We start from the raw sequence: 56,264 nt of genomic DNA, 5'->3' as shown, positions 1-56,264 counted from the left end.
GGAGCGAGATATGAAAGGTCATTCAGGGTTATTGCTGATCTGTCTGGGGCTGGCCGCCTGCCAGGGCAGCAACCCTTACGTGGCGCAGTCGCGGCCGTTGCCACCGGCGCCACCGCAAGCGGCGACTACCTTCGACCGCAGCGCCTATCCCGCGCCGCCTCGGGATTACGGGCGCTATCGTAGCTGGGCGTGGCTCAACGGTCAGCTGCCGCCGGGCACGGCCTGGGCGGATTCGGCGCAAGTGGCCGAAGCCGTGAGCAGTGCACTGGACCAGCGTGGTTTGCGCCCGCTGCATGACAATCGCCCGGCCGACCTGCTGGTCAGTGCCCGCCTGAGCCTGGAAACCCGCCTGCGTCAGGTGCAGGACGATTACGGTTACTACGGCGGCTATGGCGGTTATGACCGTTACGGCCGGGGTTACGGGATGTACAACACGGTGCCGATCGTGCGGACCTATCAGGAACAGGTCGTGGTGGTGCGAGTCGATCTGTTCGACGCCGGCAGTGGTCAGCCGGTCTGGAGCGCCAGCGCCGAAACCGGTACCCAGGGCAAGCAAGGTGATCGCACCGACGCGATTCGGGAGGCTGTCGAAAAGGCCATGTCGGCGTATCCTCCCGGTTAGCTTCCCGCCAATGAGAAGCTCAGGTTCATGTCTTCCACCGGAGAAAAACCATGTTCCGCCGTCTCGCTTTACTGGCCGTGGCCGCACTGCTCAGTGCCTGTGCCGCCAACCAGGTCAATCATGACTTCGACGCCAGCCGCGACTTTGCCGCTTATCGCAGCTGGAGCTGGAAAGACCCCGCCCTGCAATACCGCCCCGACGATCCAAGGATCAAGAGCGACCTGACCGAACAACGCATCCGGCAGGCCGTCGCCGATCAACTGGATCAGCGTGGCCTTCGCCCTGCCGCTTCGGGCGCCCGAGGTGATCTGAATGTACAGACCTACCTGATCGTCGAGGACCGTCAGCAACAGGTGACCACCAACTACGGTGGCGGTTGGGGTGGCCCATGGAACGGGTATTGGGGCGCCCCGATGTACAACGAAACCCGCAACATCACCTACAAGGTGGCGACCATCCAGATCGATCTGCTCGACGGGAAGGACGGCAAACTGGTGTGGCGCGGCAGCGACGAGCAAATGCTCAGCAGCACGCCGAACCCGGCAGATCGCAGTAACGCCATCCGCGAAACCGTGACGCGGATCCTGTCCAACTATCCACCGCGCTGAATTTGCTGAAAAACGACGGGAGCCCATGGCTCCCGTTTTTTATGGGCAAGTGAAACTGGCGCGTTGCCAGCAGTGTCGATGCAGCGCGTCTACACTCAAACCCACCAATGGAGGTTGCGCCCGGCCGTGCGCCGGCAAAGGAGTGCGCCATGTCGCATCATCCGCCGTTCATCGATCCTGCCCGGCAGCGGGGGGCCATAGGCCTGATGGCGGCCGCCACGCTCAGCCTGGCGCTGGTGTTGATGCTGCTGGTGGTGGACAGCGGCCGCTTGTACATGGAACAACGCAAACTGCAGCGCCTGGTGGACACCGCCGCCCTCGAAGCCGTCAGCCGTGGCGGCAATTGCCTGCCCGGCCTCACCGCCGCCAGCTATGCGGGGCAAAGCGCGACGCGCAACGGGTTTGTCGCCAATGCCACCAACGTCCTTGTGATCGATTGTGGAAAGTTGGCGACAGCCGCTACCGGCCTGCGCACGTTTACGGTGGACGCGACGCAATCCGAGGCGGTCAAGGTCGCGGCCAACCGCACCGTCACCACCAGTTTCGCCGGCGGCGTGCAGGCGTTGTTCACTGGCACACCGGTCAGTCTCAACACCGTGCTTTACGCTTCGGCGGTAGCGGCCAAACCCAAGCCGACCGTCGCTCAATTGAACATCCGCAGCAATCTGGCCAGCATCAACACCGCGCAATCGAACATCCTCAATCCGCTGTTTTCCGGGCTGCTCGGCGGCAACGTCAACCTGACGGCCGTGGGCTGGAATGGTTTGCTCAACACCGACATCAACCTGCTCAGTTACCTGAATCAACTGGCAATCAATCTCAACGTGGCCGCCGGCAATTACACCCAGCTGCTCAATACCCAGGCCACGGTGACCCAACTGATCCAGGCTGCGATTACGGCGGTGCAGCTCAACGGTGCCACCGCTGAAGTGATTACCGCGCTGGGTCAGCTGCAAGTGGCGGCGATCAATGCTGCGCCGGTCAAGCTCGGCGACATTTTGCAATTGCAGACCGGCACCACGGCCGCCGGGCTCGATGCCAATCTGCAGTTGCTGCAACTGGTCCAGGGCGTGATTCAACTGGCCAACAGCAAGAGTGCGGTGGCCGCGACCCTGCCGATCAGCGTGCTGGGGCTGGCGAATGTCACGGTGCGGGTCAAGGTCATCGAGCCGCCGCAGTTTTCCGCCATTGGTGATCCGGCGCTGGCCAAGGCCAACCCCACCGGGCCGAACCGGATTTATGTGCGCACCGCGCAGATTCGCACGATGCTTTCTGTGAATCTGCCGGTGCTGTCCGGGGTGACTGGCTTGGCCAATGCGGTACTTGGACTGGTTGGCACCCTGACACCGACGCTCAATGCGCTGTTGGGCCTCAATCTGGTCGCCACACTGAATTCGGTCGGTTGCCTGCTTGGTGCCGGTTGTGAGCAACTGGACCCGCAGCTGTTGCCATCGCCGCAAGTCGACGTCAGCCTGGATGCGGGCGGTGCCGTCAGTTATGTCACCGATTACAGTTGCCCGACCGGCAACACCAGCACCAAAAGCCTGACGGCCCGCACCATCACCTCGGTTGCCGACCTCAAGCTGGGCAAGATCGACCCGAGCAACGCCTTTTCATCTGCCGCCCAACCCACCGTCACGCCGTTGCCGCTGGTGGACCTAGGCACGGTCACCTGCCACAAGATTCTGGGGATCGGCAGCTGTGACCCGAGCACTCACGTGCCATACGGCGCCGGCGGCATCGCGATCATGGTCAACACCAGCGTGGCGCAGAACACCCAGGATCTGGTGTTTTCCAGCATCACACCATTTGCCACACCGCCCAACCTGAAACTGCCGCCGAGCGTGATTGCCGCCGTGCCCTCGAACAACATCGTCAACAGCCTGGCAAGCACTCTCGCCGGGATCAATCTGATCGTTTACAAACCCTTGGGCAGCAATCCGCTGGGGGCGATCGTCACCGGCGTCGCCAGCCTGATCAGCGATGTCACGACGACCCTGCAACCGGTGATTACCAGCGTGGTGAGCCCGCTGCTGGATCCGCTGCTCAACAATTTGCTCAAGGGGCTGGGGATCAACCTGATGGACGTCGACGTCGGCGCCAACATGACTTGCGGCCAGACCGGCAAGGCTTATCTGGTGATCTAGTCGTCGGGGGCGATCGGCAGTTCGATGCAGAATCTTGCGCCGTCCGAGGAATTGCGCACGCTCAAGTGCCCGCCCATGTTCTCGATGATCCCGTAACTCACTGACAGTCCCAGACCGGTGCCGACGCCAATCGGTTTGGTGGTGAAGAACGGTTCGAAAATCCGCTCCAGCAGGCGCGGGTCGATACCGCCGCCGTTGTCCTCGACCCACAGCCGCACCTTCTGCTCGTCGCGCTCGGCATAGACCGATATCCACGGCTTGAACCCAGAGTCGGACTCGCGTTTGCCCAGCAGCGCATCCCGGGCGTTGACCATCAGGTTGATCAACACCTGTTCAAGCTGATCGACGTACCCGCGCACCTGAACCTCGAATGCAGTTTCACTGATGCGCAAATCCACGCCTTTGCCACGCATGCCCTCGGCCAGCAACGACAGCGTGCCTTCGATGGCGCTGGCCGGGTTGAACAGTTGCTGCTCGATCTCGGAACGGCGACCGAACACCCGCATGTGATCCACCACTTTGGCGGCGCGCTGCACCTGCGCGTCGATGCGATTGAGTTTGTCGGTCAGGTAATCAATCTGCACATCGCCGTTGCTCAGGCGCTTCTGCACGTTGACGATGGCCATGCGCATGACGTTCAGCGGCTGATTGATTTCGTGGGCGAGGCCCGTGGCCATTTCGCCGAGGGTGGCCATTTTTGCGCTTTGTGTGAGTTGCTGTTGGGAGCGGCGCACTTCGGTGTTGTCGCGGCCAACGGCTTGTACTTCGATCAGCGTTCCGTGCTCATCGAACACCCCGCGATCCGACCACACCCACCACGCATGTTCACGCCCCGGCAATTGCAGGTTGATTTCGGCGGTGCTGACGGGGGATTGCGGGGTCAACTGCGTCAGGCGTTCAACGAAGGCCGCACGCTGAGCGTCGGACATCCAGCTGCCCAGATCGACCCCGGCCAGGGCTTCGGGGGCGCATTCCAGATAGGTCGCCAGCGGGCGGTTGCCGAACGTCAGGATCAGGTCCGGACGATAGCGGCAGATCATCGCCGGCGAGTCCTCGACCAGAATCCGGTAGCGTTCCTCACTCTGTCTGACCTGCTCGGCGGCCAGCGTCGCTTCGGTGACGTCCAGCCACAATCCGACGGCCTCTACTGGCAGGCCGAGGTCATTGCGCAACAGCTGGGCTTCGTCGAGCAGCCAGTGATAATCGCCGCGACTGTCGCGCAGGCGATAGCGGGCGCGCACCGAGCCTTCACGCAGCAGTTGCCGGGTACGTTCGAAATACAGGGCCCGGTCATCCGGGTGAATCCGCTCTGCCAGCGCACTGGCGTCACAGTCCTCCAGGCTCCAGCCCAGCAACGTTTGCAGGCTGGCGCTGAAAAACGCCGGCAGCAAGGCGCCTTCAACGTAGTGCTGGACGTAAATTACCGCCGGCGAACTGGCGATCAGGTTGTCCAGCCGCGCATGGGCGGTGGCGGCCAGTTGCTGCTGGTTCTTGATGTCGCTGATGTCGAGCATGAAACCCACCAGCCGCCGATGCTCGCCGGTGCCGGTGACTTGTCCCTGAAGGCGATACCACGCCGGTGTCTGGCTGGGATCGCGAGCATGCAGGCGCACACACAGGTCAAGGATTTCCCCGTGCATTTGCAAAGCTTGCAGGCGGCTGCGGACTTCTTCACGGTCAGCGGGATGGATCAGCGTCAGCCAGGCATCGAGCGTCAGCGTCGATTGGCCCTGTTGCAGGATGGCGGTCAGCGACGGGGACAGGTGAATCTGCTCGCTGGTGCTGATTTCCCACCAGCCTGTGCCGAGCAGGGCCTGCAACGACTCCAGCCGTTCCAATTGCAGTTGATGCTGTTGTTCGCGCAAGCGGCCGAGCAAAGGGCCGGCCAGTGCGCCCGCCAGCATCAGCCAGTCACGGTCGGTCAGATACGGCGCGGTCTTGTCCACCGCGTAAAAACCACAGAGCAGCCACGCCATCACGCCTCGATCATCGCTGTAAGGCACGGCGAAGCCTTCGGCATTGCCGAACAGGCCCTGGACCCGCGAGTGTTCGTACTGGCCGTAATGCTCACCCAGACGCTGCGGGCCGGTGCCATTGAGGCTATCGAGCGGCGTGCCCAGACGTTGGCCGTCGTGCCACAGCGCCGGTGCGTCATGGGCGTGAAATTGCTGATGGATCTGCCAGCCTTGTTCCTGTTCATCGAGCAGGGCGAGCGCCAGGCACGGGATCTGCCAGCGCTGGGCGATCACCTGCAATTGTTCGCTGACAAGCACCGGCAACCGACCAAGGCTACAGCTGCGCAGCTGCTTGCTGATCTGCTCGGCGATCATGTGGCACGCCTCGCGCTGATGCGCTTGCTGGCGTTCGGACAACAGGTCGCCAATGTCGAGCAGTTGCAGCAGCCAGCCATTGCCCAGTGGCTGGACCCAGCCGCGCAGGTGCAAGGTCTGGTCGCCCAGGCCAGGGAAGTCCAGATCCAGCAACTGACCTTGCCAGTCCTGTGGGCGGCCCTCGATGGCCAGCGTGCTGTGCGCCAGCAGGTAGTCGCGCAACGGCAACGGTTTGTCACGGGGCGACTGTTGCGTCAGCAGCAGGCGTAGCGGGCCGGCCACTTGCAATACGCCGCCGTCGCTGTCGAGGTGGATGTGCAGGCCCGTCAGCGGTGTGCCGAGCACGTCCGGCAAGTCGCTAGCGACCATGCTCCGTTTGAGCAGGCGGCCGAGCAGGTTGTCACCCGGAGTCAAAATTTCAGGCTCGAAATGGCGGTCAGGTTGGTGGGCAGGCTGGGGACCGCGCCGACGCCCGGCAATACCAGAAACGGGATGACTCTATTGAGCTTGCTCACCGGGTAATTGACGCTGACGGTGAGCGTGCCTTGAGTCGGGTCATAGATCGTAGATGTATCCGTGCCGACCACCACGTTCAACGACGACGGCAGCGCCGACAATTGCTGAGTCAACGCGGCATTGGCGGTGGTGACCAGTACGCTGGAATAGTTGGGAATCGTGGGGTCGACCGCCACCGCGCGGCGGATGGCCTCGGCAGTGACCTGGTTGAACGTCTGCATCAGCACGAACGGCAGGCTATAGCTGACGAGGCCATAAAACACCGCGAAAAAGATCACGAACACCAAGGCGAATTCGATCGCCACCGCACCTTTTTGCGCCTTCCGAGAGCCGGTTTTCATCCGTGCGTCTACCCTGACAGTCACTGCGTAGTATCAGCATAGAATCATTCAGCAAAAACGGACGGTTTTTACCGCATGCAAAGCTTTGTCCTTCTGATCTGGTTGACGGCCTGCGCGGCCCAGGATGCCCGGCAACGAAGGATTGCCAACCCGCTGACGCTGGGCGCCGCCGCTTTCGCGCTGATCTATCTGTTGTCTTTCGGTACGACCTGGATGGGCGCCGAAGCCGTGCAGGGCGGCTGGGCCTGTGTCGTGGCGCTGGCGTTCACGCTGCCGGGGTATTTCATGGGACGAATGGGCGCAGGCGATGTGAAATTAATGACAGCTCTTGGCCTTTCGACGGACGGCTTGTCGCTGCTCGGGATCTTCATCGGCGCCGGTGCGGCGAGCGTGGTCTGGATGTTGGTGGCGCCAAGACTCTGGCTTCATATGAGTCAACGACTTAGAGATCGTCTTCGATATATGGCGCCATCCATGTCAAAAAAGCTGCCATTTGCGCCGTTCGTGCTGGTCGGCTTTGTGCTTGCGCTGCCCTGGATCCATTAGTCGCCAGATGCCACTAGTCTTATGTACATAGTCGGAAAGTGGGTCTACTTTCAAAGGAGCGAGTTATACAGCCAGTGGCTGACAGTACAGGAATGGTCAGTTTTGGCCTGGGCATGGAGTGGCACGTGAACAAGCTTACATCTGTGGTAAAAGTCCTCGTTGTCGATGATCAGCCTTTGATCGTCGAAGAGCTCTGTGAATTTCTCGAGAGCAGCGGCTACCGTTGCGTGCCGTGCAAGTCCAGCAAAGAGGCGATCGAGCGTTTTTCGGACGACATCGCGATCGGGCTGGTGCTTTGCGATTTGCACATGCCTGACATGGACGGCATTCAACTGGTGCAGGAGCTGCAACGGCTGGCCGGCAAACACCGGGCGTTCGAAGCCATCATGCTCACTGGTCGCGCCGACAAGCAGGACGTGATCAAGGCCTTGCGCGCCGGGATCGCCGACTACTACCAGAAACCGGTCAATCTGGATGAATTGCTCGAAGGCCTGCAACGCCAGGAAGCGATGCTGCAGGAACGGCAGAAAACCCTGCAACTGGGCCATCTGAATCAGAAGCTGCAGGACCTGTCGTCGTCCATCGATGATCTTTACCAGGATCTGGACAAAGTGCGGCGCGGGCCGGCGCCGGTCAGCGACGAAACCGCCCACGAAGCCGGTGAGCTGGAAATCCCGGCGATCTTCAATCAGCTCTCGCCACGGCAACTGGACGTGGCGCGCCTGGTGGGCAAGGGGCAGACCAATTATCAGATTGCCTGTGAGCTGGGCATTACCGAAAACACCGTGAAGCTCTACGTTTCGCAAGTGTTGCGCCTGACTCACATGCACAACCGCACGCAGTTGGCGTTGGCGTTGTCGCCGGGCAATCCCGGTTTGCGTCACCGGGTGACTGCCCACTGAAACGAACTGCCGGGCGCTCGTTTCAGCCGGCATTCATCTTCGGCTTGGGAAACAGGTTTTCGAGTGTTTCCAGCAGCCGCACGTGATAGATCGGCTTGCGGAACAGGTCCAGCACCTGCAACCGCAGCATGTCGCTCACGTCTTCCATGTCCGCATGCCCCGACGTCACGATCACCGGCAGATGCTGGCGCGAGGTGTGTTCGCGCAGGCGCTTGATCAGCGACATGCCACTTTCTTCCGGCATGCGCAGATCGGTGATCACCAGGGCGATATCGGGATGGCGGGTCAGGTGATGCAGGGCGAGTTTGACCGATGTGGCGGTATGGCAGACGAAGCCTTCGCCCTCCAGCAACTCCGCCAGCTCCAGCAACGCGTCCTCTTCGTCGTCAACCAGAAGCAACTGTTGGCGTGGGGAAGAAGACACGTTCATGGGCAGTACCTGAAAGCTGAATGGAAGAACGAGTGTAGCGCGACATCAGCAAGGTGCTGGCGGAACCGTGCTGTCGATCAAGGAACGGTTGGCCGGGTTTGCGCAGTGCCGCCCAGCGACACCAGAATGTTGTTGAAGGTGGCCAGCATCCGATCACCCAATGGAGTGACAAAAGTCACGACCACCACGGCGACCATGGCCACGACAATGGCGTATTCGATTGCCGAAGCGCCGTCTTCATGTTTGTAAAACAGCAGGGCTCTGGCCATTAAATAATCAACGATCATTCGAAACATGTGCCCACTCCTTTTTGCGCTCATGGTGCCGATGTAACAGCGGCGGCAAAGCGTTCGCCGTGCCATTTGAGCATTGTCAACAAACCCCTGCCCAACAACTGTAAGAACGGATTAGTCATAAAGGATTAGTCGCTCCGCCTTTCCCTGTATTTCGACTGTTAATTGGCCAGCACCCATACTTTCGTGGGTAATTTGCCTGTCAGTAATGGCGTTTTGGCTTGTTTCAGCTAGCTTGGAAATAGCGAAATCGTTGGTTGTTCATCGCTGCCTGATTGCGATATTCCCTTGACAGGAAGTGCGGCTGGTAGTGCAGGAAAGGGAGAGCCGTCGTGAACAGTCGTGTGACCATAGGCCTTGCAGCGGTGCTTTTACTGGGTGCCATCATTGTCGGATATTGGGGCCTGGTGCTCAGCCGGCAGCCCGCTCCGGTTGCGCAGGCTCCCACGCCGGCAGTGGTCGCCGTCGAAAACACCGTCGCTGCCGTCGAAGACCAGACCCGCCAGCCTGTCGTGGTGCTGGTACGTGATGTCCCGCCATTTACCCCACTCACCGCCGCGGATCTGGCTGTTGAAAAACTGCGCAGCGCCCCCGCCGGCAGCCTCGGCACCCTCGAACAGGCCGTGGGCCGTACACCGTGGCGCCAGCTGAGCGCCGGCACCTGGCTCAACGAAGAGAGCTTTCAGGCCGGCGGCACACTGGCGCGCATGATCCGCCGCGATGAGCGCGCGCTGGCGGTGTCGGTCGATGAAGTGATCGGTGCGGCCGGGCAGTTGATCCCCGGGGATTACGTCGATGTGCTGTTGTTCCTGCGCCAGGACGCCAGCAACCCGCAGCAGTCGGCACAGATTGTGGTGCCGGCCATGCGCGTGCTGGGTGTCGGCGAACAGTACGGCCTGACCAACGATGGCCAGCCTTCCGCTCCCGCCATGAGTGCCGACGACAAAATCAAGCAGGACCAGCGCCGACTCACCGCGCGCACCGTGGTGCTGGCGGTGCCTGAACAATTGTTGAGTCGAATGATGCTCGCCACTCAGGTCGGAACGTTGCGCCTGGCCGTGCGCAGCAGTGAAGAACAGCGCCTGGCCAAGTATTGGGCCGGCGAAAGTCAGGCACCGGAGAAACTGGTCGCCGCCAACAGCCAGCTTTTCCAGTTCACTCAGCTGGCGCTGGGGACGGCGCCGAAGGCTGCTACCGGTGGCAACCACGGCGGTGCGGTAAGGCCCGCAGTGGAAGTGATTCGCGGCAATCAGACCTCTCAACAAAACCCATGACTGAGCAAGGATCCAAGTGCATGCAAAGTCGTTCCTGGCCGACCTTCAATCCCGCGCTCCGGGCCTTGCTGCTGATGGGACTGTCAATCAATGCTGCGCACGCGGCCACCGGCAACTGCGCGGCCCTCGGGCGCTTGCCGCCGGTAATCGAAATCAACGAAGGCTGGCAGCAGGACATGCAATCCCCGGTGGCGATTACACGCCTGGCCATCGGCGATCCGAAAATCGCCGACGTGCATGCCAATGGCAATTCCTCGTTCCTGCTCACCGCCGTGGCGCCGGGCGCTACCAGTCTCATGGTCTGGACCGGCTGCTCCAGCGAGCCGCGCCAGAGCATGGTGTTCGTCAAGGGCGCCGCCACCTCGGCCCTGACCAGTACCGGTGCACTGCCGTCGGATGATGCGCTGTTGCCCTCGCAGGTGCAGACCGACATTCGCTTCGTTGAAGTCAGCCGCACCAAGCTCAAACAGGCCTCGGCTTCGCTGATCGGCACCCGTGGCAATTTCCTGTTCGGTTCACCCGGAACCCTGCCGACCATCGACGGCGTCCCGCAACCGCGACTGCCGGTGGACAACTCGCTGTTCAACTTCTCATGGATCGGCGGCAAGACCATGGCAATCATCAATGCCCTCGAAGGCAGCGGCTTCGCCTATACCCTGGCGCGGCCCAGCCTGGTGGCGCTCAACGGGCAGAGCGCAAGCTTCCTCGCGGGCGGGCAGATTCCGATCCCGGTGCCCAGTTCCGGCAGCGACAACGTGTCGATCGAGTACAAGGAATTCGGCATCCGCCTGACCCTGACGCCCACCATCATCAGCCACGATCGCATCGCCCTGAAGGTGGCACCGGAAGTCAGCGAACTGGATTTCAGCAACGCGGTGAACATCGCCGGCACCACGGTGCCGGCCCTGACCATCCGCCGCACCGACACCAGTATTTCCCTGGCCGATGGCGAAAGTTTCGTCATCAGCGGTTTGATCAGCACCACCAACAGTTCCCAGGTCGACAAATTTCCGGGGCTGGGCGACATCCCGGTGCTCGGGGCTTTTTTCAAAAGCTCGCAGATCAAACGCGAAGAGCGTGAGCTGCTGATGATCGTCACCCCGCATCTGGTGCGCCCGCTCTCGGCGGAAGCACAACTGCCGTCGTTGCCGGGTGAAAAACTGCGCAACTACGACCCCAATTTCTATCGCATGTTCTTCCTGGAAAACGGTAACTTCGACAAGCGCAGCGGGTTGTCCCAATGAGCCAGAGCCTGAGTCAGACCTTTCTCGCCATCACTCGCAACAACACCGATCTGGAGTGGCTGCAAAGCGCCCTCGCGCCCCTGGGCCAAGTGGTCAGTGCCGGTCCGGGCAGCCTCGACGAGTTGCTCGCGCTGGTGGACGTTACCTTCGCCAGTCTGGTGTTCGTCGGCCTCGACCGTGAGCACGTGGTGGCCCAGAGCGCGCTCATCGAAGGTGCGCTGGAGGCCAAGCCAATGCTGGCGATCGTTGCCCTGGGCGATGGCATGGACAACCAGTTGGTGCTCAATGCGATGCGCGCCGGCGCGCGGGATTTCGTCGCCTATGGTTCGCGCTCCAGCGAAGTGGCCGGACTCGTTCGCCGCTTGAGCAAACGTCTGCCGCCGGTGACCCACAACGCGCAACTGGGCGGGCTGACGGTGTTGTACGGCGTACAGAGCAGTTCGGACGGCGCGCTACTGGCCAACCATATGGCGCTGGTGGTGCAAAAAAGTGGACAGCAGACGCTGTTGCTGGACCTCGGGTTGCCCCGTGGCGACAGCCTGGCGCTGCTCGGGCTGGAGAGTTCGTTCCACTTTGGCGACGCCTTGCGCCACCTGCGCAGGCTCGACGCAACATTGATCGACAGTGCGTTCACCAGCGCTGAAGCGGGACTGCGGATTCTGGCGTACGCCGACAACGACGAGCCGCTGGAAAGCACCAGCGCCGCTGAGCTGTACATGCTGCTCAGCGCCTTGCGCCAACACTTCCAGCACATTGTCGTGAACCTCACCGGTCAGCCTGACAGCGAAGCGCTGCGCACCTTTGTCAGCCATTGCGACAAGCTGATCTGGTACACCGACCAGAATGTGCTCGATTGCCGACGCAACCTGGCGGTATTCAATCTGTGGCGCGAAAAAGGCATGAAGCTTGATCACGGACGGCTGCTGGTCGACCGCTATCTGAGCAACGTCGCGCCGGATGCGGACACCCTCGGCAAGACCTTCAACCTGGAAGTGATCGCGGTGCTGGCCTTCAGTCCGGAGCTGCGCCTGAACGCCAAGAACCAGGGCGTCAGTCTGTTTGAACTGGCCCCTCGGGAAAAACTCACTCAGAGTTTGCGAATGCTCGGCGAGCGGCTGGCCAAGCGCTCCGAAGGCCTGGCCAAACCCAAGGTCACCTGGTTCGACCGGTTGCGAGGCACCTCATGAGCCCGGAAAAACTCTTCGGTGCGCCGGCGCGGAGCCAGTCGGACAACACCGACCACGAAGGCCTGAAACTGGTCCTGCATCGCTACATCATCGATGCCATCGAGGAGTCCGGGAAAAACCTGCTGGAAGGTTCGCGGCAGTTGCTGGCGCAATTCGTCACCGACAAGGTCGCCGAATACATCGCCCGTTTGCACCTGGCGATTTCGCGTTACGAGATGGAGCGGCTGGCGGAAGAAATCGTCGATGAACTGACCGGATTCGGCCCGCTGGAAGTGTTGCTGCGCGACACCGCCGTGACCGAGATTCTGGTCAACGGCCCGCACCGGGTGTTCGTCGAGCGCGACGGTGTACTGCATCTGAGTGACCTGCGCTTCATCGATGCACACCACGTCGAGCGGGTCATGCAGCGCATTCTCGCGCCCCTCGGTCGGCGGCTGGACGAGTCTTCGCCGATGGTCGATGCGCGCCTGCCGGACGGCAGCCGGGTCAACGCGATCATCCCGCCGATCGCCCTCGACGGCCCCTGTCTATCGATTCGGAAATTCCGCAAGGACATGCTCAAGAGCAGCGACCTGATTGCGATGCAAACCATCGACCTGCCGATTTTCGAGTGCTTCCAGGAGGCCGTGGGCAAGCGCTGCAACATCCTGATCAGCGGCGGCACGGGTACCGGCAAGACCACGCTGCTGAACATTCTCAGCCAATTGATCAACCCTCATGAGCGACTGGTGACCATCGAAGACGTCGCCGAACTGCAGCTCGGCCACCCTCATGTTGTGCGTCTGGAAACCCGCCCGCCGAATGCCGAAGGCCATGGCGAGGTCAAGGCCAGCGACCTGATCCGCAACGCCCTGCGGATGCGCCCGGACCGGATCATTCTCGGCGAGATCCGGGGCGTCGAAGTGCTCGACGTGCTGACGGCGATGAACACCGGTCACGACGGCTCGATGAGCACAGTGCACGCCAACAACGCCCAGGATGCGTTGCTGCGTCTGGAAACCCTGGTCGGCCTGACCGGTCGCACGGTCGCCGAACGAACCCTGCGGCAGATGATCTGCGCGGCGCTCGACGTGATCATTCAGCTGACTCGCATGCCCGACGGCCGTCGCTGCGTCAGTGAAGTGGTGGAGGTGGTCGGTGTGCGCGAAGACGTTTATGTCACCAATACCCTGTTCCGTCTGGATCGACGCACCGGTTTCGGCTTTCTGCGCGAAGCGGTCAACCCGGCCGGGGACAAGTTGCGGCACGAATCGAGTCTGGGCTGAACGCATGGAGCCTTCGTCATGATCGGACCGGTGATCCTGATCGTCCTCTGCCTGTTGTTGCTGGGGCTGTCGATTCGCCTGTTCCTGCAGGGCGTGCGCAAGACTGCCAACGAACGGGTGCTCTCTCGCCTCGCCGCCGGGCAACCCCAGGGAGTTGCCGAAAAAACCTCGTGGACCGGGCTTGAACGGATGTTTCTGCGGGCGGGCCTCGGCCGGCCGAGCGAACGTTTCGGGCTTTGGCTGTCGTTGTGGGTCGTGGCCATGATGCTCGGTTATCTGCTGGCGGAATGGGTCGGTCTGTTGGTGCTGATATTGGCGCCGCCGCTGATCCTGCGGCTGTATATCGCGTGGCTGTATCGGCGCAGGCTCAACCGGATGATCGAACAGTTGCCGCAGTTGCTCGATCACACCGTGCGCAGTCTCAAGTCCGGCCGGACCCTGAGCGATGCGGTGATGGGCGGCATCGAAACCAGTGAGGATCCGTTGAAAACCGCGATGGGCCGGGTACAGCGCAACGTGCAGCTGGGGGTGAACCTGCCGGACGCGGTCAGCGATTTCGCCGAGCTCTACGAGCAGGACGAACTGCGCATGTTCGCCCTGGGCCTGAAGGTCAACCATCGCTATGGCGGCAATGCCAGCGAGTTGCTGGAGAACCTGATCAAACTGATTCGCGAACGCGACCAGGGAGCCCGCCAACTGCGTGCGCTGACTGGCGAAACCCGGATGACTGCGTGGGTACTCGGATCGCTGCCGGTGATCCTGGTCAGTTACTTCATGCTGACCAATCCCGGCTACATGCTCGGCATGTGGAACGACCCGGGCGGTCGGACCATGCTGATTGTCGCGGTGGTGTTGCAGGTTTCCGGTTGCCTGGCGCTGTGGCGCATGTTGAGGAGTGTCTGACATGCTGATCCTGGCCAGTCTCATGCTGTTGCTCGGGGCACTGTTGCTGGTCGGCAATCACCTGTTGACCGAGCGGCGCCGGGTGCGTCAGGTCAACGAGCGCTTGCAGGGGCAACTGGTGCGCGAGAGCCGTTTCGGCAACTGGCTACGGGCACTGGGCAGCAGCCGCTTCGGCCAGCGCTCGGTGAGCATCGACAGTGAAACCCAGACCCTGCTCAGCCGCCTCGGCTGGCGCCGGGCCAGCGAGCGCTCGCTGTTTGCCGCCTGCCAGATCGGTACACCGCTGCTGACACTGGGGCTTGGCCTGTTTCTGAAAGAAGTGTTTTTCCCCCTCGCACCCAACGGCTGGCTGGTGCCGATGATTGCCACCGGCGTCGGTTATTTGCTGCCCAAACGCCTGCTGGCGTATGCCGCTGCCCGCCGGCAGAAAATCATTGCGGTGGAAGTGTCGACGTTCATTCCGCTGCTGCGGATCCTGTTCGAGTCCGGCATGGCCGTCGAACAGGCCCTGCGCGTGCTCAGCACCGAAGGGCAGAAACTGCTGCCGGAGCTGACCAGCGAACTGCGTCTGATTCTGGCCCGTGTCGACTCGGGCCTTGAACTGGGGCAGGAGCTGAACAAGGCAGCCGCAATGCTGGCGGTTGATGAGTTCACCGACACCTGCGTGATCCTGCAACAACTGATTCAACAGGGCGGCGGCGCGATGAAATCGCTGCTGACGCTCAAGCAATTGCTGGATGACCGACGCCTGACACGCTTGCAGGAGTACATCTCGAAGATGTCGGCAAAGATGTCGGTGGTCATGATGCTGCTCCTGTTTCCGGCCTTGCTGATCGTGCTGGCGGGGCCCGGTTTTACCGCAATTACCCGGGCGTTTGCGTCCTGATAATGACAATGGCAATGGAGAGCGATGGATGAAAGCACTGATGGTCGTGGCAAGTCTGTTGCTGCTCGGCGGTTGCGCAACGGACGGTCAGGCGCCGTGGACAACGATGCTGGCGCCGGCCAGTTGCAGCAAGTTGAGCTCCGAACAGGAGTTGTCGTTGAACCTGGCCGATGATCTGGTCAATGACGGCAAGCTGCACGCCAGCCTGGCCAACCTGCAGGGCCTGCCCGACAACCTCGTCGAGGTGCGGCTGCGCAAGGCCAAGGTCTATCGCCTGCTGGGGCGCAGCGAAGCCGAGCCGTTGTATCGCAGCCTGCTCGGCACCTGTCTGAACGCCGACGCCGAACATGGCCTGGGCCAGTTGTACGCCGCCCGTGGCGACAACGGCCAGGCGCAGGCTCACCTGCAACGGGCGGCGCGGCTGGCGCCGACCAATGAAAACATCCGCAACGATCTGGGCGTGGTGTACCTCAATCAGCTGCGGCTCGAAGACGCTCGCTTCGAGTTTCTGACGGCCATCGAGTTGAAGCAGAACAATCAGTTGGCGACGCTGAATCTGGTCACTCTGCTGCTCTACCAGAACAACTGGCAGCAGGCTGCGGAAGTGGTCAGCCGCGCGCACCTGACCCCGGAACAGTTCTCCGATGCCCAGGAGCGCGCGGAGAAACTCAAGTCGCCGGTCAAGGCCGGACCGGTCGCTGGCAATCAGGTCGCGGTGGCGGCTGACGCCCAACCGGCGACGATCAAGTGAGCTTCAAGGAGGTGCCATGAACACGTTCAAGACGCTGTGCTGCCTGAGCCTGCTGAGTCTGCCGCTCGGCGCACTGGCCATCGACGCCGGCCCGGCATCGGCCCAGCAGCAGGAAACCGAAGGCTGGCTGTTGCTGCAAAGCCGCAACAAGGCTGCGTCCCCCGATCCGCAGGCGGCCACGGCCACGGAGCGCGAGCTGGCAATGCAGCGCTGGCTGAAGAAGTACAAGTATGAAATCCCCGACTTCTACGAGCCGGATGCCGGGGGCAAGATCGAGACCGGTAACTGACGCGTCGCAGGCAACGGCGTTGCCTGCGACGGCGGTCTACAACTGATAGCTGAAACTGATGCTGTAGCGCGGCCGGCGATTGAAGGTGTCCAGCGCTTCATCCGACATCGCCTTGGCCGCCTCCAGGGCAATGTTGTAGTACTTCGCATCGCCGAATCGCAGGCCGACCGCCGCCGATGACAGGTTGTTGGCCTGCACCGGCAATTCGTTGAACCAGCTGCGCGAGCGGTCGAGCACGAAGTACGGTTGCAGGATGCGCACCCAGTTGCCGTCGCGGTTGAAACTGTAGTTGATCTCGTAAGCCACGCCCCAGCCCTTGTCGCCCGACGCCTGATCGTCGGGATAACCGCGGCCGAAATTCTGCCCGCCGAACACCGCACGTTCGCTGTCGGGCAGGGTGTCGCGGCTCCAGTACAACGCAGCCGACAGCACCCCTTGCCAATTGTCGAAGAACTTGTCGCTCTGCACCCCCGACAGACGCACCCGGAAGAAGTCGAGGTCGATGGCGTTGTTGTTGGTGTGTGCTCCCATGCTGTCGAAGCCCTGGTACACGCCACCACTGAGAATGCGCAGTTGTCGGGCATCGACCTTGCGCCAGTCGCTTTCGAAGGCGAGGGCGCGGATGTCGGTGCGTTCTTCGACGCTCAGGGGGTAGCCGATCACCTTGTAGCGGGTCTTGTCGTTGACGGCGTACAAGCGCGATCCGGCAGTCAGCAGTTCATCCGAAGCGGCAATCAGCGGCAGGGTGAAACCGAGCGAATAACGGTCGTTTTCACGGTGGGGCTTGAGTTCCAGTCCATTGCTCAACTGCACATTGGTGCCGGGATCGGCCCGGTAGCGTGAGGCCGAAAGGTTCAATTGCGCGCCTTCGTCATTGATGAACTGGTTGTAGTCCAGCCGGTAGTAATGCTCGTGATCATCTCCCGGCGGAAACAACCCGCTGAGGCTCAGCTGTTCGCCCATCGACGTTTGTGAATTGCTGCTGACGCCGAGCAATGCCTGGGTGCCGTTGCGGTTGTCTTCGGTGGTGCTCAGGGTGCTGGTGAACGGTTTGCGGCTGGCCTGGGCCACCAGCGTCGTTGCGCCGTCGGTGGTGCCGGGTGGTGGCACCTGGGCCTGGATCGTCACGCCGGGAATGCGGGTCATCAGCGTGGTGTAGCGCTCGAACGTCTTGCGCGTCAGCGGGCGTTCGGCCTGGAGCTTGGCGGCCAGTCGCTCGAGCAGGGCTTTGACCCGTCCGACGTCGCCCGCGATCTGCACGTCGCGGACGTAGCCTTCCACCAGCACCACGCGCGCCACACCGTCATCGAAAGTCTGCTGTGGCAGGAAAGCGTAGGACAGCAGATAACCGTCCTGTTGATAACGACGGGTGATGTTGCGAGTGGCCTCGATCAGGTCGGCGAGACTGCTCTGGCGGCCGATCAGGGGTTTGTAGATTTCGGCCAGTTCGTTCAGCGGGTAAAGCGTGCCGCCTTCGATCTGCACGGTCCTGAGGTTGATCCTGGTACTCATCAGCAACGGCTGGGCGGCCGTGGCGCCGGGCTCCGGCACTTGCAGCGGCGCGGCGTTTGGCCGGTAGGCGTCGGCGGGCAGGTTCGGCACCGGCAGATTGCGTATGGTTTCGTTGCTGTTGAGAAAGCTGGGCAGGGTATCGGCGAGGGCTGTGGAACTGAGACTGACAAACAGCAGGGATGCCATAACGCGCATAGGACACTCCATGTTCAACCCCCAGCACCGGGCGGGTTTCTCCTAAGAAAAAAGCGGAAGACTCGTGGGAATCTTCCGCCCTCAACCAAGCGTAGGCGCTGTAGGTTCGGCCGTCGAATCGGCCAGGTGCAAATCAGCGTTTGTTGCCGCCCAGGGCACCGGTCAGGCCGCCGAGGACGCCACCCAGTCCGCCGCCGGTTCCGGTGGTGGTGCCGCCGTTGACCAGCCCGCCCACCGCAGTGACGGTGTTGCCCACTGTGGTGACGGTGTTGCCGACCGCCGCCACTACCGGGTTGCTGTTGGTGCCGGCAATCGTGTTGCCGAGGTTGCCGACAGCACCGCCGACCTGGCCGGTGAGGCCGGCAACCGGGGTACCCAGCCCGGTGGCGGCGCCGACATTCTGGGTCAGGCTGGTGACCGCCGTGGTGACCGGAGCAAGTCCGGCACCCACGTTGTTGCCCAGAGTGGCCAGGGGAGTGGTCGGGCTGGTGATCGGCGTGCCCGAACCGCCGAGCACAGTGTTGAGCGAGGCCACGGTATTACCCGCCGCCGCCAGTACACCACCCGGTGCGGCGAGGCTGCCGTTGCCGCTGCTCAACCCGGCGCCGACATTCACGACCGCGCCACCAACGGTTTGCAGCAAGCCATTGTTGCCCAGACCGCCACCGACGCCGGTTCCCGAACCGGTTCCGTTGTCCACCAGTCCGCCGGCCTTGCCGACAGCGGTGCCGACGTTGCTCAAGGCCCCGCCGACTGTGTTGGTCAGTGCATTGCCGTTGCCGGCGCCAGTGACTTTGTCGCCCACGCCATCGACCGTGGTGCCGACTTTCTGCAGCAGGCCGTTCACGGGAGCACCCAGCCCCGTGGCACTGCCGAGTTTGTCCGTGGTGCTTTCGACCATGGCGATCACCGGCACCAGTTTGCTGCCGACCTCTTTGGTCACCGAGCCGAGTGGGCCGGTGGTGGTAGCGGTGCTGAGGGTGTCGCCGAGCATGGTGACTTTTTCGCCGACGCCATTGAGCACCGGTGCCACACGGGTGACGACGCCGCCGACCACCGGAACGCTGCCCGTGGCCGTCGCCAGTTTGCCGCTCAGGTCGGACACGCCGTTGCCCACATCCTGCACCACGCCGCCGACTGCCGAAGCGGTGACGCCCAGGCCATTGTCGGTGGTCGCCAGTTTGCCGATGCCGTTGGCTACGCCGTCACCCAGCGTGGTCACTACGTTGCCGGCAGTCCGGGCCGCGCTTTGCACCACGCCGCCAACCACCGGCACGCCGCTCAGGGAATCACCGACCTGACCGACACCATCACCCACTCCGCTGACGGTATTGCCGACGTCCTGCACCAGCGTGGTGGTGACCAAAGGCGTCGGTGTACTCGGATTGGTGGGGTTGGTCGGGTCCGTCGGGTCGGTTGGATTGGTCGGATTGGTAGGATCGGTCGGGGTCGTCGTGCCGCCAGTTCCGCCGGTACCGCCCGTGCCCGCCGTGCCTCCAGAGCCTGCGGTACCGCCCGTGCCGCCGGTGCCCGCCGTCGAACTGTCGGGGGACGAACTGCCGGAGCTGCTGTGATGACCGCCGCCGCCACTGCTGCAACCGGCCAGACCGAGGGAGAGAATGAGGGCGAGTGCTGTTGCCGATTTGCACCAAGACGCTTGAACTTTCATCTGAGTTTTCATGAGCGTTATTCCTTGCACCTGTCACAACGTTCGTTGTCTTCGACGGCTTGCCGGTTCTGTTGCCGGCAATGCCTTCGTCCGTTGTGTTCATATCAGTCGCAAGGCTGGATCGACGCCATTCTCCAGTTGGTATTAACGCCTTTATGCAGGCGGCCGCGAATGCCGCCTAACGACTAATACCGAGGATATAGGCGCGCAAAAAAAAGCCTTGAAAATCAAGGCTGGAAATTCGGCGACGTCGCGTGTGCGGCGCGGGAAAACTTAAGTGATATATACACAATTAATCAGGTTTTCCCGCCCTCGATGTCAGGCAACCGGCTGCCAATTGCCCACCATGTGCTCCAGATCCGTGGCGCCGATCAGACGCAACTCACCGCTGGAACCGGCAGCGCTGGCGAACAGGCTCACCTCGCTCGGCAGGCGCACCGGTTTGCGAAAGTGCACGGTGACTTCAAGGTTGGCCTTGGGCAGATGATCTGCCAGCGCTGCCAGGCTGCGGGCCTTGTTCCACAAACCGTGAGCGATGGCTGTCGGGAACCCGAACAGTTTGGAACTGGCGGCACTCAGGTGAATCGGGTTGTAGTCGCCGGATACTTTCGCATACTGCCGGCCGATGTCCGCCGGCGCCTTCCACTGCGCCACTTGAGCGAGGGGCAGTGCCGGCTCCCAGCTTTTCTCCACCGGTTCGCCTTCCAGCTTCACGCTGCGACAGAGCATCCGGCTTTCGGCTTCCCACAACGGGCCAAGTTGATCGTCCAGGGTGGTCAGCAGATCGAAGGTCGCGCCTTTGGGATGCGGTTGCAGGTTATGCACCCGGACGCTGACTTGCGCGCGACTGATTCCGCCCATTGGTCGCAATACGCGGATGCGGTTGCTCAGATGAATCAGCCCCAGCAAAGGGAACGGAAACTCTTTGGCCGTCAGCAGTTGCATCTGCAAGGCGAACGCCAGGATATGCGGATAGGTCGGCGGCAGCAGGCCGTCATCGGCGAACCCGCAGACTTTGCGATAGGCCGCCAGACGTTTGCCATCCACCTCGACGGCGCAACGCAAACCTTTGTCAGGCAGGGTGGTGCCGGTGATTTTGCGTCGGGTCGCCGCCCGGGCGTACAGCCCCGGCAGGCTCGGTTCGTGGTGCAGCGTTTGCCATTCGATGGTCATGTTCAGGCCCCCAGAACGCTTTGGCCGCAGACCCGCAACGCTTGCCCGGTGAATGCGCCGGTGCCCGGTTGTGCCAGCCACGCCACGGCTTCGGCGACGTCTTGCGGCAGGCCGCCCTGGCCCAGCGAACTCATGCGCCGCCCGGCTTCGCGCAGACCGAACGGAATGTGCGCGGTCATCTGGGTCTCGATGAAACCCGGCGCCACGGCATTGATGCTGATGCCGCGTTCCAGCAGGGTCGGCGCCCAGGCCTGGGCCAGCCCGATCAACCCGGCCTTGCTCGCCGCGTAATTGGTCTGCCCGCGATTGCCGGCAATGCCGCTGATCGACGCCAGCAGAATCACCCGCGCGTTATCGTGCAGGGTGCCGCTGTCGAGCAGGGCCTTGGTCAGCACTTGCGGCGCGTTGAGATTGACGGCCAGCACTGCGTCCCAGAACTCGGGTGTCATGTTGGCCAGGGTCTTGTCGCGGGTGATGCCGGCGTTGTGCACCAGAATGTCGAGGCCGTCCGGCAGCTGTCCGGTCAGTTGCGCGGCGGCGTCTTCGGCGCAGATGTCGAGGGTGATGGCGCGCCCGCCGAGGCGGGCGGCCAGGGCTTCGAGATCGGTTTTTGCGGGCGGCACGTCGAGCAGGATCACCTCGGCACCGTCACGGGCCAGGGTTTCGGCGATGGAGGCGCCGATGCCGCGCGCTGCCCCGGTGACCAGCGCCTTGCGCCCGGCCAATGGGCGCGTCCAGTCGGTGACTTGAGTGGCGCAGGCCGTCAGCCGGATCACTTGTCCGGAGACGAACGCGCTTTTCGGCGAGAGGAAAAACCGCAGCGGCCCTTCGAGCTGATCCTCGGCACCTTCGCCGACGTAGATCAGTTGCAAGGTGCCGCCGCTGCGCAGTTCCTTGGCCAGTGAGCGCGAGAAGCCTTCAAGCGCTCGCTGCGCGCTGGCGGCAAACGGTTCACGCAGAGTTTCCGGGGCGCGGCCGAGAATCACCAGGTGCGCGCTGCTGTCGAGGTTCTTCATCAGCGGCTGGAAGAACTCGCGCAGTTGCTTGAGCTGGTCGGTGTGCTGCAAATCGCTGGCGTCGAACACCACGGCCTTGAGTTTCGGGCCATGGCCGGGAATCCATTGGGTGGCGGCCGCAGGCTGGTCGCCGTAGCGGTAGATCGCGTCGGTCAGGCGGTTGGCGAATGCGCTGACCCGCTCGGCCAGCGGCCCGCCGCCGATCAGCAGTGCACCGTCCACCGGCCGCAGGCGCCCGGCCTGCCAGCGTTCCAGCCGCACCGGCGACGGCAGGCCCAGGGCCCCGACCAGACGGTGGCCGATGGACGAGTTGGCGAAGTCGATATAGCGGTCAGACATGGAACGCTCTCCAGAAGATGGGGTTCAAAGTGTGGACTGCGAAGGGCAATCAATCGTTCGATCCACGCAATAAGGCCTACGCTAGAACAGCAGAGTAGTTTGCCCTCGGCGCTTTTGTGGCCCGACGGGATTTTCAGTGCCCGATTTTCAGACTGGATATTTCACAAGGAGCATTTCATGAGTCAGCTGCGCCGCGTCGCGATCATTGGTGGCAACCGCATTCCGTTCGCCCGCTCCAACGGGCCCTATGCCACCGCGAGCAATCAGGTGATGCTCACCGCCGCCCTCGAAGGCCTGATCGAACGCTACAACCTGCACGGCCAGCGCATCGGCGAAGTGGTCGCAGGCGCGGTGCTGAAATTGTCACGGGATATGAATCTGACCCGCGAATGCGTGCTCGGCTCGCGCCTGTCACCGGCCACTCCGGCCTATGACATCCAGCAGGCCTGCGGCACCGGTCTGGAAGCCGCGCTGCTGGTAGCGAACAAGATCGCCCTCGGCCAGATCGACTGCGGCATTGCCGGCGGCGTCGACACCACGTCGGACGCGCCGATCAGCGTCAGCGAAGGCCTGCGCAAAATCCTTCTGCAAGCCAACCGCGCCAAGACCACCGGCGACAAGCTCAAGACCTTTCTGCAACTGCGTCCGAAACACCTGATCCCCGAATTCCCGCGCAACGGCGAACCGCGCACCGGCCTGTCGATGGGCGAGCACTGCGAGTTGATGGCGCAGACCTGGAACATCCCCCGCGAAGAACAGGATCAACTGGCCTTCGAAAGCCACCACAAACTGGCGGCGTCCTACAGCGAAGGCTGGCATAACGACCTGATGACCCCGTTCCTCGGCCTGACCCGCGACAACAACCTGCGTCCGGACCTGACCCTGGAAAAACTTGCGACCCTGAAACCGGCTTTCGAGAAAAGCGCCAAGGGCACCCTGACCGCCGGCAACTCCACGCCGCTGACCGATGGTGCCTCGGTGGTGTTGCTGGGCAGCGAAGACTGGGCGAAGGAGCGCGGCTTGCCGATCCTTGCGTATCTGCGCGACGGCGAGGCGGCGGCGGTGGATTTCGTCAACGGTGCCGAAGGACTTTTGATGGCGCCGGTGTACGCGGTGCCACGGCTGTTGGCACGCAACGGCCTGACCTTGCAGGACTTCGACTACTACGAAATCCACGAAGCATTTGCCGCACAAGTGTTGTGCACGTTGAAGGCCTGGGAAGATCCGGAGTACTGCAAGACGCGGCTGGGGCTGGACGCTCCGCTGGGATCGATTGATCGCAGCCGCTTGAACGTCAAGGGCAGCTCCCTGGCGGCGGGGCATCCGTTTGCCGCGACAGGCGGGCGGATCGTGGCGAACCTGGCGAAGTTGCTGGATGCGGCGGGACAGGGGCGGGGGTTGATTTCGATTTGTGCGGCCGGGGGGCAAGGTGTGACGGCGATCATCGAACGCTGACAGAACAACAATCCCCTCTCCTGAAGAGAGGGGATTGCAAAGGTTACTCAGGTACGGAACCTGCGCACCAACCCATCCAGCTCATTCGACAACCCCGCCAGACTCTGCGAATCCAGCCGCGCCGAATTCGCCAGCTCCGCCACCAACTGCGCATCACCATGAATCTGGCTGATGTGCCGATTGATGTCCTCGGCCACCTGATGCTGCTCTTCCGCCGCAGTCGCGATCTGAGTGTTCATGTCACGAATCACATCCACCGACTCACGAATCTGCCCAAAGCTCTCCCGCGCCTCACCAATCCGTGCCACCGATTGCTGCGACACATCAAGACTGGCGCGCATCTGCTGGGTCACCGCGCTGGTGCGCTTCGCCAGATTGCCCAGCAGCCCGTCGATCTCAGCCGTCGAATCCGCCGTGCGTTTGGCCAATGCGCGAACCTCATCGGCGACCACCGCAAATCCGCGCCCCTGCTCACCGGCCCGCGCTGCTTCGATAGCCGCGTTGAGCGCCAGCAGGTTGGTCTGTTCGGCGATGGAGCGGATGGTGCCGAGGATCGACTGGATGTCGTTGCTGTCGCGTTCCAGTTGCTGCATCGACTGCGCCGATTGCTCCAGTTCCTGGCTCAGTTGGTCGACGCTGTGCACCGCCGCATCGATCTGCTGCTGACCTTCGCGGGCCTGGCGCTGGCCGCTGTCGGCCGACTCGGCTGCCTGGCTGCACGAGCGGGCGACTTCGTTGGCGGTGGCGACCATTTCGTGGAATGCGGTCGAGACCATGTCCACCGCTTCGCGCTGGCGTCCGGCGGCTTCGGCCATATCGCCGGAGACCCGGGTCGAGCTCTGCGAAGTGGCGAGGATTTTTCCGGCCGCGCCGCCGATGTGCTGGATCAGGCTGCGGATCGCGGTGAGGAACTGGTTGAACCAGTTGGCCAGTTGCGCGGTTTCGTCGCTGCCACGGATGTCGAGGCTCTTGGTCAGGTCGCCTTCGCCCTGGGCGATACCTTCCAGACCGCTGGCCACGCTGCGGATCGGCCGCACGATAAGGCTGGCGAAACTGGCGCCGACGACCGCGAAAAATGCTGCCAGCACCGCCGCGATGATCGCGATCAGCCAGGTCAGTTGAGTGGCGGAACTCATCACTTCGTTCTGTTTGATCAGGCCGATGAAGGTCCAGCCCAATTGCTCCGACGGCCAGACGTTGGCCATGTAGCGTTCGCCGTTGAGCTCGACCTCCACCAGGCCTTTGCCGGCCTTGGCCAGTTGCGCGTAACCGTCGCCGAGGCTGTCGAGCTTCTTGAAGTTATGCTCCGGTTGCTTCGGATCGACCAGCACCGTGCCGGTGTTTTCCATCAGCATCAGGTAACCGCTTTCACCGAGCTTGATCTGTTTGACGATCTCGGTCAGTTGCTTGAGCGACACGTCAATGTTGACCACGCCACCCTGGGCGCCCAACTGGTTGGCCACCGCGCGCACGGTACTGACCAGTACCGCGTCATCGCCGGCCCAGTAATAGGCTTCGGTGCGCAGGGTCTTGCCCGGGTTGGCCATGGCGGTCTTGTACCACGGGCGGGTACGCGGGTCGTAGTTGGCCATTTTCGGGTCGCCCGGCCAGAACGCGTAGCCGCCGCTGCTCAGGCCATAGGAAACGTAGGAGTAGGCCGGGTGGGATTTCGCCAGCCCTTCGAACAGGGCAAACAGTTGCTTGTCGATCTCGCCATCCGAGGTATCGGAGGCATTGGCACTCATGCGACTGCGCACACTGCCGTCGGCGTTCTTGACCAAAGGCTGCGCCGCCAGGTAATCGACGTTCTGGCTGATGCCGTCGAAAAACAGCTGCATGGCGTTGCTGACCTGACGGATCTCGCGCCCGCTGCTGTCGACAAAATCGTCCCGGGCATCGCTGCGCAGGTTCAGTACCACCAGGGTGGCGACCAGCACCACGGGCAAGCAGGCGATGATTGCAAACGCCCAGGTCAACTTCTGTTTGATGTTCATCCGCGCTCCAGATTTTCTTGTAGGCCCACGCAGTGCAGATGACTCGCGGTTATTGGCAGCCGAAAAACGTATTTCTCACCCGTTTCCTTGAGTGCGACATCGAAGATTTTTTTTGAAACGATTGTCGGACAAATTCCTCTGCCTCAAAGGAATTCGGCCGCGCGCGAGGGAAATTGAGGCTGCAAAAGAAAATTAATGTGAGCGGTGTTCGGCGGGATGTCAGATTCTGTCGCAAATGCTCTCAAGGCCTGTCGCCAACAACTCCGACAGCCTCGGCTATGATTCGCAGCGGTCGATAAAGAGGCGGATCGGCCCGGTTTATCCGGCACAGTGTGTGCATCCACAGGTTCACAGGTCGGCAACCCCTCCCCGTGATGCGAGGATTGCCGTATAACGAGTGACATTCGCGTGTTTGGTAATAAAGGACCCACAATAAAAGCTGATGAAGACTCCAAAACGCATTGAACCCCTGATCGAGGACGGTCTGGTCGACGAAGTGCTGCGTCCACTCATGAGTGGCAAAGAAGCAGCTGTTTATGTGGTGCGCTGCGGCAATCAGTTACGTTGCGCAAAGGTCTACAAGGAGGCGAACAAACGCAGTTTCCGCCAGGCGGCCGAGTATCAGGAAGGCCGCAAGGTGCGCAACAGCCGACAGGCCAGGGCGATGGCCAAGGGTTCCAAATTCGGGCGCAAGGAAGCCGAGGACGCCTGGCAGAATGCCGAAGTCGCGGCGCTGTTCCGCCTGGCCAACGCCGGGGTGCGAGTGCCCAAGCCGTACGACTTCCTCGAAGGCGTGCTGCTGATGGAGCTGGTGGCCGACGAATACGGCGACGCCGCACCGCGTCTGAATGATGTGGTGCTGGAGCCGGATCAGGCTCGCGAATATCACGCGTTCCTGATTTCGCAGATCGTGCTGATGTTGTGTACCGGTCTGGTGCACGGTGACCTCTCGGAGTTCAACGTGCTGCTGACCCCGACCGGGCCGGTCATCATCGACCTGCCGCAAGCGGTGGACGCCGCCGGCAACAACCACGCGTTCAGCATGCTCGAACGTGACGTCGGCAACATGGCGGCGTACTTCGGCCGCTTCGCTCCGGAGTTGAAGAAGACCCGATACGCCAAGGAAATGTGGGCGTTGTACGAAGCCGGTACGTTGCACCCGGCCAGCGTGCTGACCGGCGAGTTCGACGATCCCGAGGACCTGGCCGATGTCGGCGGGGTGCTGCGCGAGATCGAAGCGGCGCGTCTGGATGAGGAGCGCAAGCGAGCCATCCGCGCGGCGGACGACGAGCCCAAGGGCAAGTCCGACGAACCGCCTCCGCCACCGTGGATGCAGTGAGCATCTGAAATGGGAAACCCGGCTTCGGCCGGGTTTTACACATTCAAGGATTGATTGTGAGCACCACTTCGCGCAATGCCCGGCTGATCATCACCGCGCGGCTGATTTCCGATTTCGGCGCGTTCCTCAACATGGTTGCGCTGGCCACGTATGTCTACCTGCTGAGCAACAGCGCGGTGAGCGTGGGGATCTTTCTCGCCAGTCGGGTGGGCGGGGGAATTTTCGCCAGCCTGATCGGCACCGCGTTTTATCGTCGATGCAGCGGTCGCTGGCCGTTGATTGCCTTCGATCTGCTGCGCGCCGCTGTGCTCGGTTTATTGCTGATCGTGCCGGTCAGTCAACAGGCGTTGTTGCTGCCGCTGATTGCGTTTGGTCTGGGTTTTGGCAATTCGATGTTCGCCATCGGCCTCAACAGCCAGCTTGCGCGATTGATCGATCCTGCGCGGTTGCTCAAGACCAATGCCTGGATCACGTCCGCCTCCTCCATGGCGATGGTCGTCGGCAGTCTGGTGTCCGGGTTGCTGGTTGCAGGGTTTGGCTTTGAAACGGTGTTTGCGCTGAACGCGCTGACCTATCTGTTGGCGGCGCTGTTGATTGCGCCATTGCGGTTCAACGCACCGGAGCCGGTGGCCGAATCCAGCGCCAGACAGGGTGAGTGGTCGGCGTTGTTGCAAGGCCTGCGCAGTGCCCCGGTGGTGGCCGCGATGCTGGCGGTGACCATGGCCGACACCCTTGGCAGCGCTGCGCACAACGTCGGTTTTCCGATCATTTCCAGACTGCTGACACCGGACGCGGCGAGCACCACGCTGGGCCTGATGCTCGCGGCGTGGGCCGTCGGCAAACTGCTCGGTGCGCGGATTGCCAGTCGCCTGAACGGCTCGGAAAACATCCATCTGGAGCGTCGCTATTTCGGCGGCGTGTTGTTGATGTCCTGCGGCTTCATCCTGATGTTCCAGCAGCACAGCGTCATCGGTCTGTTGCTGTTTTCGCTGCCGGCCGGATTGGGTGACGGGTTCTCGGAAGTCTGCCTGATGTCACGGCTGCAACGGGAGCCGGAGCCTTTGCGCCTGCCGATCTTCAGTTTCCTGACGCTGTTGCAGATGAGCGGGTTCGGCGTCGGCATGCTGATCGCCGCACCGTTCTATGAGTGGTGGGCGCCGGGGGCCGTGGTGTTGCTGTTCCACGGCATTCCCCTCGCCACGGTGCTGTCGATGAAAGCCCTGCTGCTCAGGCGCGAGCGGGTTGCGCGCAGCAGCCCGACGCGAGTTCCTTGAGGATCGGGCAGTCCGGGCGGTGGTCGCCGTGGCAGTGTTCGACCAGATCCTGCAGGGTGTCGCGCAGTTCGCCGAGTTCGCGGATCTTTTGATTCAGCTCGTCGATGTGCTGGCGGGCCAGAGCCTTCACATCGGCGCTGGCGCGCTGGCGGTCCTGCCAGAGCATCAGCAACTTGCCGACTTCCTCCAGCGAAAATCCCAGGTCCCGCGAGCGCTTGATGAACGCCAGCGTGTGCAGGTCATCGTCGCCGTAGATGCGATAGCCACTGTCGGTGCGATGGGCAGCCTTGAGCAGACCGATCGACTCGTAATACCGGATCATTTTCGCGCTCAGGCCACTGTGGCGGGCCGCTTGGCCGATGTTCATCGGTTGTCCTCCAGATCCTCGGGTTTCCAGGTTTTCAACAGTAGCGCATTGCTCACCACGCTGACGCTCGACAGGGCCATCGCCGCACCGGCCAGCACCGGATTGAGAAAGCCGAACGCCGCCAGCGGAATGCCGATCAGGTTGTAGACAAAGGCCCAGAACAGGTTCTGGCGGATCTTCGCGTAAGTCTTGCGGCTGATTTCCAGCGCCGCCGGCACCAGTCGCGGATCGCCGCGCATCAGGGTGATGCCGGCGGCGTGCATGGCCACGTCGGTGCCGCCGCCCATGGCGATGCCGATATCGGCAGCGGCCAGCGCGGGGGCGTCGTTGATGCCGTCGCCGACCATGGCCACGACCCCGGTTTTTTTCAGCTCGGCGACGGTGGCGGCTTTTTCCGCCGGCAGCACTTCGGCGTGGACGTTTTCGATGCCCAGCGCTTCGGCGACGACGCGAGCGCTGCCACGGTTGTCGCCGGTCAGCAGGTGGCTGTGGATGTGCTGGGCCGCCAGTTGTTGCACCGCGTGCAGCGCGCCGGGCTTGAGGGTGTCGCCGAAGGCGAACAGACCGAGCACGCGGGGCTCGGGGCTTTGCTCGATCAGCCAGGACAGTGTGCGGCCTTCGGTTTCCCAGGCCTTCGCGGACTCGCTCAGGTTTCCGGCGTTCAGACCGCTTTCTTCCAGCAAGCGACGATTGCCCAGCGCCAGGCGTCGGCCGTCGAGGCTGCCGGCGATGCCGCGTCCGGTCAGGGACTGGCTGTCGCTCACGTCCGGTACGTTCAGGCTGCGTTCGGCGCAGGCATCCAGCACCGCTTTGGCCAGCGGATGTTCGCTGCCGCGTTGCAGTGCGCCGGCCGCTGTCAGCAGGGCGTTTTCGTTACCGTCGATTGCACTGAAATGCGCAATGCGCGGCGTGCCGGAGGTCAGAGTTCCAGTCTTGTCGAACACCACGGCGCTGACTTCATGGGCGCGCTCCAGAGCTTCGGCGTCCTTGATCAAAATCCCGTGCCGCGCGGCCACGCCAGTGCCGGCCATGATGGCGGTCGGTGTCGCCAGGCCGAGGGCGCAGGGACAGGCGATAACCAGTACCGCGACGGCGTTGATCAGCGCGGTTTCCAGTGGTGCGCCATACAACCACCAGCCGATCAGCGTGGCCAGGGCCAGCAGCAGAACCGTCGGCACAAACACCTGGCTGACTTTATCCACCAGTTTCTGGATCGGTGCTTTCGCGGCCTGGGCGTCCTCCACCAGACGGATGATCCGCGCCAGTACGCTTTCCGCGCCGAGCGCCGTGGTGCTCACCAGCAGGCGGCCTTCGCCGTTGATCGCACCGCCGGTGACCTTGTCGCCCGGTTGCTTGGGCACCGGCAGGCTTTCGCCGCTGATCAGCGCTTCGTCGGCGTGGCTCTGGCCTTCCAGCACTTCGCCGTCCACCGGGAAACGTTCGCCGGGTTTGACCAATACCCGATCGCCAAGGCGTAGAGCGCTGATGGCAACGTCCTGTTCACGGCCATCGATGATTTGAATCGCCCGTTCTGGCCGCAACGCTTCCAGTGCGCGGATGGCGCTGGCGGTCTGGCGTTTGGCGCGGCTTTCCAGGTATTTGCCGAGCAGTACCAGCGCGATGACCACTGCCGAGGCCTCGAAATACAGATGCGGCATGCGCCCGGCAGCGGTCGCCCATTCATAGAGACTCAGGCCATAACCGGCGCTGGTGCCCAGCGCTACCAGCAAGTCCATGTTGCCGGCTCCGGCGCGCACGGCTTTCCAAGCGGCCATATAGAACCGCGCACCGAAGATGAACTGCACCGGGGTCGCGAGGGCGAACTGCGCCCAGGCCGGCAGCATCCAGTGAATGCCGAACGGTTGCAGCAGCATCGGCAGCACCAGCGGCAGGGCGAGGGCGATGGCGCAGATCAGCGCCCAGCGCTCATGGTTCAGGCGTTGCTGGCGATTGTCAGATTGAGGGTGTTCAAGTTCGAAGAGGCTGGCCGAATAACCGGCCTTGTTCACGGCGGCGATCAAGGTTTGCGGGTCGACCGCGCCGAGCAATTCAAGATGAGCGCGCTCATTGGCGAGGTTGACGCTGACGCTTTTCACCCCCGCAACCTTGTTCAGGGCGCGTTCGACACGACCCACGCAGGACGCGCAGGTCATGCCGTCGATGTTCAATTCCACGGTGTGCTGCGGCACGCTGTAACCGGCGCGTTCGACTGCCTCGACCAGCGCCGGCAGACTGTCGCCGGGGGCCTGCACCCTGGCCTGCTCGGTGGCGAGGTTGACGCTGACGGCACTGGCGCCGCTGACTTTGCTCAGCGCCCGCTCGACACGGCCGGCGCAACTGGCGCAGGTCATGCCGCTGATGGGCAGATCAAACGTGATGGAATCGGACATCGGTCGTACTCCCTGTAGTGGATGCCTACAGGATCAACCTTGCCATGCTGGCAAGGTCAAGCACCAGTTTCCGCTACCGGCTGCTCGCTTGTTCGCCTGATCGTTCCCACGCTCCGCGTGGGAATGCAGCCGGGGACGCTCTGCGTCCCAAAGCGTGACGCAGAGCGTCACAAGAGGCATTCCCACGCAGAGCGTGGGAACGAGCGGCAGGCCTTAGTAGCCGAGGCCGGTCGGCTTGAGGTACATGCCTTCCGCATTCATCGCGATGCGGAATTTCAGGATGTCGCCGGCATGCAGTTTGATCTCCTGCGAACCTGGCGCGAGCATGCCCGGGTTGCAACCCGGCATTTGCCCCGGCAGCAGTTTCAGGCGCAGCGAGACATTGCCCGGCGGCAGGTTGAACGAAGTGCTTTGCTCCTGGAACAGGCGCGCCGACAGTTGATCCTGGATGTACACGCCGATTTCGCACGAGGTCGCGACTTCCAGGCGCTCGCGGGAAATGATCAGCACCCCGTAATCTTCCCCGGCGGCATGCACCGAAGGGATCGCGGCAAAGAGGCTGAGTAAGCCAAACAGGCTGAAAGCTGACCAGCGCATGGCTGAATCTCCTGAATTCATGTCATTGATGCACGCAGCTTGGCCGAGCGCGGCGCCGATTGCCAGCCCGGCAGTTTTTTGCAGAACTTGACCTTGCCATTGTGGCAAGCCCGAGACTGCCGGCAACCTCACTCAAAGGAGTCATTCCATGCAAGTGTTCACTGTTGAAGGCATGTCCTGCGGTCACTGTGTCAAAGCCGTCACCCAGGCGGTGCAGAGCAAGGATCCGACCGCCAGCGTGCGGGTCGATCTGGCGGCGAAGGAAGTCGGTGTCGAAAGTGCGCTGAGCGCCGAGCAAGTGATCGAGGCGATCAGCGAAGAAGGTTATGCGATCAAACTCGCCTGATCTTTTTAATAGTTAGCGAGCTACCGGAATGTTCAAGGCGTCCTCGCGCGGCTAGACTGTCGGGCTGCATAGTCAGTCCGACTGCCCAACCCAACCGCCGCCCGAACTGGACGCCTGATGAACTTCCGTACCCTTCTGATTCTCGGTGCCCTGACCGCTTTCGGTCCGTTGGCGATCGACTTCTATCTACCCGCCTTTCCAACCATGGCGCTGGCGTTCGGCACGGATGAGAAACACGTCCAGCTGACGCTGTCGGCTTACTTTTTCGGCCTGTCCATCGGCCAACTGGCTTACGGGCCGTTGGCGGATCGCTTCGGTCGGCGGATTCCGCTGCTCATTGGTCTGACGCTGTTCACGCTGGCGTCAGTGGCCTGCGCCTACGCACCGAATCTGGAATGGCTGATCGGCGCGCGGCTCTTGCAGGCGCTGGGCGGCTGTGCGGGGATGGTGATTGCCCGAGCGGTGGTCAGCGACAAATGCGATGCGGTGGGCTCGGCGAAAGTCTTCTCGCAACTGATGCTGGTGATGGGGCTGGCACCGATTCTGGCGCCGATGCTCGGCGGCCTGCTGGTGAACACGTCGGGATGGCAGTCGATCTTCCTGGTGCTGACCGGTTTCAGTGCCTTGGCCGGACTGGCGGTAGCCCTCGGCCTGCCGGAAAGTCTGCCGGCGCATGTTCCGCATCAGCCGTTGTCTGGCGCCCTGCGTCAGTACGGCCGGTTGCTGACCGATCCGGTCTACATGGGCCATGCCCTGACCGGCGGCATCGCCATCGCCGGGATGTTTGCCTACATCGCCGGTTCCCCGTTCATTTTCATCAAATTGTATGGCGTACCCGCCGAGCACTTCGGCTGGCTGTTCGGTACCAACGCGGCCGGGTTCATTCTGGTGGCGCAGGTCAATGCGCGGCTGCTGGCCAAACGTGGCCCGGCCTTCCTGCTGTCGCGAGCGGTCTGGGTTTACCTGTGTGCCGGGCTGACGCTGCTTGCGGTCGGCGCCTTGCACACCGAGGCGCTGTGGCCATTGCTGATTCCGTTGTTCATCTGCGTGGCCAGCCTTGGTTGCATCAGCCCCAATGCGGCAGCGTGTGCAATGAACGGGCAGGGTGGTCGCGCCGGCAGTGCTTCAGCCTTGCTCGGCAGCCTGCAATTCAGTGTCGCCGCCGGGGCTTCGGCGCTGGTGGGGATCCTGCACGATGGCACCGCCGTGCCGATGGCCACTGTCATCAGCCTGTGTGGTCTGCTGGTGGTGTGTGCAGCGATGCTTACCCGGCGCATACAGAATGCCCGGGCGCTGGCAAAGGCGCAGGCTGAAATCTGAAGTCGAAAGCCTCAGCCGACAGCGCGCTGCTGGTCGGGATCGGGAATCTGATGGGGCGCGCGCAGACGCGCTTCGAGGGTGCGAGTGAAGGCGCGAGCTTCGGCCTCACTGCGGAAGGTCACGGCGTGCTGGTCGAGACGAACTTGCCACTGGGACTTTGCCACTTCTTTTATCAGGATCTTCATTGCTGACCTCCCGTACGTAAAAGATTGCATCGCAGAGGACTCGAGTGTAGTCCTGAATACGATCGCAATTGTGACAAGGGTCAAGCATCTGACTGACGGCAAAAAAACACCGCAGCCCCCGAGCCAGCCACATCAGAGGCTGAAGAAGGCTGCGGTCTTCCGAGTTTTAGAAACCTTCTAAAACAATTTTCCCCTTGGCCTTGCCGCTTTCCAGCAACTCATGGGCGCGGCGCAGGTTGCTTGCGTTGATCGTGCCGAAGTGCTCGCCGACCGTGGTTTTCAAGGTCCCGCTGTCGATCAGCCCGGCCACCCGGTTGAGCAGTTTGTGCTGCTCGATCATGTCCGCGGTTTCGAACAGCGAGCGGGTGTACATGAACTCCCAGTGCAGCGACAGGCTCTTGCGCTTGAGCTTGGTCACGTCCAGCGCCTTCGGATCATCGATCAGCGCCAGCTTGCCTTGCGGTGCCAGGGCTTCGACCAGTTGGTCCAGGTGCTGGTCGGTCTGGGTCAGGCTGGCCACGTGGGTCACGTTGGCGACACCGGCGCGTTTCAGCTCTTCGCTCAACGGCTGGCTGTGATCGATCACCCGATCAGCGCCCAGTTCGGTCACCCAGTCGCGGGTCTCCGGGCGGGAGGCGGTGCCGATCACCTTGAGCCCGGTCAACTGGCTGGCGAGTTGGGTGAGGATCGAACCGACGCCGCCGGCCGCGCCGACGATCAGCAGGCTCTGGCCTTCATCGGTATTGCCTTCGCGAATCTGCAGGCGTTCAAACAACAACTCCCAAGCCGTGATCGCCGTCAGCGGCAGGGCAGCAGCTTCGGCGAAACCGAGGGTTTTCGGCATATGGCCGACGATCCGCTCATCCACCACGTGCAGTTCGCTGTTGCCACCGGCCCGGGCGATGGAACCGGCGTAGAACACCTTGTCGCCGGCCTTGAACAGGGTCACTTCACTGCCGACGGCCTTGACCACACCGGCCACGTCCCAGCCCAGTACCTTGGCGGCGCCGCCTTCGGGCGCGACGTTCTGGCGAACCTTGGTGTCGACCGGGTTGACCGAAATCGCTTTGACTTCTACCAGCAGGTCGCGGGGGCCGGCTACCGGTTCCGGCAATTCGATGTCTTGCAGGGATTTTTCGTCGCTGATCGGGAGCGAGGCGTAATAGGCGATGGCTTTCATGGAAATCTCCAACAGTGAATATAAGGAAGGCTTCAGGCAATGACGCGCAGGCGCTTGAGTTCGAAGTGTTCGAGGAACGCCTCGGCCTGGCTGCGGAAGTGCTGGATATGGGCGCTGGCATCGTGAGCCTGCAGGGCTTCGTCGCTGGCCCACTGCTCGATCATGTAGAAGGCCAGCGGATTGGTCAGGTCCTGGTGCAGTTCGTATTGACCGCAACCGGCTTCGGCGCGGGTCGGCTCGATCAGAGCGCGCAGGTGCTGTTCAAGGGCCTCCTGCTGGCCAGGTCGGGCGATCAGGGTGGCGATGGCGGTGAAAGGCTGGGACATGTTCGACTCCGGGACAGGATGAATTCGATGGATGGCATGATTGGCTATTTCTGCGGGAGATAAAACCGGCTAAAAGAGCAGTCTCTTTCAATATTTTTTTGATAATCGGGGCTGAGGATGCTGCGTTTCGATGACTTGCAGTTGTTTGTTCGGGCGGCGGATCTGGGCAGCCTGTCGGCGGCGGCGCGGGTGATGGACATGTCCGCCGCCGTGGCCAGTGCTGCGCTCAAACGGATCGAGCAGCAATTGGGCGCGCGGCTGTTGGCGCGCTCCACTCGTAGCCTGCGGCTGACGGCCGAAGGTGAAGGGTTTCTCGAATACGCCCGGGCGGCGCTGAGCAATCTCGATGAAGGCCGCCGCCTGCTGGCCAGCGGGCAGGATCAGGTCAGCGGGATTCTGCAGCTGTCGGCGCCCTCCGACTTCGGGCGCAACCTGCTGTTGCCGTGGCTCGATGATTTTCAGCGTGAACACCCGAAGCTGACGGTGCGCCTGTTGCTGGGCGACCGCATCGCTGACCTGTTTCGCCAGCCGGTGGACATCGCCTTGCGCTATGGCGAGCCGGAGGATTCGAGCCTGGTGGCGTTGCCGATTGCCCCGCACAACCGACGGGTGCTGTGCGCATCGCCCGCCTACCTGGCCCGGCACGGCGAGCCGCTGCATCTGGAACAGCTCGCTCAGCACAACTGCCTGCTTTATATGCTCGGTGGCCGGGTGCACGACCATTGGAGTTTCCACGACGGCAAGCGTGAAGTCGGCCTGACGGTCAGTGGCGACCGCTTCAGTGACGATGCCGATGTGGTACGCCTGTGGGCGGTGGCGGGAGCCGGCATCGCCTACAAGTCATGGCTCGATGTGGCCGGTGATGTGCTGGCGGGGCGGCTGAAAGTGCTGCTGCCGGAGCTGCTCTGCGAACGCGCTCCGCTGAATCTGCTGTGCGCCCATCGCGCACAATTGAGTAAGCCAGTGAACCTTCTGAGGGAAATGCTCGCCAGCCGTTGCGCCGAATTGGGTAGCCGTTTTCCCGTTTTCCAGAAGTCTGACCATTAGTCGCAGGTAAATAGCGAAATTTCTCTCAGGAACAATCACCAGCCACGGGCACTCCGGCGCAGGACGCCGCGAGCAACCCGCTTATACTAACGGCCGCCTGTTGCCCGCACCAAAAGGCCGATGCGAGAACGATCAGACCGCAACCGGCCGGGTAGGGGCGAGGGTCGCGACAGTGCTGCGGTTTCCTTGCTGCGGCGCGCTGCCTCGCTTCGGCTCAAGGTATTTGCGCGCCTTGGCCGACGACTGATTACTGGTCAAGATGTCTATGAGCTGTAGACGATACGATTCAACAGGGAGTGAATAGATGGAACATGCACCTTGCATCAGCCAGATCGCCACGTTGCTGGCCGATCCCAAACGCAGCGCAATGATGTGGGCGCTCATGGATGGCTCGGCGCGGCAGACCGAGGAACTGGCGTTGCTGGCGGGGCTTTCGCCGTCATCGGCCAGTGCGCATCTGGGGCGCTTGTCCGCTGGCGGTCTGTTGAAGGTCGAGGCGCGCGGTCGCAAACGCTTCTTCCGCCTGGCGGCTCCCGAAATCGGCGCAGCCATCGAAGCGCTCGCCAGTGCCACGTTGGCCAGCGCTCCGCGAGAAATCCCCGAAGTGTTCAAGCGTGCCTCGCCGGTCGTCAGACCCCAGGCGGCTCCTTCATCACTGCTGCGCGCACGGTTTTGTGACGACCATCTGGGCGGAACGCTGGCCGCCGACCTGTACCAGCGCCTGCTTGATGCCGGATGGATCGAACAGCTTGAGCATCGAGTGGTGGTCACGCATAAAGGCTCGACACAATTGGCCGGGCGCGGCGTTTACATCCAGGCGCTGGCCCACCGCAATGCCCAGGTGGCGTGCGCCTGTCCGGACTGGAGCGAACGTCGCCCGCACATGGGTGGCTCGCTGGGAGCGGCGTTGCTGCAGTTGTTCATGCAGTCGGGCTGGCTGGTGCTGCCCAACGATTCCCGTGCCTTGCAACTGACGGCGGCGGGCCAGCGGGAAATTCATCGATTTGCCTGTGAAACCGAGCTGGAAATGGCGTTGTAGAGCACTTTCCTCCACTGATTTGCTAGCAAGCGTCGCCAGCGGCTGCGAGCACGTCGCAACTGGCACAGGCGCGTCACCGCTATCGCGCACACTCGATCCGGGGACTTTTCGGATTGAGGAGGTGGCATGGACACGGGAAACTTCAGCGCGGCAGATCGACTGGAGCGTCTGCCAGTCAGCGGTTATCACCGGATCATCTTCATCATCATCGCCCTGGCGTTTTTCTTCGACTCCATGGATCTGGCGATGATGACCTTCCTGCTCGGCTCGATCAAAGCCGAGTTCGGCCTGAGCAGTGCGCAGGCTGGTCTACTGGCCAGTTCGAGTTTTTTCGGCATGGTGCTGGGGGCGTCGCTGTCCGGACTGCTGGCTGATCGGTTCGGTCGCAAACCGGTGTTTCAATGGAGCATCGTCTTGTGGGGGCTGGCCAGTTACCTGTGTTCCACGGCGCAGACGGTCGAGAGCCTGACGCTGTTTCGCATTCTGCTGGGGATAGGCATGGGCATGGAGTTTCCGATTGCCCAGTCCATGTTGTCGGAGTTGATCCCCGCGCAGCGTCGGGGTCGTTACATTGCCTTGATGGACGGTTTCTGGCCGCTCGGTTTCGTGGCTGCCGGGGTACTGTCGTATTTCCTGCTGCCGTTGATTGGCTGGCGCGACATCTTCCTGGTGTTGGCGGTGCCGGCGGTGTTCGTGCTGGCGATCCGCTTTTTCATTCCCGAGTCGCCGCGCTGGCTGGAACAGGCCGGCAAGCATGACGCGGCGGACAAGGTCTTGCGCGGGATCGAAGCGCGGGTACAGGCCTCACTCGGCGGTGCTGCGTTGCCGGAGCCGGTTCGTCTGCCACGAAGCGTGACCCCTCCGGGCCATTTCCTTTCGGCGCTCAAGCAGATCTGGTCACCGTTGTATCGCCAGCGCACGACGATGATCTGGAGCCTGTGGTTCTTCGCGTTGCTCGGTTTCTACGGCCTGACCTCGTGGCTCAGTGCGTTGTTGCAACAATCGGGTTTTGCCGTGACCCAGTCGGTGTATTACACGGTGCTGATTTCCCTCGGCGGGATTCCTGGCTTCCTGATGGCCGCCTGGCTGGTGGAGCGTTGGGGTCGCAAGCCGGTGTGCATCGTCACGTTGCTCGGCGGCGGGGTGATGGCGTTTCTGTACGGACAAAGCGCGGTGTTTGGCGGCAACGTGGCGCTGCTGATCGGCACGGGTCTGTTGATGCAGTTTTTCCTGTTCGGCATGTGGGCGGTGCTCTACACCTACACACCGGAACTCTATCCGACCTCGGCGCGGGCAACGGGCTCGGGGTTTGCTTCGGCCATCGGACGCGTCGGCTCGCTGCTCGGGCCGTTGGTCACCGGGCTGGTGTTCCCGATCACCGGGCAGGGCGGGGTGTTTGCGCTGGGTGCGTTGTGCTTTGCAATTGCGGCGGCAGTGGTGTGGCTGTTCGGGATGGAGACCCGCGGCAAGACGCTGGAAGAGCTGACCGAAGCGGTCGTGCGCTGAGAACTGAAAAGCCGTTCGAACACGGGCATGTTCGAACGGCTTTGTGTGTTTACGGTTTTACCAATCGCGCATCCAGACTGTTCTGCGCCAGGCGTTTGGCCTGATCCTGGGTCATGCCCAGGTGGGTGTGCAGTGCATGGAAGTTCTCGGTCACGTAACCACCGAAGTACGCCGGGTCATCGGAATTCACCGTGACCTTCACGCCGCGCTCGAGCATGTCGAGGATGTTGTGCTGCGACATGTGATCGAACACGCAGAGCTTGGTGTTCGACAGCGGGCACACGGTCAGCGGGATCTGCTCGTCGATGATCCGCTGCATCAGGCGCTCGTCTTCGATGGCGCGTACGCCGTGGTCGATGCGCTGGATTTTCAGCAGGTCGATGGCTTCCCAGATGTACTCCGGCGGGCCTTCCTCACCGGCATGGGCGACGGTGAGGAAGCCTTCGTGACGGGCACGGTCGAACACGCGCTGGAACTTGCTCGGCGGGTGACCCATCTCGGAACTGTCCAGACCCACCGCAACGAATGCATCGCGGAACGGCAGCGCCTGGTCGAGGGTTTTCTGTGCTTCGTCTTCGCTCAGGTGGCGCAGGAAACTCAGGATCAAGCCGCTGGTGATGCCCAGCTGCTGCTCGCCATCCTTCAGCGCGGCGGCGATGCCGTTGAGCACCACTTCGAACGGGATGCCGCGGTCGGTGTGGGTCTGCGGATCGAAGAACGGCTCGGTGTGAATCACGTTCTGTTCTTTGCAGCGCAGCAGGTAGGCCCAGGTCAGGTCGTAGAAATCCTGGGAGGTGCGCAACACGTCGGCGCCCTGGTAATACAGGTCGAGAAATTCCTGCAGGTTGTTGAAGGCGTAAGCCTTGCGCAGGGTTTCAACGTCGCTCCACGGCAGGGCGATCTTGTTGCGTTCGGCCAGGGCGAACAGCAGCTCGGGCTCCAGCGAGCCTTCGAGGTGCAGGTGCAGTTCGGCTTTGGGCAGGGCGTTGAGCCAGTCGTACATATTCTTTTCTCATCAGGTGCAATGACGGCATTCTACAGATGCGCGCCGAAACAATTGGCAAAACCTGACCAACCGATCCATCACACCGCTTCCTGCTCCCGTCGATAGGCGTAGGTATCGGCGAAGCGCGACAGCAGGAACTCGGCGCAGGTGGTGGTCGGATATTTCGCCGGATGCTGTGCGTCCTGGCAACCGGGCAGGCACTCGATGCGGGTATCCGGATGCGGCTCGGCGAAGAACGGCATCGAGTAGCGATCCACGCCGAGCGGGCTGATGACCCGGTGCGGGGTCGAGCGATAACGGTCATTGCTCCAGCGCGCCATCATGTCGCCGAGATTGACCATGAAGGTGCCGTCGATGGGCGGTGCGTCGATCCACTGGCCTTTGACGTTTTTCACCTGCAAGCCGCCGGCCGCGTCCTGATACAGCAGCGTGATGCAGCCGTAATCGGTGTGCGCGCCGGCACCTTGCTGCTCGGCGGAACTGGCGGTGTGGCGCGGCGGGTAGTGGATCATTCGCAGCACGCTGACCGGTTCATTGAAGCGAGTGTCGAAGAAGTCGCGCTCGATGCCCAGCGCCAGAGTCATGGCCCGCAACAGGGTTTGCGCGAGTGCCTGCATGTCGAGGTAGTGCTGCTCCATCAGCGCTTCCCAGCCGGGCATCGCTGGATGACGGTTGGGGCCGCGCAAGGGTTTTTCCGCCAGCACCTCGGGATGATCGGCCGGCAGGTGCAGGCCCATGTCGAAGGTTTCCTTGAGGTCGCTGGGTTTGTCCGGGTCGAGTTGTTCGGTGGCGATGGCGCCGTAGCCGCGATGATGGACGGTCCGGGTGATGTCGATCTTGAGTTTTTCTTCTGCCGGTTGCGCAAAGAAGCGCTGCGCGTAATCAAGCAGGGATTCGATGCGCTGCGCAGAAATCGGATGACCCTTGATATAGAAAAAGCCCCATTCGCGGCAGGCGTGGTCGATCCGTTCGGCGACGGCGGGCCAGGCGTTCTGGTCGTTGGAGTAAAGCGGCGAGATATCGATGATCGGGAGTTGGTTCATTTCGAATGCTCTTTATTGATCGTTCCGACGCAGAGCGTGGGAACGATCAGGGTCAGGTCGGCGTCAGGTTGGTTACTTCGGCATCTCGGCCTTCATGCCTTCGACGTAGTAATTCATCGACGCCAGTTCGGCGTTGGTCGCGCTCACGCCCGCCGGGATTTTCTCGACGCCGGCCTGATCCTTGATCGGCCCGGTGAACGGTTGCAGGGCGCCGCTCTTGATGTCGGCGATGATCTGCTCGGCTTCGGCCTTTACCGGTGCCGGCACCAGATCGCTGATCGGCAGTTCGACCGTGCCTTCCTTCAACCCGCCCCAGTAGTCCTGGGATTTCCAGGTGTGGTCGATCACGCTCTGGGTCGCCTGAATGTAGTGCGGCGCCCAGTCGTTGACGATCGAGGTCAGCACCGCTTTCGGCCCGAAGTGCGCCATGTCCGAAGCGTAGCCCACGGCATACACACCGCGCCGTTCGGCGGCCTGGATCGGCGCCGGACTGTCGGTGTGCTGGAACACCACGTCCACGCCCTGATCGATCAGCGCGTTGGCGGCGTCAGCCTCTTTGCCCGGATCGAACCAGGAGTTGACCCACACCACTTTGATCTCCGTGCCGGGGTTGTATTTGTTCAGGGCCAGCTGGATGGCGTTGATGTCGCGGATCACTTCCGGGATCGGGAACGAGGCTACGTAGCCGATCTTTTTGGTCTTGGTCATTTTCGCGGCCAGGAAACCGCCGACATAACGGCCCTCGTAGGTACGAGCGAGGTAGGTGCCGAGGTTTTTGTCCTGCTTGTAGCCGGTGGCGTGTTCGAAGGTCACCTTGGGAAACTGTTTGGCCACTTTCACCGTCGGGTTCATGTAGCCGAAAGAGGTGGTGAAGATCAGGTCGTAATTGTCCTTGGCCATGTTGCGGATCACCCGCTCGGCATCGGCGCCTTCGGCGACGTTTTCCACATAGTTGGTGGTGATCTGCGAGCCGAGTTTTTCCGCCAGCGCCTTGCGCCCCTGCTCATGCTGATACGTCCAGCCGTGGTCGCCGATGGGGCCGATGTAGACGAAGCCGACTTTCAGTGGATCGGCGGCACTGGCGCTCAGGCTGAGGCCAAGGCCCATGGCGATGCACAGCAGTGTTTGCAGTGGACGTTTTTGCATGAACGCGAACTCCCTTTTTTTGTGTGTGGGGAGGGCAATGCAAAAGGCTGACCAAGCGGACAACAAATCGATTCGAAATCGCGGCGAAGCCTTTGCGGGCGAGCCCGCTCCCACAAAAAACCGCGATCCCGGTGGGAGCGAGCTTGCTCGCGATGAGGCCGGCCGGGCCGAAAAAAGTGCATGGCCGTACAGGGACGCCATCCACTGGTGCGCTAAGGTGTAACGAAACGTTAGCGCCGCCCCGCAGTCAGTAGCTCATTCGCACTCTTCGGCAAAAAAGGCCCGTCATGTTCACCATCCTCAAGCAAGAAAGCTTTCTGCTGTTGGCCGTCATCGCCGCCTGTGTTGCCTATCCGCTGGAGCACTGGTTGCTGCACAGCGGCCAGATCGTTGCCCTGACGGCCGGGCTGGTGCTGATCGCGTTCATCGTCGCCGCCTCGATGCGCGTCGCCCATCAGGCTGAACTGCTCGCGGAAAAAGTCGGCGACCCGTACGGCACGATGATCCTGACGCTCGCCGCCGTGCTGGTGGAAGTGGTGATCCTGGCGATCATGATGAGCAACGAAGCCTCGCCGACCCTGGTGCGCGACACGATCTATTCGGCGGTGATGCTCGACATCAACGGCATCCTCGGTCTCGCCGCGCTGATGGGCGGGATCAAGCATGGCGAGCAGTCCTACAACGATGATTCGGCCCGCAGTTACAGCGTGATGATCCTCACCGCCATGGGCGTGTCGATGGTGGTGCCGGAGTTCATTCCCAAGGCCAACTGGAAACTCTATTCGGCGTTCACCATCGGCGCGATGGTGTTGCTTTATGCGTTGTTCCTGCGCATGCAGGTCGGGCCGCACAGCTACTTTTTCAGCTACAGCTACCCGGACAAACGCCGCAAGAAAGAGCCGGTGGAGCAGGAGCCGAAACCGGTCAGCCTGGCGCTGTCGATAGGCATTCTGGTGTTCGGTGTGGTGGTGATTGGCGCACTGGCGGAAGTGATGTCCAAGACCCTCGATCTGGGCCTGGAAGGGACGGGCGCACCGCCGGTGATCACGGCGATTCTGGTGGCGGCGATTTCGGCAGCGCCGGAGATTCTGACCGCATTGCGCGCAGCGTTGGCCAACCGTATGCAGTCGGTTGTCAACATCGCGATGGGGGCTTCGTTGTCGACGGTGATCCTGACGGTGCCGGTGATGGAAGCAATGGCGCTTTACACGGGGCAGCCGTTTCAGATGGCGATGACGCCGGTGCAGACGGTGATGATCTTCATCACGCTGATCGTCAGCGCGATCAACCTTAATGACGGTGAGACCAATGCCATCGAAGGCATGACCCACTTTGTGCTGTTTGCGACGTTCATCATGTTGTCGCTGCTGGGCCTCTGAGAGCGACCAGCACCGACAGATCGTTCCCACGCTCTGCGTGGGAATGCCGCAAAGGACGCTCCGCGTCCTACGCTGGGACGCAGAGCGTCCCGGTATGCATTCCCACGCGGAGCGTGGGAACGATCAGAGGGGGGGAGATCAGGTGCCGGCGATCAACTGCCGGGCCGCCTGGCTGTGATCGGCAATCAGGCCTTTGAGATCCAGGCCTTCAACCTGCCCGTCAACCACACGCCACTTGCCGCCGACCATCACCCGATCCGCACGATCCGCGCCGCACAACAGCAGCGCCGAGATCGGGTCATGGCTGCCGGAGAAGCGCAGTTCATCCAGCTTGAACAACGCCAGATCCGCCTGCTTGCCCACCGCCAGTTCACCGATATCGGTGCGGCCCAGCAGGCTCGCCGAACCCTTGGTCGCCCAGCCCAGCACACGTTCCGGGGTGATCTTCTCGGCGCCATAACGCAGGCGCTGGATGTACAGCGCCTGACGTGCTTCGAGGATCATGTTCGACGCATCGTTGGATGCCGAACCATCCACACCGATACCGAACAACGCGCCGGCATCGGTCAGTTCGATGCTCGGGCAAATGCCGGACGCCAGGCGCATGTTCGAGCTCGGGCAGTGGCAGATACCGGTGCCGGCCGCGCCGAGACGGGCGATTTCGTCGGGGTTGAAATGGATGCCGTGGGCCAGCCAGGTGCGCGGGCCTAGCCAGCCGACGCTGTCCAGATAATCCACGGTGCGCAGGCCGAAGCGTTGCAGGCAGAAATCTTCTTCGTCGAGGGTTTCGGCGAGGTGAGTGTGCAGGCGTACATCAAGCTTGTTCGCCAGTTCGGCGCTGGCGGACATGATTTCCGGGGTCACCGAAAACGGCGAGCACGGCGCCAGAGCGATCTGGATTTGCGCACCGTCGCCACGTTCGTGGTACTCGTGAATCAGCCGCTGACTGTCGTTCAGAATCACCTGGCCTTCCTGCACGGTCTGCTGCGGCGGCAGGCCGCCGTCCTTCTCGCCGAGGCTCATCGAGCCACGGGTGAGCATGGCGCGCATGCCCAGTTCGCGCACGGTTTCGACTTGCACGTCGATGGCGTTTTCCAGGCCATCCGGGAACAGGTAATGGTGGTCGGCAGCGGTGGTGCAACCCGACAACAGCAACTCGGCCAGCGCGACTTTGGTGGCGAGGGCGAGTTTTTCAGGCGTCAGGCGCGCCCACACCGGGTAGAGGGTTTTCAGCCACGGGAACAACGGCTGATTGACCACCGGCGCCCAGGCGCGGGTGAGGGTCTGATAGAAGTGGTGGTGGGTGTTGATCAGGCCCGGCAGGATCACGTGTTCACGGGCGTCGAACACTTCATTGCAGGGGGCGGAGGGTTGCTGGCCAGCGCCGAGCACTTCGGTGATCACACCGTCTTGCAGCACCAGGCCGCCACGGGCATCGAGACCGTTGGCCGTGAAAATGGCGAGGGGATTTTTTAACCAGATACGGGTCGCAGGCATTGTGGCCGGCTCCTCTGAAAGTTGGGTTCAGGGTTGCCAGCTCAGTGTTGCCCTGTCTGCTGATCCAGGGTCGCCGCGAAGGACGAGGTGCGGAGTTTCGAACAAAATGTTGCGACGGGCAAGCCCGATCCGACCAGACACCGGGATAACCCTGTGGGAGCAAACCCCCACAGGGTCCAGCGGTTACCAGGGAATGGTTTCACCCTTGTAGTTCACGAAGTGATGGCCGCCCTTGCCGGCAAACGCGCCCACTTGATCCACCAGGCCACGGGTGCTGGTCTCCACGTCGATGTCGGCGCCTTCGCCGCCCATGTCGGTCTTCACCCAGCCCGGATGCAGCGACAACACCGTGAGTTTCTGCTCGCCCAACTGAGTGACGAAGCTGTTGGTCATCGAGTTCAGCGCCGCCTTGCTGGCCTTGTACAGCGCCAGTTCCGGCGCGTCGGGCATGGTCACGCTGCCCAGCACCGAACTCATGAACGCCAGCACGCCGCTGCCGTCGCGAATCTGCCCGACGAAGCGCTGGGCCAGATTGATCGGCGCCACGGCGTTGGTGAAGAACAGCTGACCGACTTCGGCCAGCGTCGCGCCGCCCGGCGTCTGGACTTCAGGCCCCTTGACCCCGGCGTTGACGAACAACAGGTCGAAGGTCTCGCCCTTGAGCTTCTGGCTCAGGGCGATTACCGCTTGCTGGTCATCCATGTCGAGTTTTTCGATCTGTACGTTACCCAGTGCTTTGAGCGCCTCGGCGTTGGAAGGATTGCGAACCGTGGCGGTGACTTGCCAGCCGTCGGCCAGCAGGGTTTTCACCAGTCCCAGGCCCAGGCCCCGGGAGGCGCCGATGATCAGTGCGTGCTTGGCAGAATTCAATGCGGACATGATGGGCTTTCCTCGAAAGTTGAAAGATCACGGGTTCAATGGACAGCGTTGACCGAGCCGATGCTGCAATTCGTGGCGCAGCTCGCCGAGCTCGGCGATGCGGGTTTCGACCAGCTTGAGTTTGTCTTGCAGCAGTTGCGTGACGGTGGTGTCGGGATTTGGCGATTGCCACAACGCGCCAACGCTGCTGCCGATCTCGCCGAGGGTAAAGCCCAGACGCTGTGCCGTTTTGATGTAGAGCACCAATTGCACCATCTCCGGCGGATAGTCGCGATAACCGTTGGCGCTGCGTTGCGCCGCGATCAATCCGCGCTCCTCATAAAAACGCAGCGTGTCACGGCTGACATCGCAGGCCTGGGCCAACTCACCGATGCGCATCTTGCAGGTCTCGAAAGTGTTTGACCCTGGAGCATACTCCAGGCTTTACCGTGGTTGCTCCCTGAATTTTCGGAGCAAGGATGATGTGGACTTCAACGCAGTATCGGCAGTTGGTGCGCGGCAGCGCCTGGTATGACTTGATCGTGACGGCGGCGTTTGTCACACCGTGGAGTTTTGCTGTGTTGCATGGGTTGCTGACGGCACTGAGTCAGGCGCTGGAGCTGCCCGGCGAGCTGCCGCCGTTCGAACCGGCGCATCTGCTGATAGCCAATCTGTTTGGTTCGGTAGTGTGCTTGTGGGCGGTGCTGCGGATTCGTGATCCGCAGCCGGTTTATGGGCGCTATGACGCGGTGGCCCGGTTTCTGTTCGCCGCGTGGATGACGTATGCCCTGGCCCACGGCGCCAGTTCTTTGGTGGTGGGTTTCCTGGTGCTCGAACTGGCGTGGGGCATCGCTCAGGCGTTGCCGGTTCGGCCGCTGTCGCGAGCCGTCACGGTTTAATGCCCGGCCTGCCACGGCTGCCCCAGTGACACCGGCGCATACAGCCGCGTACGCACTGCATCCCGCGACAACAACACCAGCACCAGAATGGTCGCGACATACGGCAGCATCGCCAGCAAACTCGAAGGAATCGCCAGCCCCAACCCCTGCGCCACCAGGTGCAGGATGCTGGCGAGTCCGAACAGATACGCGCCGAGCAACAGTCGCCACACCCGCCAACTGGCGAACACCACCAGCGCCAGCGCAATCCAGCCGCGTCCGGCGGTCATGTTCTCGGCCCACATCGGCGTGTACGCCAGCGACAGATAAGCCCCGGCCAGTCCGGCCATCGCCCCGCCGAACAATACGGCCAGGGTACGCACGGTCAGTACCGGCAAACCCATGGCACTCGCTGCGTCGGGATTCTCGCCGACCGCTTGAATGATCAGCCCGACACGGCTCTTCACGATCACCCAGGCTACCAGCGCAAACAGCGCGAACGACAGGTACACCAGCAGATCCTGGGCAAACAGCATGCGGCCGATCAGCGGGATTTCGCTCAAGTAAGGAATGGCCAGCGGCTCGAAACCGGCCAGCGGTTTGCCGACCCACGCTGCGCCGACAAAGGTCGACAGACCCACGCCAAAAATTGTCAGTGCCAGCCCGGTCGCCACCTGATTGGCGTTGAACACCAGCGCCACCAGGGCAAACAGCGACGACAGCAACATCCCGGCAAGCATCGCCAACACAACGCCCAACCAGAGGTTGCCGCTGTTGAACGCGACGATGAAACCGATCACCGCGCCAAACAGCATCATGCCTTCCTGACCAAGGTTGAGTACGCCGCTCTTCTCGCAGATCAATTCGCCCAATGCCACCAGCAGCAGTGGCGTACCGCAGCGCACCATGGCGTAGAAAATATTGCTCAACAGATCGATATCCATCACAACGCTCCGGCAGTTACGGCGGTGGTAGAAGTGCGCCGCACCCAGCGCAGGTTCAGGCGTGGCCGATAGAGGATCAGCACGTCACAGGCCAGCAGGAAAAACAGCATCATTCCCTGGAACAGCTGGGTGATCGCCTGTGGCAGATTCAACGTCATCTGCGCGCTCTCGCCACCGATGTACAGCAGCGCCATCAACAGGCTGGAAAACAGAATCCCGATCGGATTCAGCCTGCCGAGAAACGCCACAGTGATCGCTGCATAGCCGTAACCTGGCGAGACCTGCGGCACCAGTTGGCCGATCGGTCCGGTGACTTCGCAGACACCGGCAAGCCCCGCCAACCCGCCACTGATCAGCAGTGCGAGCCAGATCAGACGTTTCTCGCGAAACCCGACAAATCCTGCAGCACGCTTGTCCAGCCCCAACACCTTGATCTGGAAACCGACGAAACTTTTCTGCAGCAACACCCACACCGTGACCAGCGCGAGCAAGGCGAAATACACGCCGATATGTGCGCGACCGTCCTCCATCAACAGCGGCAGGCGGCTGGCGTCGCTGAACATTGCCGACTCGGGAAAATTGAACCCGGCCGGGTCTTTCAGCGGCCCGTGCACGCAGAACAGCAACAGGTTCAGCGCGATGTAATTGAGCATGATGCTGGTAAGGATTTCGTTGGCGTTGAAGCGAGTGCGCAACCAGGCGGTGAGCCCGGCCCACGCGGCGCCGGCGAGGGTGCCGGTGAGCAGGATCAGCACCAGCGCCCAGTGGCTTTGCATATCAATGATGTTCACCGCCAGCGCACTGCCGGCCAGAGCGCCGAGCAGCAACTGGCCTTCGGCGCCGATGTTCCAGATCCGCGCCTGATAGGCCACTGCGAGGCCGAGTGCGCACAACAGGATCGGCAGGGTTTTGACCAAGAGTTCGGAAACGCCATACAGGTCACTGACCGGAGCGATCAGCAACGTGTGCAGAGTCTTCAGTGGATCATGGCCAAGGGCGACGAACAGCAACGACCCGCAGACCAGCGTCAGCGCCGCCGCCAGCACTGGCGAGCACCACAGCATCAGGCGCGATTGCCGGCCTCGGGGTTCAAGGGAAAGCAACATGGGAAAACTCCGTTAAACCGTGGCCGGTTGTGATTTAGGGGTGTCGAATTGGCCGGCCATCCAGCCGCCGACGTCGCTGAGGCGGGTCAGCGCGGTGTCCTGCAACGCCGACAGACGCCCGCCGCACAGCGCGCCGAGGCGATCGCTGATCTGGAACAGTTCGTCGAGGTCTTCGGAAATCACCAGAATCGCCGCCCCGGCATCGCGCAGGGCAATCAGAGCGCGGTGGATGGTGGCCGCCGCGCCGACATCCACGCCCCAGGTCGGATGCGCGGCGATCAGCAGTTTCGGTTGCTGGAGGATTTCCCGGCCAAGGATGAATTTCTGCAGATTGCCGCCGGACAGGCTGCGGGCAGCGGTTTGGGTGCCCGGGGTTTTCACGCCGAAGCGCTGGATGATCGTTTCGGCGAGGGCTTCGACCTTGCCGCGCTCGATCAAGCCGTGGCTGACCAGGCCTTGTTGGAAGGCGGTAAGCAGGGCGTTGTCCGCCAGGCTCATGTCCGGCACCGCGCCATGCCCGAGGCGCTCGGCGGGGACGAACGCCAGACCGAGTTTGCGTCGCGCATCCGGGCGCAGATCGGCGACAGCGTGTTCTCGGAAGCGGATGGTTGACGCTGCGTTGTTGGGCAATGTCTGTTCGCCGCTGAGCAAGGCCAGTAACTCGTCCTGACCATTGCCTGCCACGCCAGCGATGCCGACGATTTCACCGCTGCGCACCTGCAGGTCGATGTCGCTCAGTGAACAGCCAAACGGATCCGGGTTGTGCCAGTTCAATCCGCTGACCTGCAAAAACGCCGCGCCGCCGGTGGCTTTCGTGAACTCGCCGATCAATGTCGCGGCGTCGCCCACCATCAATTGCGCCAGTTGCCGATCGCTGCAATCGGCCGGCACGCAATGCCCGGCAACCCGCCCGCTACGCAGCACCGTGGCGCTGTGGCACAAGGCGCGCACCTCACCGAGTTTGTGGCTGATGAACAGAATGCTGCAGCCCTCGGCCGCCAGCCGGCGCAGGGTGATGAACAACTCGTCGGCTTCCTGCGGCGTGAGCACCGAGGTCGGTTCATCGAGAATCAACAGGCGAATGTCTTGCATCAGGCAACGAACGATCTCGACCCGTTGCCGCTCGCCGATTGACAGGCTGTGGACAAGTCGCTGGGGCTCCAGCGCCATGCCGTATCGGCGCGACACTTCACGGATTTTCGCTTCAAGCTGTTTCGGCGAACCGGCCGCCGGACCCATCGCCAGTGCGATGTTTTGCGCAACGCTCAGAGTCTCGAACAGCGAGAAATGCTGAAACACCATGCCGATCCCCAACTGCCGCGCCTGAGCGGGGTTGCGCATGGTCACCGGTTGACCCTGCCACAGCATCTCCCCCGAATCGGCGTGGGTGACGCCGTAGATGATTTTCATCAACGTACTTTTACCGGCACCGTTTTCACCGAGCAGCGCGTGGATTTCACCGGGGGCGATGCTCAGGTCGATGGCGTCATTGGCGAGGCAACCGGGATAACGCTTGCTGATGTGGCGCAGTTGCAGGCGCGGTGGGGACGTGGGATTTGGCATGACAGGCTCGGGTTGCTTGGAGTTGTGCCTGTGGATAAAGCAATTTCCTGGCCATTGAGTCAGGAACGCGGGCGGCCGCTGTTTGCCAGCCTTTGGCGCAGAGCCTGTGAAGTAAGTTCGACGTCTTGTGCGGCACCACATGAGGGCAAAGCCGTTGATCAGGCTCCAGTTTTGCCCGCGCCTGGCTGATCAAAAAACGAGCAACCCCGTCCAAGCCATACAGAACCGGCGACTGCGCCAGCCATGAACGGCTTATCCACAGGTTGCTCCACAGTATTTGTGCGCAAGACAGAATCCCGGGCATAAGCACTGCCGGGCTTTCTTCTAAAGGCGATAAACAACGCTAAGCGATTGTTTTTACGTGAAATTGTTCGCCGGGTCAGCCGTTTGGACGAAAAGTGAGCAAATCCCGCAAAGCCACGTGACAGAAGGGTTACAGCAGCCTGTGCTCAGGTTATCCACAGCCGGGTGCACAGCGGATGTGGGCAAGTCACGGGCATAAGCAAACGGCTTGTGCCCCAAAACAGGACGAGGGCTCAACGCTGCAGCAGGATTCGTCCACGGCTCAGATCGGCCAACTGTTTCTGCAGCAGCTCAATGTGCGCTTCGCCCACGGCCAGTTGCAACTCGACACCATTGGCGGTGAAGTTTTCTTCCACCACCAATCCGCCCAGATCCGCAACCCGCAGCTTCACCAGCGCCAGTTCGCCAAAGGCGCAGGCGCAACGCACGGGCACACGACTGATCAATTCGATCTTCGGCGCTGCTTGCAGGCATTTGTTGGCGCCGCCGCCATAGGCCCGGGCCAGACCGCCGGTGCCCAGTTGAATGCCGCCGTACCAGCGGATCACCAGCACCGCGACCTGATCGCAGTCCTGCGCTTCGATGGCCGCGAGAATCGGTCGACCTGCTGTGCCACCGGGTTCGCCGTCGTCGTTGCTGCGGTACTGATCGCCAAGTTTCCACGCCCAGCAATTGTGCGAGGCATTCAAGTCGCTGTGTTGCTCGATGAAGGCTTGCGCCTCAGTGGGGCTTGCGATCGGCGCGGCGAAGGTGATGAAACGGCTTTTGCGAATCTCTTCGCGAAATTCGCAGAAGCCGCTGAGGGTGAATGGCATAAAACGACTTATATGGAAGAAGTGAGGCCGCAGCCTTTGAGGATGATGCGGATCAGATTGTTGCCGGCGTCTTCCATGTCTTGCTTGGTCAACTTGCTGCGACCGGTCACCCGGCAGATCTGGGTGGCGAAGTCGGCGTAATGCTGGGTGCTGCCCCACAACAGGAAGATCAGGTGCACCGGGTCGACCGGGTCCATTTTGCCCGCGTCGATCCAGGCCTGAAATACACTGGCGCGGCCCTGGAACCAGGCGCGGTAATCCTGGTTGAAGTATTCGGTCAGGCATTCGCCGCCGCTGATCACTTCCATCGCAAAGATTCGCGACGCTTGCGGCTGGCGCCGGGAAAATTCCATTTTCGCGCGGATGTAGCGGGTCAGCGCTTCGGCCGGATCGTCTTCGGCTGTCAGGGTGTTGAAGGTGCTGTCCCACAATTGAAGGATGTTGCTCAGCACGGCCACGTACAGACCCAACTTGTTGGTGAAGTAGTAATGCAGGTTCGCCTTGGGCAGCCCGGCCTTGGTGGCGATGGTGTTCATGCTCGTGCCTTTGTACCCGTGACGGGCAAACTCGTCTTCGGCGGCTTTGATGATGGTCTCTTCGTTCTTCTGACGAATGCGGCTGGCGGGCTTGCCGCCGTGAGCGGGGACTTCAAAGGTCATAGGCACTTCCGGGTTTGTCTGTGGGGTGCAACCAGTTGCGTTGATAGCGCAACCGTCGGCGCGGGACAAGCCCCGGTCGAATAAAACCCCGGTCATCAGCGGGTGGCGGCCAGGCTTTCGAGAAAGCTTTCCAGTACCAGATGCGGGCGACGGCCCTTGCGGGTGACCGAGGCCAGGCTCAAGTCGTAGAACCGCGTACTGGCCTTGAGCGCGCGCAAGCGACCTTGTTGCACCCAGAGGCTGGCGTAGTGATCCGGCAGGTAGCCGATGTAGCGCCCGGTCAGAATCAGGAACGCCATGCCTTCACGGTCGGAAGCGCTGGCGGTGCAATTGAGGGCCTGATAGTGCGCCTGGATCTCCGCCGGCAAACGGAAGGTCGGGGCAATGGCGTCCTGACTGTTGAGGCGCTTGTCATCCAGCTGTTTATCGTCGACATAAAACAGCGGATGACCCACTGCGCAGTAGAGAAGTGAACGTTCGCTGTACAGCGGCTGATATTCCAGTCCCGACAACGCACTGGCCTGCGGCACCACGCCGACATGCAGGCGTCCGTCGAGCACGCCTTGCTCGACTTCGTTGGGGGCGATCATGCGAATCTGGATCTGCACGTCCGGCCCGCGCTCTTTCAACTGCGCGAGCGCGTGGGTGATGCGCATGTGGGGCAGGGTGACGAGGTTGTCGGTCAGGCCGATGATCAATTCGCCGCGCAAATGCTGGTGCAGGCCGTTGACCTCGGTGCGGAAACTTTCCAGCGCACTTAAAAGCTGCAGCGCCGATTGATAGACCTCGCGACCCTCCTCGGTCAGCGAGAAACCCGCGCGCCCGCGTTGGCACAGACGCAGTCCGAGACGCTGCTCCAGATCGCTCATCTGCTGGCTGATCGCCGAGCGACCGATGCCGAGCACGGTTTCCGCCGCCGAGAAGCCGCCGCACTCCACCACGCTGCGAAAAATCCGCAGCAGACGAATGTCGAAGTCACTGACCTGGGCCAGTGGATCGGGGCGGCGGCTGCTCATGCTGTTGTTCTCATTGTTTAGCAGAGTTCTAACTGAAGGTTAGAAGAGTTGAATTTCACCGACTTTATCCGCGTGGCAATTTAGCTGCAACAACGCTTTTTATCTCTCTGAAGCTTATTGCCCTGCGAGGTTTTGCCCGATGAACATGCCTGAAAACGCGTCGTCGCCACTGGCCAGCCAACTGAAGCTGGACGCGCACTGGATGCCGTACACCGCCAACCGCAACTTCCAGCGCGACCCGCGTTTGATCGTCGGCGCTGAAGGCAGCTGGCTGATCGACGACAAGGGCCGCAAGGTGTACGACTCGCTGTCCGGTCTGTGGACCTGCGGTGCAGGACATACCCGCAAGGAAATCCAGGAAGCGGTGGCCAAGCAGTTGGGCACTCTCGATTACTCGCCGGGCTTCCAGTACGGCCACCCGCTGTCGTTCCAGTTGGCGGAAAAAATCACCGACCTGACGCCGGGCAACCTGAATCACGTGTTCTTCACCGACTCCGGTTCCGAGTGCGCCGATACCGCGGTGAAAATGGTCCGTGCCTACTGGCGCCTGAAAGGCCAGTCGACCAAAACCAAGATGATCGGCCGTGCCCGTGGCTATCACGGCGTGAACATCGCCGGCACCAGCCTCGGCGGCGTCAACGGCAACCGCAAACTGTTCGGTCAGGCAATGATGGATGTCGATCACCTGCCGCACACCTTGCTGGCGAGCAATGCGTTCTCCCGTGGCATGCCGGAGCAGGGCGGTATCGCGTTGGCCGATGAACTGCTGAAGCTGATCGAACTGCACGATGCGTCGAACATCGCAGCGGTGTTCGTCGAGCCTATGGCCGGTTCCGCTGGCGTACTGGTTCCGCCACAGGGCTACCTCAAGCGTCTGCGTGAAATTTGCGATCAGCACAACATCCTGCTGGTGTTCGACGAAGTGATCACCGGTTTCGGCCGTACCGGCACCATGTTCGGTGCAACGACTTTCGGTGTGACGCCGGACCTGATGTGCATCGCCAAGCAAGTCACCAACGGCGCGATCCCGATGGGCGCGGTGATTGCCAGCTCCGAGATCTACCAGACTTTCATGAACCAGCCGACCCCGGAATACGCCGTGGAATTCCCGCACGGCTACACCTACTCGGCGCACCCGGTGGCTTGCGCTGCGGGCCTGGCGGCACTCGACCTGCTGCAAAAGGAAAACCTGGTGCAGAGCGTGGCCGAAATCGCACCGCATTTCGAAAACGCCCTGCATGGTCTGAAAGGCGCGAAGAACGTCATCGACATTCGTAACTTTGGTCTGGCCGGTGCGATCCAGATCGCGGGTCGTGACGGCGACGCCATCGTGCGTCCGTTCGAAGCCGGTATGGCGTTGTGGAAAGCCGGGTTCTATGTGCGCTTCGGCGGCGACACGCTGCAGTTCGGCCCAACTTTCAACAGCAAGCCGCAAGACCTTGATCGTCTGTTCGACGCGGTCGGCGAAGTGCTGAACAAGCTCGACTGATTTTTCCTTCTATAAAGCTACGCCAATGGCAGGCGCCTCTTGCGGGCGTCTGCGCACAAGAATTCAGGAGTTCCCCGATGAGCGTTATCCCGCATTTGATCAATGGCGAACTGGTGACCGAGAACGGTCGCGCGGTCGATGTATTCAACCCGTCCACCGGTCAGGCAATCCACAAGCTGCCGCTGGCCAGCCGCGAAACCATCCAGCACGCCATCGATGCCGCCAAGGCTGCATTCCCGGCCTGGCGCAACACGCCACCGGCCAAACGTGCTCAGGTGATGTTCCGCTTCAAGCAACTGCTGGAGCAGAACGAAGCACGCATTGCGCAACTGATCAGCGAAGAACACGGCAAGACTCTGGAAGACGCGGCCGGTGAACTGAAGCGTGGTATCGAGAACGTCGAGTTCGCCTGCGCAGCGCCGGAAATCCTCAAGGGCGAGTACAGCCGCAACGTCGGCCCGAACATCGATGCCTGGTCCGATTTCCAGCCGCTGGGCGTAGTGGCCGGCATCACCCCGTTCAACTTCCCGGCCATGGTGCCGCTGTGGATGTATCCGCTGGCGATCGTCTGCGGCAACTGCTTCATCCTCAAGCCATCCGAGCGTGATCCAAGCTCGACCCTGCTGATCGCGCAACTGCTGCTGGAAGCCGGTTTGCCGAAGGGTGTGCTGAGTGTCGTGCATGGTGACAAGACTGCGGTGGACGCGCTGATCGAAGCGCCGGAAGTCAAAGCGCTGAGTTTTGTGGGTTCGACGCCGATTGCCGAATACATCTATGCCGAAGGCACCAAGCGCGGCAAGCGCGTACAGGCGCTGGGTGGCGCGAAGAACCATGCGGTGTTGATGCCGGATGCGGATCTGGACAACGCGGTCAGCGCCCTGATGGGCGCGGCTTACGGTTCTTGCGGCGAGCGCTGCATGGCGATTTCTGTAGCCGTGTGTGTGGGCGATCAGGTGGCGGACGCACTGGTGGCCAAACTGGTTCCACAGATCAAGGCGCTGAAAATCGGTGCCGGCACTTCTTGCGGTCTGGACATGGGGCCGCTGGTTACCGGTCAGGCACGCGACAAGGTCAGCGGTTACGTCGAAGATGGCGTGGCGGCGGGCGCGACCCTGGTAGTCGATGGTCGTGGTCTGAGCGTTGTCGGTCATGAAGAAGGTTTCTTCCTGGGTGGCTGCCTGTTCGACAATGTCACTCCTGAGATGCGCATCTATAAAGAAGAGATCTTCGGGCCGGTTCTGTGTGTCGTCCGGGTGAACAGCCTGGAAGAGGCGATGCAACTGATCAACGATCATGAATACGGCAACGGTACTTGCATCTTCACTCGTGATGGTGAAGCAGCGCGTCTATTCTGCGACGAGATCGAAGTCGGCATGGTCGGCGTCAACGTTCCATTGCCGGTGCCGGTGGCTTACCACAGCTTTGGCGGCTGGAAGCGTTCGCTGTTCGGCGACCTGCATGCTTATGGTCCGGATGGCGTGCGCTTCTATACCCGTCGCAAGGCGATCACCCAGCGCTGGCCGCAGCGTGCGAGCCATGAAGCTTCGCAATTCGCTTTCCCTAGCTTGTAAGTAGAAGAGCAGTGCAAAGAAGGCCGACCTATTAAGGTCGGCCTTCGCGTTTCGGGGCTTTTTTGACCGATATGACAGATTTGTGAAAATAAGTGTTGACGGCAGATTCTGAGTCTCTATAATTCGCCCCACTTCCGGCGCAGTCGAAACGGAAAACTCCTTGATATTCAATGAGTTAAGTAAGTTTC

At 62.0% G+C, this 56,264-nt stretch carries 52 protein-coding genes and 1 pseudogene; 25 read left to right on the top strand and 28 right to left on the bottom strand.

The window, feature by feature from the left end; all coding sequences use genetic code 11:
• Window positions 1-10: 10 nt before the first annotated feature.
• From CAF79_RS26070 to CAF79_RS26060, 3 genes are all read left to right on the top strand, one after another.
• On the top strand, window positions 11-622 hold the full coding sequence (locus tag CAF79_RS26070) for a DUF4136 domain-containing protein (RefSeq protein ID WP_085700970.1): 612 nt from the start codon (window positions 11-13) through the stop codon (window positions 620-622).
• 50 nt (window positions 623-672) lie between these two features.
• The gene (locus CAF79_RS26065) at window positions 673-1,230 is read left to right on the top strand and encodes a DUF4136 domain-containing protein (protein ID WP_085700969.1); all 558 of its coding nucleotides are present in this window, start codon (window positions 673-675) and stop codon (window positions 1,228-1,230) included.
• 149 nt (window positions 1,231-1,379) lie between these two features.
• Window positions 1,380-3,377 (top strand): pilus assembly protein TadG-related protein, encoded by a 1,998-nt coding sequence (locus tag CAF79_RS26060; RefSeq protein WP_085700968.1) that lies wholly within the window; start codon window positions 1,380-1,382, stop codon window positions 3,375-3,377.
• On the opposite strand, the gene CAF79_RS26055 is transcribed toward CAF79_RS26060, so the two are convergent.
• The gene (locus tag CAF79_RS26055) at window positions 3,374-6,121 is read right to left on the bottom strand and encodes an ATP-binding protein (RefSeq protein ID WP_085700967.1); all 2,748 of its coding nucleotides are present in this window, start codon (window positions 6,119-6,121) and stop codon (window positions 3,374-3,376) included. The two genes, CAF79_RS26060 and CAF79_RS26055, sit on opposite strands and share 4 nt — an antisense overlap.
• Window positions 6,118-6,564, bottom strand: a complete 447-nt coding sequence (locus CAF79_RS26050; RefSeq protein WP_085684907.1) for a TadE/TadG family type IV pilus assembly protein — start codon at window positions 6,562-6,564, stop codon at window positions 6,118-6,120. The genes CAF79_RS26055 and CAF79_RS26050 overlap by 4 nt, the downstream gene beginning before the upstream one ends.
• Before the next feature lie 75 nt (window positions 6,565-6,639).
• Between CAF79_RS26050 and CAF79_RS26045 the strand changes: the two genes are divergently transcribed.
• Both CAF79_RS26045 and CAF79_RS26040 read left to right on the top strand, forming a co-directional pair.
• Complete coding sequence (locus CAF79_RS26045; protein ID WP_085700966.1) at window positions 6,640-7,110, top strand: prepilin peptidase; 471 nt, start codon at window positions 6,640-6,642, stop codon at window positions 7,108-7,110.
• A gap of 125 nt (window positions 7,111-7,235) precedes the next feature.
• Window positions 7,236-8,012, top strand: coding sequence for a response regulator transcription factor (locus tag CAF79_RS26040; protein WP_085701022.1), 777 nt, complete (start codon window positions 7,236-7,238; stop codon window positions 8,010-8,012).
• Window positions 8,013-8,034: 22 nt separating this feature from the next.
• On the opposite strand, the gene CAF79_RS26035 is transcribed toward CAF79_RS26040, so the two are convergent.
• Window positions 8,035-8,442, bottom strand: a complete 408-nt coding sequence (locus tag CAF79_RS26035; RefSeq protein WP_085684903.1) for a response regulator — start codon at window positions 8,440-8,442, stop codon at window positions 8,035-8,037.
• A 77-nt stretch (window positions 8,443-8,519) separates the two neighbouring features.
• Window positions 8,520-8,738: a Flp family type IVb pilin gene (locus CAF79_RS26030; protein ID WP_256579500.1), complete on the bottom strand. Its 219-nt coding sequence runs from the start codon at window positions 8,736-8,738 to the stop codon at window positions 8,520-8,522.
• Window positions 8,739-9,067: 329 nt separating this feature from the next.
• On the opposite strand from CAF79_RS26030, the gene cpaB reads away from it, so the two are divergent.
• The 8 genes from cpaB to CAF79_RS25990 are packed head-to-tail and all read left to right on the top strand — an operon-like array spanning window position 9,068 to window position 16,534.
• Window positions 9,068-10,009 carry a Flp pilus assembly protein CpaB gene (gene cpaB / locus CAF79_RS26025; protein ID WP_085700965.1) on the top strand — a complete coding sequence of 314 codons (942 nt, stop codon included), beginning with the start codon at window positions 9,068-9,070 and terminating at the stop codon, window positions 10,007-10,009.
• Window positions 10,010-10,029: 20 nt separating this feature from the next.
• Window positions 10,030-11,253 (top strand): type II and III secretion system protein family protein, encoded by a 1,224-nt coding sequence (locus tag CAF79_RS26020; RefSeq protein WP_085700964.1) that lies wholly within the window; start codon window positions 10,030-10,032, stop codon window positions 11,251-11,253.
• On the top strand, window positions 11,250-12,440 hold the full coding sequence (locus tag CAF79_RS26015) for a pilus assembly protein (protein WP_085700963.1): 1,191 nt from the start codon (window positions 11,250-11,252) through the stop codon (window positions 12,438-12,440). Before CAF79_RS26020 ends, CAF79_RS26015 begins: the two co-directional genes overlap by 4 nt.
• Window positions 12,437-13,705: a CpaF family protein gene (locus CAF79_RS26010; RefSeq protein ID WP_085700962.1), complete on the top strand. Its 1,269-nt coding sequence runs from the start codon at window positions 12,437-12,439 to the stop codon at window positions 13,703-13,705. The genes CAF79_RS26015 and CAF79_RS26010 overlap by 4 nt, the downstream gene beginning before the upstream one ends.
• An 18-nt stretch (window positions 13,706-13,723) precedes the next feature.
• Window positions 13,724-14,608 carry a type II secretion system F family protein gene (locus CAF79_RS26005; protein WP_085700961.1) on the top strand — a complete coding sequence of 295 codons (885 nt, stop codon included), beginning with the start codon at window positions 13,724-13,726 and terminating at the stop codon, window positions 14,606-14,608.
• Window position 14,609: 1 nt separating this feature from the next.
• Entirely contained in the window at window positions 14,610-15,494 is an 885-nt protein-coding gene (locus CAF79_RS26000) for a type II secretion system F family protein (RefSeq protein WP_085700960.1), read from the top strand.
• A gap of 28 nt (window positions 15,495-15,522) precedes the next feature.
• Entirely contained in the window at window positions 15,523-16,245 is a 723-nt protein-coding gene (locus tag CAF79_RS25995) for a tetratricopeptide repeat protein (protein WP_085700959.1), read from the top strand.
• A gap of 16 nt (window positions 16,246-16,261) precedes the next feature.
• The gene (locus CAF79_RS25990; protein ID WP_085700958.1) at window positions 16,262-16,534 is read left to right on the top strand and encodes a DUF3613 domain-containing protein; all 273 of its coding nucleotides are present in this window, start codon (window positions 16,262-16,264) and stop codon (window positions 16,532-16,534) included.
• Between the two features lie 36 nt (window positions 16,535-16,570).
• Here CAF79_RS25990 and CAF79_RS25985 read toward each other — a convergent pair whose 3' ends face one another.
• The 4 genes from CAF79_RS25985 to CAF79_RS25970 form a co-directional block, all read right to left on the bottom strand.
• Window positions 16,571-18,241 carry a ShlB/FhaC/HecB family hemolysin secretion/activation protein gene (locus CAF79_RS25985; RefSeq protein WP_085700957.1) on the bottom strand — a complete coding sequence of 557 codons (1,671 nt, stop codon included), beginning with the start codon at window positions 18,239-18,241 and terminating at the stop codon, window positions 16,571-16,573.
• Between the two features lie 133 nt (window positions 18,242-18,374).
• The gene (locus CAF79_RS25980) at window positions 18,375-19,922 is read right to left on the bottom strand and encodes a collagen-like triple helix repeat-containing protein (RefSeq protein ID WP_170929798.1); all 1,548 of its coding nucleotides are present in this window, start codon (window positions 19,920-19,922) and stop codon (window positions 18,375-18,377) included.
• Between the two features lie 306 nt (window positions 19,923-20,228).
• A complete protein-coding gene (locus CAF79_RS25975) occupies window positions 20,229-21,083 on the bottom strand; it encodes a MaoC family dehydratase (RefSeq protein WP_085700956.1) in 855 nt (284 codons plus the stop codon).
• A 2-nt stretch (window positions 21,084-21,085) separates the two neighbouring features.
• Entirely contained in the window at window positions 21,086-22,438 is a 1,353-nt protein-coding gene (locus tag CAF79_RS25970; protein ID WP_085700955.1) for a 3-oxoacyl-ACP reductase, read from the bottom strand.
• Window positions 22,439-22,615: 177 nt separating this feature from the next.
• Between CAF79_RS25970 and CAF79_RS25965 the strand changes: the two genes are divergently transcribed.
• Window positions 22,616-23,893 (top strand): acetyl-CoA C-acetyltransferase, encoded by a 1,278-nt coding sequence (locus CAF79_RS25965; RefSeq protein WP_085700954.1) that lies wholly within the window; start codon window positions 22,616-22,618, stop codon window positions 23,891-23,893.
• 47 nt (window positions 23,894-23,940) lie between these two features.
• Here the strand turns inward: CAF79_RS25965 and CAF79_RS29825 are convergent, their stop codons facing one another.
• Together CAF79_RS29825 and CAF79_RS29820 are read right to left on the bottom strand one after the other, a co-directional pair.
• Window positions 23,941-24,669, bottom strand: coding sequence for a methyl-accepting chemotaxis protein (locus tag CAF79_RS29825; RefSeq protein WP_371320909.1), 729 nt, complete (start codon window positions 24,667-24,669; stop codon window positions 23,941-23,943).
• Between the two features lie 129 nt (window positions 24,670-24,798).
• Window positions 24,799-25,731: pseudogene (locus tag CAF79_RS29820) on the bottom strand (cache domain-containing protein); the annotation flags it as partial.
• 598 nt (window positions 25,732-26,329) lie between these two features.
• Here CAF79_RS29820 and CAF79_RS25955 point away from each other — a divergent pair.
• The gene (locus CAF79_RS25955) at window positions 26,330-27,226 is read left to right on the top strand and encodes a PA4780 family RIO1-like protein kinase (protein ID WP_085700952.1); all 897 of its coding nucleotides are present in this window, start codon (window positions 26,330-26,332) and stop codon (window positions 27,224-27,226) included.
• Window positions 27,227-27,282: 56 nt separating this feature from the next.
• Complete coding sequence (locus CAF79_RS25950; protein WP_085700951.1) at window positions 27,283-28,500, top strand: MFS transporter; 1,218 nt, start codon at window positions 27,283-27,285, stop codon at window positions 28,498-28,500.
• Here the strand turns inward: CAF79_RS25950 and cueR are convergent.
• From cueR to CAF79_RS25935, 3 genes are all read right to left on the bottom strand, one after another.
• On the bottom strand, window positions 28,454-28,867 hold the full coding sequence (gene cueR, locus CAF79_RS25945) for a Cu(I)-responsive transcriptional regulator (RefSeq protein WP_085700950.1): 414 nt from the start codon (window positions 28,865-28,867) through the stop codon (window positions 28,454-28,456). The genes CAF79_RS25950 and cueR overlap by 47 nt on opposite strands.
• Entirely contained in the window at window positions 28,864-31,257 is a 2,394-nt protein-coding gene (locus CAF79_RS25940) for a heavy metal translocating P-type ATPase (RefSeq protein ID WP_085700949.1), read from the bottom strand. The genes cueR and CAF79_RS25940 overlap by 4 nt, the downstream gene beginning before the upstream one ends.
• 213 nt (window positions 31,258-31,470) lie before the next feature.
• Window positions 31,471-31,854: a hypothetical protein gene (locus CAF79_RS25935; RefSeq protein ID WP_085700948.1), complete on the bottom strand. Its 384-nt coding sequence runs from the start codon at window positions 31,852-31,854 to the stop codon at window positions 31,471-31,473.
• A 148-nt stretch (window positions 31,855-32,002) separates the two neighbouring features.
• Between CAF79_RS25935 and CAF79_RS25930 the strand changes: the two genes are divergently transcribed.
• Both CAF79_RS25930 and CAF79_RS25925 read left to right on the top strand, forming a co-directional pair.
• Complete coding sequence (locus CAF79_RS25930) at window positions 32,003-32,200, top strand: heavy-metal-associated domain-containing protein (RefSeq protein WP_085700947.1); 198 nt, start codon at window positions 32,003-32,005, stop codon at window positions 32,198-32,200.
• 117 nt (window positions 32,201-32,317) lie between these two features.
• Window positions 32,318-33,520, top strand: a complete 1,203-nt coding sequence (locus CAF79_RS25925; RefSeq protein ID WP_085700946.1) for a multidrug effflux MFS transporter — start codon at window positions 32,318-32,320, stop codon at window positions 33,518-33,520.
• 11 nt (window positions 33,521-33,531) lie between these two features.
• On the opposite strand, the gene CAF79_RS29250 is transcribed toward CAF79_RS25925, so the two are convergent.
• The 3 genes from CAF79_RS29250 to CAF79_RS25915 form a co-directional block, all read right to left on the bottom strand.
• Entirely contained in the window at window positions 33,532-33,705 is a 174-nt protein-coding gene (locus CAF79_RS29250; protein WP_170929797.1) for a hypothetical protein, read from the bottom strand.
• Between the two features lie 166 nt (window positions 33,706-33,871).
• On the bottom strand, window positions 33,872-34,885 hold the full coding sequence (locus CAF79_RS25920; RefSeq protein WP_085700945.1) for a zinc-binding alcohol dehydrogenase family protein: 1,014 nt from the start codon (window positions 34,883-34,885) through the stop codon (window positions 33,872-33,874).
• Between the two features lie 32 nt (window positions 34,886-34,917).
• Window positions 34,918-35,211 carry a putative quinol monooxygenase gene (locus CAF79_RS25915; RefSeq protein ID WP_085700944.1) on the bottom strand — a complete coding sequence of 98 codons (294 nt, stop codon included), beginning with the start codon at window positions 35,209-35,211 and terminating at the stop codon, window positions 34,918-34,920.
• Between the two features lie 117 nt (window positions 35,212-35,328).
• On the opposite strand from CAF79_RS25915, the gene CAF79_RS25910 reads away from it, so the two are divergent.
• From CAF79_RS25910 to CAF79_RS25900, 3 genes are all read left to right on the top strand, one after another.
• Window positions 35,329-36,258, top strand: coding sequence for a LysR family transcriptional regulator (locus tag CAF79_RS25910; protein WP_085700943.1), 930 nt, complete (start codon window positions 35,329-35,331; stop codon window positions 36,256-36,258).
• 304 nt (window positions 36,259-36,562) lie between these two features.
• Window positions 36,563-37,297 (top strand): helix-turn-helix transcriptional regulator, encoded by a 735-nt coding sequence (locus CAF79_RS25905; protein WP_085700942.1) that lies wholly within the window; start codon window positions 36,563-36,565, stop codon window positions 37,295-37,297.
• A 126-nt stretch (window positions 37,298-37,423) separates the two neighbouring features.
• On the top strand, window positions 37,424-38,803 hold the full coding sequence (locus tag CAF79_RS25900) for an MFS transporter (RefSeq protein WP_085700941.1): 1,380 nt from the start codon (window positions 37,424-37,426) through the stop codon (window positions 38,801-38,803).
• A 49-nt stretch (window positions 38,804-38,852) separates the two neighbouring features.
• Here the strand turns inward: CAF79_RS25900 and CAF79_RS25895 are convergent, their stop codons facing one another.
• From CAF79_RS25895 to CAF79_RS25885, 3 genes are all read right to left on the bottom strand, one after another.
• Entirely contained in the window at window positions 38,853-39,806 is a 954-nt protein-coding gene (locus CAF79_RS25895; protein ID WP_007958502.1) for an adenosine deaminase, read from the bottom strand.
• An 80-nt stretch (window positions 39,807-39,886) separates the two neighbouring features.
• Window positions 39,887-40,852: an isopenicillin N synthase family oxygenase gene (locus CAF79_RS25890; RefSeq protein ID WP_085700940.1), complete on the bottom strand. Its 966-nt coding sequence runs from the start codon at window positions 40,850-40,852 to the stop codon at window positions 39,887-39,889.
• Window positions 40,853-40,924: 72 nt separating this feature from the next.
• The gene (locus tag CAF79_RS25885) at window positions 40,925-41,998 is read right to left on the bottom strand and encodes a BMP family ABC transporter substrate-binding protein (RefSeq protein ID WP_085700939.1); all 1,074 of its coding nucleotides are present in this window, start codon (window positions 41,996-41,998) and stop codon (window positions 40,925-40,927) included.
• Window positions 41,999-42,285: 287 nt separating this feature from the next.
• On the opposite strand from CAF79_RS25885, the gene CAF79_RS25875 reads away from it, so the two are divergent.
• Window positions 42,286-43,377, top strand: a complete 1,092-nt coding sequence (locus CAF79_RS25875) for a calcium:proton antiporter (protein WP_085700937.1) — start codon at window positions 42,286-42,288, stop codon at window positions 43,375-43,377.
• A 138-nt stretch (window positions 43,378-43,515) separates the two neighbouring features.
• Here the strand turns inward: CAF79_RS25875 and CAF79_RS25865 are convergent, their stop codons facing one another.
• The 3 genes from CAF79_RS25865 to CAF79_RS25855 form a co-directional block, all read right to left on the bottom strand.
• Window positions 43,516-44,874 carry an 8-oxoguanine deaminase gene (locus CAF79_RS25865; RefSeq protein ID WP_085700935.1) on the bottom strand — a complete coding sequence of 453 codons (1,359 nt, stop codon included), beginning with the start codon at window positions 44,872-44,874 and terminating at the stop codon, window positions 43,516-43,518.
• 183 nt (window positions 44,875-45,057) lie between these two features.
• Window positions 45,058-45,744 (bottom strand): SDR family oxidoreductase, encoded by a 687-nt coding sequence (locus tag CAF79_RS25860; RefSeq protein WP_085701019.1) that lies wholly within the window; start codon window positions 45,742-45,744, stop codon window positions 45,058-45,060.
• A gap of 36 nt (window positions 45,745-45,780) precedes the next feature.
• Window positions 45,781-46,131, bottom strand: coding sequence for a MerR family transcriptional regulator (locus CAF79_RS25855; protein WP_085700934.1), 351 nt, complete (start codon window positions 46,129-46,131; stop codon window positions 45,781-45,783).
• Window positions 46,132-46,214: 83 nt separating this feature from the next.
• Between CAF79_RS25855 and CAF79_RS25850 the strand changes: the two genes are divergently transcribed.
• Complete coding sequence (locus tag CAF79_RS25850) at window positions 46,215-46,631, top strand: hypothetical protein (protein ID WP_085700933.1); 417 nt, start codon at window positions 46,215-46,217, stop codon at window positions 46,629-46,631.
• Here CAF79_RS25850 and CAF79_RS25845 read toward each other — a convergent pair.
• The 6 genes from CAF79_RS25845 to CAF79_RS25820 all read right to left on the bottom strand — a co-directional run bounded on the left by CAF79_RS25845 (window position 46,628) and on the right by CAF79_RS25820 (window position 53,016).
• Complete coding sequence (locus CAF79_RS25845; protein ID WP_085609257.1) at window positions 46,628-47,554, bottom strand: ABC transporter permease; 927 nt, start codon at window positions 47,552-47,554, stop codon at window positions 46,628-46,630. The two genes, CAF79_RS25850 and CAF79_RS25845, sit on opposite strands and share 4 nt — an antisense overlap.
• Complete coding sequence (locus CAF79_RS25840) at window positions 47,554-48,660, bottom strand: ABC transporter permease (protein WP_085700932.1); 1,107 nt, start codon at window positions 48,658-48,660, stop codon at window positions 47,554-47,556. The genes CAF79_RS25845 and CAF79_RS25840 overlap by 1 nt, the downstream gene beginning before the upstream one ends.
• A gap of 12 nt (window positions 48,661-48,672) precedes the next feature.
• Window positions 48,673-50,223, bottom strand: coding sequence for an ABC transporter ATP-binding protein (locus CAF79_RS25835; protein WP_085700931.1), 1,551 nt, complete (start codon window positions 50,221-50,223; stop codon window positions 48,673-48,675).
• Between the two features lie 536 nt (window positions 50,224-50,759).
• Entirely contained in the window at window positions 50,760-51,341 is a 582-nt protein-coding gene (locus CAF79_RS25830) for a YigZ family protein (RefSeq protein ID WP_085700930.1), read from the bottom strand.
• A gap of 8 nt (window positions 51,342-51,349) precedes the next feature.
• Complete coding sequence (locus CAF79_RS25825) at window positions 51,350-52,000, bottom strand: TetR/AcrR family transcriptional regulator (protein WP_085700929.1); 651 nt, start codon at window positions 51,998-52,000, stop codon at window positions 51,350-51,352.
• 95 nt (window positions 52,001-52,095) lie between these two features.
• On the bottom strand, window positions 52,096-53,016 hold the full coding sequence (locus tag CAF79_RS25820) for a LysR family transcriptional regulator (RefSeq protein ID WP_085690635.1): 921 nt from the start codon (window positions 53,014-53,016) through the stop codon (window positions 52,096-52,098).
• Between the two features lie 139 nt (window positions 53,017-53,155).
• Between CAF79_RS25820 and CAF79_RS25815 the strand changes: the two genes are divergently transcribed.
• A complete protein-coding gene (locus CAF79_RS25815; RefSeq protein ID WP_085700928.1) occupies window positions 53,156-54,505 on the top strand; it encodes an aspartate aminotransferase family protein in 1,350 nt (449 codons plus the stop codon).
• Between the two features lie 77 nt (window positions 54,506-54,582).
• The gene (locus CAF79_RS25810) at window positions 54,583-56,076 is read left to right on the top strand and encodes a CoA-acylating methylmalonate-semialdehyde dehydrogenase (protein ID WP_085700927.1); all 1,494 of its coding nucleotides are present in this window, start codon (window positions 54,583-54,585) and stop codon (window positions 56,074-56,076) included.
• Window positions 56,077-56,264 lie beyond the last annotated feature (188 nt).

Origin of the sequence: Pseudomonas sp. B26(2017) (assembly GCF_002113045.1) — a bacterium.
Taxonomy (GTDB): Bacteria; Pseudomonadota; Gammaproteobacteria; order Pseudomonadales; family Pseudomonadaceae; genus Aquipseudomonas.
Note: the sequence above shows the minus strand (reverse complement) of the source record. Positions and strands in the feature narration are given on the sequence as shown.

Coding starts and splice junctions, on each gene's coding strand:
- CAF79_RS26070 (WP_085700970.1), top strand. CDS start 11: ATGAAAGGTCATTCAGGGTTATTGCTGATCTGTCTGGGGCTGGCCGCC.
- CAF79_RS26065 (WP_085700969.1), top strand. CDS start 673: ATGTTCCGCCGTCTCGCTTTACTGGCCGTGGCCGCACTGCTCAGTGCC.
- CAF79_RS26060 (WP_085700968.1), top strand. CDS start 1,380: ATGTCGCATCATCCGCCGTTCATCGATCCTGCCCGGCAGCGGGGGGCC.
- CAF79_RS26050 (WP_085684907.1), bottom strand. CDS start 6,564: ATGAAAACCGGCTCTCGGAAGGCGCAAAAAGGTGCGGTGGCGATCGAA.
- CAF79_RS26045 (WP_085700966.1), top strand. CDS start 6,640: ATGCAAAGCTTTGTCCTTCTGATCTGGTTGACGGCCTGCGCGGCCCAG.
- CAF79_RS26035 (WP_085684903.1), bottom strand. CDS start 8,442: ATGAACGTGTCTTCTTCCCCACGCCAACAGTTGCTTCTGGTTGACGAC.
- CAF79_RS26030 (WP_256579500.1), bottom strand. CDS start 8,738: ATGTTTCGAATGATCGTTGATTATTTAATGGCCAGAGCCCTGCTGTTT.
- CAF79_RS26020 (WP_085700964.1), top strand. CDS start 10,030: ATGCAAAGTCGTTCCTGGCCGACCTTCAATCCCGCGCTCCGGGCCTTG.
- CAF79_RS26015 (WP_085700963.1), top strand. CDS start 11,250: ATGAGCCAGAGCCTGAGTCAGACCTTTCTCGCCATCACTCGCAACAAC.
- CAF79_RS26010 (WP_085700962.1), top strand. CDS start 12,437: ATGAGCCCGGAAAAACTCTTCGGTGCGCCGGCGCGGAGCCAGTCGGAC.
- CAF79_RS26005 (WP_085700961.1), top strand. CDS start 13,724: ATGATCGGACCGGTGATCCTGATCGTCCTCTGCCTGTTGTTGCTGGGG.
- CAF79_RS26000 (WP_085700960.1), top strand. CDS start 14,610: ATGCTGATCCTGGCCAGTCTCATGCTGTTGCTCGGGGCACTGTTGCTG.
- CAF79_RS25995 (WP_085700959.1), top strand. CDS start 15,523: ATGAAAGCACTGATGGTCGTGGCAAGTCTGTTGCTGCTCGGCGGTTGC.
- CAF79_RS25990 (WP_085700958.1), top strand. CDS start 16,262: ATGAACACGTTCAAGACGCTGTGCTGCCTGAGCCTGCTGAGTCTGCCG.
- CAF79_RS25985 (WP_085700957.1), bottom strand. CDS start 18,241: ATGCGCGTTATGGCATCCCTGCTGTTTGTCAGTCTCAGTTCCACAGCC.
- CAF79_RS25980 (WP_170929798.1), bottom strand. CDS start 19,922: ATGAAAACTCAGATGAAAGTTCAAGCGTCTTGGTGCAAATCGGCAACA.
- CAF79_RS25975 (WP_085700956.1), bottom strand. CDS start 21,083: ATGACCATCGAATGGCAAACGCTGCACCACGAACCGAGCCTGCCGGGG.
- CAF79_RS25970 (WP_085700955.1), bottom strand. CDS start 22,438: ATGTCTGACCGCTATATCGACTTCGCCAACTCGTCCATCGGCCACCGT.
- CAF79_RS25965 (WP_085700954.1), top strand. CDS start 22,616: ATGAGTCAGCTGCGCCGCGTCGCGATCATTGGTGGCAACCGCATTCCG.
- CAF79_RS29825 (WP_371320909.1), bottom strand. CDS start 24,669: ATGGTCTCGACCGCATTCCACGAAATGGTCGCCACCGCCAACGAAGTC.
- CAF79_RS25955 (WP_085700952.1), top strand. CDS start 26,330: ATGAAGACTCCAAAACGCATTGAACCCCTGATCGAGGACGGTCTGGTC.
- cueR (WP_085700950.1), bottom strand. CDS start 28,867: ATGAACATCGGCCAAGCGGCCCGCCACAGTGGCCTGAGCGCGAAAATG.
- CAF79_RS25940 (WP_085700949.1), bottom strand. CDS start 31,257: ATGTCCGATTCCATCACGTTTGATCTGCCCATCAGCGGCATGACCTGC.
- CAF79_RS25935 (WP_085700948.1), bottom strand. CDS start 31,854: ATGCGCTGGTCAGCTTTCAGCCTGTTTGGCTTACTCAGCCTCTTTGCC.
- CAF79_RS25930 (WP_085700947.1), top strand. CDS start 32,003: ATGCAAGTGTTCACTGTTGAAGGCATGTCCTGCGGTCACTGTGTCAAA.
- CAF79_RS25925 (WP_085700946.1), top strand. CDS start 32,318: ATGAACTTCCGTACCCTTCTGATTCTCGGTGCCCTGACCGCTTTCGGT.
- CAF79_RS29250 (WP_170929797.1), bottom strand. CDS start 33,705: ATGAAGATCCTGATAAAAGAAGTGGCAAAGTCCCAGTGGCAAGTTCGT.
- CAF79_RS25920 (WP_085700945.1), bottom strand. CDS start 34,885: ATGAAAGCCATCGCCTATTACGCCTCGCTCCCGATCAGCGACGAAAAA.
- CAF79_RS25915 (WP_085700944.1), bottom strand. CDS start 35,211: ATGTCCCAGCCTTTCACCGCCATCGCCACCCTGATCGCCCGACCTGGC.
- CAF79_RS25910 (WP_085700943.1), top strand. CDS start 35,329: ATGCTGCGTTTCGATGACTTGCAGTTGTTTGTTCGGGCGGCGGATCTG.
- CAF79_RS25905 (WP_085700942.1), top strand. CDS start 36,563: ATGGAACATGCACCTTGCATCAGCCAGATCGCCACGTTGCTGGCCGAT.
- CAF79_RS25900 (WP_085700941.1), top strand. CDS start 37,424: ATGGACACGGGAAACTTCAGCGCGGCAGATCGACTGGAGCGTCTGCCA.
- CAF79_RS25895 (WP_007958502.1), bottom strand. CDS start 39,806: ATGTACGACTGGCTCAACGCCCTGCCCAAAGCCGAACTGCACCTGCAC.
- CAF79_RS25890 (WP_085700940.1), bottom strand. CDS start 40,852: ATGAACCAACTCCCGATCATCGATATCTCGCCGCTTTACTCCAACGAC.
- CAF79_RS25885 (WP_085700939.1), bottom strand. CDS start 41,998: ATGCAAAAACGTCCACTGCAAACACTGCTGTGCATCGCCATGGGCCTT.
- CAF79_RS25875 (WP_085700937.1), top strand. CDS start 42,286: ATGTTCACCATCCTCAAGCAAGAAAGCTTTCTGCTGTTGGCCGTCATC.
- CAF79_RS25865 (WP_085700935.1), bottom strand. CDS start 44,874: ATGCCTGCGACCCGTATCTGGTTAAAAAATCCCCTCGCCATTTTCACG.
- CAF79_RS25855 (WP_085700934.1), bottom strand. CDS start 46,131: ATGCGCATCGGTGAGTTGGCCCAGGCCTGCGATGTCAGCCGTGACACG.
- CAF79_RS25850 (WP_085700933.1), top strand. CDS start 46,215: ATGTGGACTTCAACGCAGTATCGGCAGTTGGTGCGCGGCAGCGCCTGG.
- CAF79_RS25845 (WP_085609257.1), bottom strand. CDS start 47,554: ATGGATATCGATCTGTTGAGCAATATTTTCTACGCCATGGTGCGCTGC.
- CAF79_RS25840 (WP_085700932.1), bottom strand. CDS start 48,660: ATGTTGCTTTCCCTTGAACCCCGAGGCCGGCAATCGCGCCTGATGCTG.
- CAF79_RS25835 (WP_085700931.1), bottom strand. CDS start 50,223: ATGCCAAATCCCACGTCCCCACCGCGCCTGCAACTGCGCCACATCAGC.
- CAF79_RS25830 (WP_085700930.1), bottom strand. CDS start 51,341: ATGCCATTCACCCTCAGCGGCTTCTGCGAATTTCGCGAAGAGATTCGC.
- CAF79_RS25825 (WP_085700929.1), bottom strand. CDS start 52,000: ATGACCTTTGAAGTCCCCGCTCACGGCGGCAAGCCCGCCAGCCGCATT.
- CAF79_RS25820 (WP_085690635.1), bottom strand. CDS start 53,016: ATGAGCAGCCGCCGCCCCGATCCACTGGCCCAGGTCAGTGACTTCGAC.
- CAF79_RS25815 (WP_085700928.1), top strand. CDS start 53,156: ATGAACATGCCTGAAAACGCGTCGTCGCCACTGGCCAGCCAACTGAAG.
- CAF79_RS25810 (WP_085700927.1), top strand. CDS start 54,583: ATGAGCGTTATCCCGCATTTGATCAATGGCGAACTGGTGACCGAGAAC.